Origin of the sequence: Shewanella sp. YQ_9 (genome assembly GCF_043103185.1) — a bacterium.
Lineage (GTDB): Bacteria > Pseudomonadota > Gammaproteobacteria > Enterobacterales > Shewanellaceae > Shewanella > Shewanella algae.
On the sequence record NZ_JBICJO010000042.1, the window covers coordinates 57672 to 115342 of the forward strand.

The 57671-nt window shown below is 51.6% G+C and carries 52 protein-coding genes and 8 tRNA genes (2 of these 60 cut by a window edge); 22 read left to right on the forward strand and 38 right to left on the reverse strand.

The genetic code is table 11. The features are described from left to right. From hemB to ACF8D4_RS13230, 4 genes are all read right to left on the reverse strand, one after another. A protein-coding gene (gene hemB / locus ACF8D4_RS13215; protein WP_062793790.1) for a porphobilinogen synthase crosses the window boundary here: on the reverse strand, positions 1–759 show its 5' portion. 252 nt of this gene lie to the left of the window's left edge; 759 of the gene's 1011 nt are visible here — the first part of the coding sequence; it begins with the start codon at positions 757–759; the stop codon falls past the left edge of the window. A 151-nt stretch (positions 760–910) separates the two neighbouring features. Next, positions 911–1345 carry a hypothetical protein gene (locus ACF8D4_RS13220; protein WP_052678927.1) on the reverse strand — a complete coding sequence of 145 codons (435 nt, stop codon included), beginning with the start codon at positions 1343–1345 and terminating at the stop codon, positions 911–913. 44 nt (positions 1346–1389) lie between these two features. Continuing rightward, positions 1390–2325, reverse strand: coding sequence for a zinc dependent phospholipase C family protein (locus tag ACF8D4_RS13225; protein WP_045283835.1), 936 nt, complete (start codon positions 2323–2325; stop codon positions 1390–1392). A gap of 179 nt (positions 2326–2504) precedes the next feature. Then, positions 2505–3800, reverse strand: a complete 1296-nt coding sequence (locus ACF8D4_RS13230; RefSeq protein ID WP_392465249.1) for a hypothetical protein — start codon at positions 3798–3800, stop codon at positions 2505–2507. Positions 3801–3969: 169 nt separating this feature from the next. Here ACF8D4_RS13230 and tsaB point away from each other — a divergent pair, with 169 nt between their 5' ends. From tsaB to rnd, 7 genes are all read left to right on the forward strand, one after another. After that, a complete protein-coding gene (tsaB, locus tag ACF8D4_RS13235; protein ID WP_101060147.1) occupies positions 3970–4686 on the forward strand; it encodes a tRNA (adenosine(37)-N6)-threonylcarbamoyltransferase complex dimerization subunit type 1 TsaB in 717 nt (238 codons plus the stop codon). Between the two features lie 59 nt (positions 4687–4745). Then, the gene (locus tag ACF8D4_RS13240; RefSeq protein ID WP_025887740.1) at positions 4746–5048 is read left to right on the forward strand and encodes a hypothetical protein; all 303 of its coding nucleotides are present in this window, start codon (positions 4746–4748) and stop codon (positions 5046–5048) included. Further along, positions 5035–5742, forward strand: a complete 708-nt coding sequence (locus ACF8D4_RS13245) for a M50 family metallopeptidase (protein WP_144131144.1) — start codon at positions 5035–5037, stop codon at positions 5740–5742. The genes ACF8D4_RS13240 and ACF8D4_RS13245 overlap by 14 nt, the downstream gene beginning before the upstream one ends. A gap of 126 nt (positions 5743–5868) precedes the next feature. Beyond that, a complete protein-coding gene (locus tag ACF8D4_RS13250; protein WP_208140505.1) occupies positions 5869–6714 on the forward strand; it encodes a class I SAM-dependent methyltransferase in 846 nt (281 codons plus the stop codon). Between the two features lie 21 nt (positions 6715–6735). Further along, complete coding sequence (locus ACF8D4_RS13255; protein ID WP_025887744.1) at positions 6736–7629, forward strand: alpha/beta fold hydrolase; 894 nt, start codon at positions 6736–6738, stop codon at positions 7627–7629. Between the two features lie 204 nt (positions 7630–7833). Next, complete coding sequence (fadD, locus tag ACF8D4_RS13260) at positions 7834–9507, forward strand: long-chain-fatty-acid--CoA ligase FadD (protein ID WP_028781476.1); 1674 nt, start codon at positions 7834–7836, stop codon at positions 9505–9507. 71 nt (positions 9508–9578) lie between these two features. Beyond that, positions 9579–10688 carry a ribonuclease D gene (rnd, locus tag ACF8D4_RS13265; protein ID WP_123117229.1) on the forward strand — a complete coding sequence of 370 codons (1110 nt, stop codon included), beginning with the start codon at positions 9579–9581 and terminating at the stop codon, positions 10686–10688. Between the two features lie 139 nt (positions 10689–10827). On the opposite strand, the gene minE is transcribed toward rnd, so the two are convergent. From minE to minC, 3 genes are read right to left on the reverse strand one after another with little or no spacing between them, the layout of a single operon-like run. Then, complete coding sequence (gene minE / locus ACF8D4_RS13270; protein WP_028781478.1) at positions 10828–11088, reverse strand: cell division topological specificity factor MinE; 261 nt, start codon at positions 11086–11088, stop codon at positions 10828–10830. 3 nt (positions 11089–11091) lie between these two features. Further along, positions 11092–11901 (reverse strand): septum site-determining protein MinD, encoded by an 810-nt coding sequence (gene minD / locus ACF8D4_RS13275; protein WP_025011627.1) that lies wholly within the window; start codon positions 11899–11901, stop codon positions 11092–11094. 26 nt (positions 11902–11927) lie between these two features. Further along, positions 11928–12593 (reverse strand): septum site-determining protein MinC, encoded by a 666-nt coding sequence (gene minC / locus ACF8D4_RS13280; RefSeq protein WP_028781479.1) that lies wholly within the window; start codon positions 12591–12593, stop codon positions 11928–11930. A gap of 122 nt (positions 12594–12715) precedes the next feature. Between minC and ACF8D4_RS13285 the strand changes: the two genes are divergently transcribed. From ACF8D4_RS13285 to ACF8D4_RS13295, 3 genes are read left to right on the forward strand one after another with little or no spacing between them, the layout of a single operon-like run. Continuing rightward, positions 12716–13003, forward strand: coding sequence for a YcgL domain-containing protein (locus tag ACF8D4_RS13285; protein WP_054745582.1), 288 nt, complete (start codon positions 12716–12718; stop codon positions 13001–13003). A gap of 15 nt (positions 13004–13018) precedes the next feature. Further along, positions 13019–13996 (forward strand): lytic transglycosylase domain-containing protein, encoded by a 978-nt coding sequence (locus ACF8D4_RS13290; protein ID WP_107004896.1) that lies wholly within the window; start codon positions 13019–13021, stop codon positions 13994–13996. Positions 13997–14043: 47 nt separating this feature from the next. Next, the gene (locus ACF8D4_RS13295) at positions 14044–14484 is read left to right on the forward strand and encodes a YcgN family cysteine cluster protein (protein WP_025887752.1); all 441 of its coding nucleotides are present in this window, start codon (positions 14044–14046) and stop codon (positions 14482–14484) included. 88 nt (positions 14485–14572) lie between these two features. Here the strand turns inward: ACF8D4_RS13295 and dsbB are convergent, their stop codons facing one another. Together dsbB and nhaB are read right to left on the reverse strand one after the other, a co-directional pair. After that, the gene (gene dsbB / locus ACF8D4_RS13300) at positions 14573–15085 is read right to left on the reverse strand and encodes a disulfide bond formation protein DsbB (protein ID WP_107004895.1); all 513 of its coding nucleotides are present in this window, start codon (positions 15083–15085) and stop codon (positions 14573–14575) included. Positions 15086–15225: 140 nt separating this feature from the next. After that, a complete protein-coding gene (gene nhaB, locus ACF8D4_RS13305; protein ID WP_025011623.1) occupies positions 15226–16815 on the reverse strand; it encodes a sodium/proton antiporter NhaB in 1590 nt (529 codons plus the stop codon). A gap of 322 nt (positions 16816–17137) precedes the next feature. Between nhaB and fadR the strand changes: the two genes are divergently transcribed. Continuing rightward, positions 17138–17857: a fatty acid metabolism transcriptional regulator FadR gene (gene fadR / locus ACF8D4_RS13310; protein WP_044735831.1), complete on the forward strand. Its 720-nt coding sequence runs from the start codon at positions 17138–17140 to the stop codon at positions 17855–17857. A gap of 86 nt (positions 17858–17943) precedes the next feature. Here the strand turns inward: fadR and ACF8D4_RS13315 are convergent, their stop codons facing one another. The 4 genes from ACF8D4_RS13315 to sodB all read right to left on the reverse strand — a co-directional run bounded on the left by ACF8D4_RS13315 (position 17944) and on the right by sodB (position 23578). Further along, a complete protein-coding gene (locus ACF8D4_RS13315) occupies positions 17944–19464 on the reverse strand; it encodes a SpoVR family protein (protein ID WP_096141889.1) in 1521 nt (506 codons plus the stop codon). 12 nt (positions 19465–19476) lie between these two features. Next, positions 19477–20742, reverse strand: coding sequence for a YeaH/YhbH family protein (locus ACF8D4_RS13320; RefSeq protein ID WP_028781485.1), 1266 nt, complete (start codon positions 20740–20742; stop codon positions 19477–19479). 51 nt (positions 20743–20793) lie between these two features. Then, a complete protein-coding gene (locus ACF8D4_RS13325) occupies positions 20794–22728 on the reverse strand; it encodes a PrkA family serine protein kinase (RefSeq protein WP_025011620.1) in 1935 nt (644 codons plus the stop codon). Positions 22729–22993: 265 nt separating this feature from the next. Next, positions 22994–23578, reverse strand: coding sequence for a superoxide dismutase [Fe] (gene sodB, locus ACF8D4_RS13330; RefSeq protein WP_025011619.1), 585 nt, complete (start codon positions 23576–23578; stop codon positions 22994–22996). A 220-nt stretch (positions 23579–23798) separates the two neighbouring features. Between sodB and ACF8D4_RS13335 the strand changes: the two genes are divergently transcribed. Next, complete coding sequence (locus ACF8D4_RS13335; protein ID WP_025011618.1) at positions 23799–24134, forward strand: Grx4 family monothiol glutaredoxin; 336 nt, start codon at positions 23799–23801, stop codon at positions 24132–24134. Positions 24135–24839: 705 nt separating this feature from the next. Further along, positions 24840–27392, forward strand: a complete 2553-nt coding sequence (locus tag ACF8D4_RS13340; protein ID WP_071237443.1) for a TonB-dependent siderophore receptor — start codon at positions 24840–24842, stop codon at positions 27390–27392. A 56-nt stretch (positions 27393–27448) separates the two neighbouring features. On the opposite strand, the gene gloA is transcribed toward ACF8D4_RS13340, so the two are convergent. The 14 genes from gloA to ACF8D4_RS13410 form a co-directional block, all read right to left on the reverse strand. Continuing rightward, positions 27449–27859: a lactoylglutathione lyase gene (gene gloA / locus ACF8D4_RS13345; RefSeq protein ID WP_025011617.1), complete on the reverse strand. Its 411-nt coding sequence runs from the start codon at positions 27857–27859 to the stop codon at positions 27449–27451. Positions 27860–28223: 364 nt separating this feature from the next. Further along, a complete protein-coding gene (gene nth, locus ACF8D4_RS13350) occupies positions 28224–28865 on the reverse strand; it encodes an endonuclease III (protein ID WP_025011616.1) in 642 nt (213 codons plus the stop codon). A 9-nt stretch (positions 28866–28874) separates the two neighbouring features. Then, positions 28875–29570 (reverse strand): electron transport complex subunit E, encoded by a 696-nt coding sequence (locus ACF8D4_RS13355; protein ID WP_025011615.1) that lies wholly within the window; start codon positions 29568–29570, stop codon positions 28875–28877. Continuing rightward, on the reverse strand, positions 29567–30190 hold the full coding sequence (rsxG, locus tag ACF8D4_RS13360) for an electron transport complex subunit G (RefSeq protein WP_391564207.1): 624 nt from the start codon (positions 30188–30190) through the stop codon (positions 29567–29569). Before rsxG ends, ACF8D4_RS13355 begins: the two co-directional genes overlap by 4 nt. Before the next feature lie 30 nt (positions 30191–30220). Beyond that, the gene (gene rsxD, locus ACF8D4_RS13365; protein ID WP_044734576.1) at positions 30221–31273 is read right to left on the reverse strand and encodes an electron transport complex subunit RsxD; all 1053 of its coding nucleotides are present in this window, start codon (positions 31271–31273) and stop codon (positions 30221–30223) included. 1 nt (position 31274) lies between these two features. Beyond that, entirely contained in the window at positions 31275–33962 is a 2688-nt protein-coding gene (gene rsxC / locus ACF8D4_RS13370) for an electron transport complex subunit RsxC (protein ID WP_392465256.1), read from the reverse strand. Continuing rightward, a complete protein-coding gene (gene rsxB / locus ACF8D4_RS13375) occupies positions 33956–34525 on the reverse strand; it encodes an electron transport complex subunit RsxB (RefSeq protein ID WP_025010231.1) in 570 nt (189 codons plus the stop codon). Before rsxB ends, rsxC begins: the two co-directional genes overlap by 7 nt. A gap of 4 nt (positions 34526–34529) precedes the next feature. After that, the gene (gene rsxA / locus ACF8D4_RS13380; protein ID WP_025010232.1) at positions 34530–35108 is read right to left on the reverse strand and encodes an electron transport complex subunit RsxA; all 579 of its coding nucleotides are present in this window, start codon (positions 35106–35108) and stop codon (positions 34530–34532) included. A gap of 115 nt (positions 35109–35223) precedes the next feature. Next, positions 35224–37128, reverse strand: coding sequence for an EAL domain-containing protein (locus tag ACF8D4_RS13385; RefSeq protein WP_392465259.1), 1905 nt, complete (start codon positions 37126–37128; stop codon positions 35224–35226). Between the two features lie 87 nt (positions 37129–37215). Next, positions 37216–37291 (reverse strand) — tRNA-Asn (locus ACF8D4_RS13390). A 30-nt stretch (positions 37292–37321) separates the two neighbouring features. After that, positions 37322–37397: transfer RNA gene (locus ACF8D4_RS13395), tRNA-Asn, on the reverse strand. A gap of 28 nt (positions 37398–37425) precedes the next feature. Next, positions 37426–37501 (reverse strand) — tRNA-Asn (locus ACF8D4_RS13400). A 22-nt stretch (positions 37502–37523) separates the two neighbouring features. Further along, a tRNA-Asn gene (locus ACF8D4_RS13405) sits at positions 37524–37599 on the reverse strand. A gap of 48 nt (positions 37600–37647) precedes the next feature. Next, positions 37648–37723, reverse strand: a tRNA-Asn gene (locus tag ACF8D4_RS13410). Between the two features lie 902 nt (positions 37724–38625). On the opposite strand from ACF8D4_RS13410, the gene uvrB reads away from it, so the two are divergent. Further along, the gene (gene uvrB, locus ACF8D4_RS13415; protein WP_208191826.1) at positions 38626–40638 is read left to right on the forward strand and encodes an excinuclease ABC subunit UvrB; all 2013 of its coding nucleotides are present in this window, start codon (positions 38626–38628) and stop codon (positions 40636–40638) included. A gap of 160 nt (positions 40639–40798) precedes the next feature. Here the strand turns inward: uvrB and rrtA are convergent, their stop codons facing one another. Both rrtA and queC read right to left on the reverse strand, forming a co-directional pair. Continuing rightward, the gene (gene rrtA, locus ACF8D4_RS13420) at positions 40799–41341 is read right to left on the reverse strand and encodes a rhombosortase (RefSeq protein WP_392468770.1); all 543 of its coding nucleotides are present in this window, start codon (positions 41339–41341) and stop codon (positions 40799–40801) included. Between the two features lie 29 nt (positions 41342–41370). Continuing rightward, the gene (queC, locus tag ACF8D4_RS13425) at positions 41371–42123 is read right to left on the reverse strand and encodes a 7-cyano-7-deazaguanine synthase QueC (protein ID WP_144131121.1); all 753 of its coding nucleotides are present in this window, start codon (positions 42121–42123) and stop codon (positions 41371–41373) included. Between the two features lie 180 nt (positions 42124–42303). Between queC and queE the strand changes: the two genes are divergently transcribed. Continuing rightward, positions 42304–42972, forward strand: a complete 669-nt coding sequence (queE, locus tag ACF8D4_RS13430) for a 7-carboxy-7-deazaguanine synthase QueE (RefSeq protein ID WP_107004890.1) — start codon at positions 42304–42306, stop codon at positions 42970–42972. Positions 42973–43034: 62 nt separating this feature from the next. Here the strand turns inward: queE and ACF8D4_RS13435 are convergent, their stop codons facing one another. The 4 genes from ACF8D4_RS13435 to ACF8D4_RS13450 all read right to left on the reverse strand — a co-directional run bounded on the left by ACF8D4_RS13435 (position 43035) and on the right by ACF8D4_RS13450 (position 44605). Then, on the reverse strand, positions 43035–44099 hold the full coding sequence (locus ACF8D4_RS13435) for a PLP-dependent cysteine synthase family protein (RefSeq protein WP_071476208.1): 1065 nt from the start codon (positions 44097–44099) through the stop codon (positions 43035–43037). 181 nt (positions 44100–44280) lie between these two features. Next, a tRNA-Tyr gene (locus ACF8D4_RS13440) sits at positions 44281–44365 on the reverse strand. Between the two features lie 32 nt (positions 44366–44397). Beyond that, positions 44398–44482: transfer RNA gene (locus ACF8D4_RS13445), tRNA-Tyr, on the reverse strand. A gap of 38 nt (positions 44483–44520) precedes the next feature. Further along, positions 44521–44605 (reverse strand) — tRNA-Tyr (locus tag ACF8D4_RS13450). Between the two features lie 125 nt (positions 44606–44730). Here ACF8D4_RS13450 and ACF8D4_RS13455 point away from each other — a divergent pair. The 3 genes from ACF8D4_RS13455 (at position 44731) to ACF8D4_RS13465 (ending at position 47949) form a co-directional block, all read left to right on the forward strand. Beyond that, complete coding sequence (locus tag ACF8D4_RS13455) at positions 44731–45219, forward strand: VC2046/SO_2500 family protein (protein ID WP_392465261.1); 489 nt, start codon at positions 44731–44733, stop codon at positions 45217–45219. Between the two features lie 70 nt (positions 45220–45289). Next, a complete protein-coding gene (locus ACF8D4_RS13460) occupies positions 45290–45580 on the forward strand; it encodes a DUF406 family protein (protein WP_071237437.1) in 291 nt (96 codons plus the stop codon). 194 nt (positions 45581–45774) lie between these two features. Beyond that, complete coding sequence (locus ACF8D4_RS13465; RefSeq protein WP_028781500.1) at positions 45775–47949, forward strand: bifunctional diguanylate cyclase/phosphodiesterase; 2175 nt, start codon at positions 45775–45777, stop codon at positions 47947–47949. 56 nt (positions 47950–48005) lie between these two features. On the opposite strand, the gene ACF8D4_RS13470 is transcribed toward ACF8D4_RS13465, so the two are convergent. The 3 genes from ACF8D4_RS13470 to ACF8D4_RS13480 form a co-directional block, all read right to left on the reverse strand. After that, positions 48006–48485 carry a YchJ family protein gene (locus ACF8D4_RS13470; protein ID WP_025010240.1) on the reverse strand — a complete coding sequence of 160 codons (480 nt, stop codon included), beginning with the start codon at positions 48483–48485 and terminating at the stop codon, positions 48006–48008. 143 nt (positions 48486–48628) lie between these two features. Continuing rightward, complete coding sequence (locus ACF8D4_RS13475) at positions 48629–49315, reverse strand: hypothetical protein (RefSeq protein WP_144158835.1); 687 nt, start codon at positions 49313–49315, stop codon at positions 48629–48631. Between the two features lie 129 nt (positions 49316–49444). Next, positions 49445–50047, reverse strand: coding sequence for a DUF4440 domain-containing protein (locus tag ACF8D4_RS13480; protein WP_145838914.1), 603 nt, complete (start codon positions 50045–50047; stop codon positions 49445–49447). Between the two features lie 115 nt (positions 50048–50162). Here ACF8D4_RS13480 and smrA point away from each other — a divergent pair, with 115 nt between their 5' ends. The 3 genes from smrA (at position 50163) to ACF8D4_RS13495 (ending at position 53799) form a co-directional block, all read left to right on the forward strand. Beyond that, positions 50163–50753 carry a DNA endonuclease SmrA gene (gene smrA / locus ACF8D4_RS13485; protein ID WP_071237432.1) on the forward strand — a complete coding sequence of 197 codons (591 nt, stop codon included), beginning with the start codon at positions 50163–50165 and terminating at the stop codon, positions 50751–50753. 111 nt (positions 50754–50864) lie between these two features. Continuing rightward, on the forward strand, positions 50865–51512 hold the full coding sequence (locus ACF8D4_RS13490; protein WP_096141902.1) for a TetR/AcrR family transcriptional regulator: 648 nt from the start codon (positions 50865–50867) through the stop codon (positions 51510–51512). 10 nt (positions 51513–51522) lie between these two features. Beyond that, positions 51523–53799: an acyl-CoA dehydrogenase gene (locus ACF8D4_RS13495; protein ID WP_107004885.1), complete on the forward strand. Its 2277-nt coding sequence runs from the start codon at positions 51523–51525 to the stop codon at positions 53797–53799. A gap of 174 nt (positions 53800–53973) precedes the next feature. Here ACF8D4_RS13495 and pyk read toward each other — a convergent pair whose 3' ends face one another. Further along, entirely contained in the window at positions 53974–55413 is a 1440-nt protein-coding gene (gene pyk, locus ACF8D4_RS13500) for a pyruvate kinase (protein WP_044734565.1), read from the reverse strand. A gap of 187 nt (positions 55414–55600) precedes the next feature. Beyond that, positions 55601–56455: a MurR/RpiR family transcriptional regulator gene (locus ACF8D4_RS13505; RefSeq protein WP_028781506.1), complete on the reverse strand. Its 855-nt coding sequence runs from the start codon at positions 56453–56455 to the stop codon at positions 55601–55603. A 315-nt stretch (positions 56456–56770) separates the two neighbouring features. Here ACF8D4_RS13505 and zwf point away from each other — a divergent pair, with 315 nt between their 5' ends. Further along, a protein-coding gene (gene zwf / locus ACF8D4_RS13510) for a glucose-6-phosphate dehydrogenase (protein ID WP_025010246.1) crosses the window boundary here: on the forward strand, positions 56771–57671 show its 5' portion. The gene runs 572 nt beyond the window's last position; the window shows 901 of its 1473 coding nt (coding positions 1–901); its start codon is at positions 56771–56773; its stop codon lies beyond the right edge, outside the window.

Below are 57671 nucleotides of genomic sequence, written 5' to 3' on the forward strand. Positions count from 1 at the left end.
AATATCGGCGCCTTCCTCTTCATCGAGCAGGGCCTCTAACAGCGCTTGCCGGCCATTGGCGCTATCCAGTTGATAACCTTTACGATTGCCGCTGAGTTCACAATCTACCGCCGCCCGGAATGGACCGTAGAAAGAGGAGGCAAACTTGGCCGAGTGGGCCAAAATGGCAACATTTTCAAAACCGGCCGCATCCAGGCCCTCGCGTATGGCCCGGATTTGGCCGTCCATCATGGCCGAAGGGGCCAGCATGTCGGCACCGGCGCGGGCAGCGCAGACAGACTGCTTGACCAGGTTTTCCACAGTCGCGTCATTACAAACTTCATTGTGCTCAACCACACCACAGTGGCCGTGATCTGTGTACTCGCAGAAACAGATATCCGGGATCACCAGCATCTCGGGCGCTTCCTGCTTGATGGTGCGGATCATCCGTGCCAACAGGCCGTCATCGTTCCAGGTATCGCTGCCGATGGCATCTTTATGGTGTGAAATACCAAAGGGCATCACATAGCGGATCCCGAGGGCCTTCAGCTCACGGATCTCAGCTGCCAGCATGCTCTCGGGCAATCTGCTGATCCCGGGAAGGGTGCTGATGGCCACAGGCTCAGTAATGCCTTCTTCGATGAAAAGTGGGTGTACCAGATCTGTCAGGGAAACTTGCTGCTCGCGAACCAGATCCCGCATGGCTTCTGAGCTGCGAAGACGGCGAAGGCGACGAAGAGGTTTGGTGAAGCTGCCGTGACGGCAATGACTGTCTGACATGAGATTTCCTTTACTGCTATGGCGGGTGCCTGTTTGCCGAATATTGTCTCAAGACCCGGTAACCAGCACTAAGCTATTGAGGTTAAAGGGGCGCGAGCGCCCAAGTGCGCCTAGGATACCCTTTGCAGGAAACGCGATACTATGACAGGGATCACAGTTCATCCAGGCAGATGTTGGCAGGTGCAATACTGGTCTCACAGGGATGTGTTCCCTGTTGCCAATGTTGTTTGTCGAGCTTTGCGGTGCAGCCACTGTCTTCCATCAGGGCCCGCTCACCGTCTGCGCTGCAAAGCAACAAGAGGGCATGATCCTCGATACGAAACAGGTGCAGTTGGTATTGACTGAATGGCTCGAGCAGGGAGGCGTCATGGGCTGTGGCCAACGCCAATAAAGTTTGGCCGTCGAGGTTGGCCGGATGATTTTCATAACGTATGGTGGCTTCGGCCGCGCTGGTCACCTTGGTCAGTGCCGGTGCCAGTTGTTGGTATTCCTGATCATGCCTGTCACCGAGACCGCAGCCACCAAGTGTCGGTAGCAGCGCCAGCAGCAGGCAGACGATTGGGCCTTGATGGAAAATTGATTTCATCCTTGAATCCTTATCTACAAATAGTAGGTCGGTGCTAGTTCCTGTTAGGTCTGTTCCTGCCAAAAGGCCAGTTTACCTGCGGCATCCCGGCCCGTGTCCAAATTCCAATCTTTGATACTTTCCAGATAGGCGCTGTCTTGCTCCAGCACACCGCTGGCGATAAGTTGCCAAAAGTGTTTGACGTTTTCTCTGGCGCGCAGAAAAATCGCGTCATAGTGCATATCGCCTTCAGGGGTGGTCAGGGTTAAATACGTTTTTTCAATCTGCTCCTGCTCCGGATATAGGACGGCGAACTTGACGCCCAGGTGGCGGGCAAACGGCAGCAGTCTGTTGCCTTCCTCGGCAATCTTGTCCACCACAGTGATAAAGCCTTTATGCCAGTCATTGATGGCTGGCGGATTATTGGCCCATTCCTCTATATATACATCTTTGAAGCAGTTGTCCCACAATTTCTCTATGACAGGATCCAGTTTCTGACCTGTGGCATCGCAGCAGGCGGCAATACCGGAATCCAGGTGTTCTGACAGACCTATTGCCCCGAGATTGAGCTTGGGATAGATGTAGGCATCCTGATGCATTTCACAATACCTGTGGGCATCGGCGTTTTCTTTGTAGGGGCCTACTTTCATCTCAATAACCGGATGGACAGTGACATCTGCGATCACATGGGCACAATAGCCCAGCAACCAGGCCAGGCCCTTGTCGCGTTCTTCCCCTTCACTGCAGGCCAGGTGACGAACGCCGGCTTTGAGCATTTCGCCGCTATGCTGGTAATGCATCTTGTCGGCCCAACTTTTGGCCTGTTGGCGGTCATTGAGAGCGAGATAGGGATAATCCGGGCTGACAGCCCCGAGCTCGCAGTACTTGAAGTGCTTCAGTAAGGCGCGAATAGCGTCCTTGGGCATATGGGTAACCGCCTCCAGCTCAAGTGGCTGTCTGAGGCTATTGACCAGTGTGAGGTGTGCATAGGCGCCTGGCATTCCCTGGCCTCCAATCCTTTGCTGTTGCGTGCTGTTCCTTGAGGTTAACCTTAGCCGCTGAAGGTGAAAACGGCCATAGCCCGAAGCTACTATCAAGCGCAATTCACTCAAGAGTAAATCAGACTGGCCGCTTTCCTTGGTTGAGGCCTAGAAACCACCATGTCACCGCCCGAAAACAGCTAGGAAACGGCCGGTGAAGCCTGGGCTTTACTGTGGCGGATATGGCGCTCCACCAGAGCGCCTATCAGGTACATCATCAAGTAACCGCAGCCGAGGGCGAGGATCACCGCCACCACATTGGCCGTCAGTTGCCTGAGCAGGAAGAAGGCGCCTACCAGAGTAATGATGCCGGCCAGGCGGATCAGCAAACTGGCATTGAAGTAGCCTTCGGCTTTGATATAGGCCAGTTGATAACCGTTGAGCATCAGAAAAATGAAGAAAATGGCATAGTGCAGCAGTACCGGCACGGCGCCGTGATACTGGGGCGGAAACAGCATTCTGAATAGACTCTCGCCGCCCAACAGCATGACAACAAAGAAACTGATGCTGACAATCAGCGCCAGCTTGTAGAGCCAGTGTTTGATGGCGCGGATCTGTTCATTGTCTCTAGTGCGAACACAGACCGCCAATTCCGGCAATACGAAGCGGTAGATAGGGAATACAAACAGCAAGGTCATGTAAGTAAATACCGGCCTGACCACCACTTGGAAATCCCCCAGCTCTTCGACACTGAAATAACGTATGGTCAGTAGTACGGTAATATAGATCATCAGAATGCTGGAGCCTGCCTCGAGCGAGGCGGTCACGCTGCGCTTCATAAAGCTTTTCAGCGCCGGCTCCAGATTGACCTTGGCGAGCGGCGCGGTGGCGATTTGACGCCGCCTTCTCAGATACATAAAGGCCGCGATAATCAGAGACGACAGCGTCGTGGCGTAAAAGAGAGCTCCCAGCGGCGCCATACTCAGCCCGTAGTAACACAGGGCAAAGGCCAACACCAAAGACAGCGGCTCCATCCAGGTTACCTTGTTGCTGATTTCATAGAGACGATACATGGCAACCAGGTTGGTAAAGTACACCTTGAGCCCCATGCTGACTATGATGCCCACCAGTTGCAGGTACTCCACATCTAAGGCGAGTTTGTGCTTGATATAGGGCAGTATGATGCCCCAGGTCAGCAGCACTACAAGGAGCAGCACATAGCGGAAAATATTGATGATATCCCTGTCGTTGCGGGTCTGGCTGTAAGACACCACCATAGACGAGCGAAAGCCTGTCATCAGGATCAGTGACAGCGAGATGATATCGATAACCGTGTGGTAGATAGCCAGATCCGCCTTGGGAACCCAGCTTGCGAGCCAGACTTTAAAGGAAAACCCGATGGCTATGCTGATGAGCGTGGCCCAAATACCGGCGACAAAGGCACGTTTCAACCGCGAAACTGCGGTTTCATTGGAAGACTGAGAGAGGCTGGACATAACAGACGCTAACCGAAAAGGGGACTCCATATTAGTTGAGAACTGTTCTCATTGTCCATGATAAGGATCACAAGGGCAGATCCGGGCTTGGTTTCGGCGTATTTGATGGTATGATCCCGCCGCTATTAACTCGCCGAAGGCCATACCTTCGCCCATCAAGGTTTAACCCATGACATCGACTACACTTGCCAATTCTCCTGTTATTCTGGCCCTGGATACCTGTACCGAACTCTGCTCAGCGGCGCTGGCATGGCAAGGTGGCAGTATTGCGGAATCTGTCGATGCGCCCCGTGAACACAGCCAAAGATTGCTGCCCATGATAGAGAACTTGCTGAGCCAATCCGGACGCAAGATGCAGGATATCGGCCTTATCGCCTATGGCCGTGGGCCGGGGAGTTTCACCGGTATCCGTATCTGCACCTCTATGACTCAAGGGTTGGCGCTGGGGCTGGATGTCCCTGTAATCGGCATCTCTACCTTGGCCGCCATGGCGCAGCAAGCGATAACTGAACATGGTGCGCAGCAGGTGATTTGTGCCATAGATGCCCGCATGGGCGAAATCTATTGGGCGGCGTTTGAACAGGAATCCGGTATGGCCAAACTGGTTGGCATAGAGCAAGTGAGCGCCCCTGAGACAATGACCTCGCCCTTTGCCAATACGGACAAGGTGTATTGCTGCGGCACCGGGTTTGATGCCTATCCGGCACTTTTACAACATGCCGAAAACTTGACCTTGCTGGATGCGGTGAAATATCCTCAAGCCAGTGCTATGCTTGCTTTGGCAAGCCTTGGTTGGCAACAAGGGCAGGCCACCTCGGTCGACGAGCTGGCGCCTGTGTATTTGCGAGATACAGTTGCCTGGAAGAAACTGCCGGGAAGGGAATAGAGCTTCAGGTGGGTTAACTGCCTCAAGGGCTTGGGGCAAACGGGGATCAAACCAGTATCATGATGATCAAGCAGACGGGACATCCGGGGGCAGTTCAAAGTCTGTCGCAGGCGGTAGCCGGCAACAGGCCTCCTGAACGTGCCCAGCAAACCGTTGAGACTCAGGATGAAATCCTTGTCAGCCCATCCAGGCAGTTGGTCGAGTTTGACAGCCAAGCCCTTAACGACAAATACCAACAAAGAGAGCAACTGAAGCGGGAAACCGCAGGTCATTCTGATGCTATCGCCCTCTATCTGAATACCCAACACGCCGCGCAGCGGGACGCTATCTCAGCCATGGTGGGCATAGATGTCTACGCCTGACAGTCCCGCAGCCGATAACGCTTTTATAAAACCTTCCCATTCTCTGCCGTTGCCGGGAAGAGGCCAGTTTCTGCTGGAACTTTTGCTGGCCTTGATGTTGACTCATCTGCCCTATGTCTCTGTACCCTTCAAATGGTTGGAAAGCTATTTCCATGAATTGTCCCATGCGCTGGCAACGCTGTTAAGCGGCGGGATTGTCAGCCATATCCAACTCTTTCCCAATGGCGCCGGTTTCTGCTTCAGTCAGGGGGGCTGGCCGCTCCTTATCGGATTCAGCGGTTATTTGGGGGCGGCCTTTTGGGGCTGCCTGCTTTACCACCTGGCCACTTGGCCGCGGGGGATCCGTATAAGTTTTGCCTTTATCGGCGCCTTGGTGTTGCTCACCATACTGCTGTGGGGGCGGGACTTACTGACCCTGAGTATCCTCATTAGTCTGAGTGTATTGTTTCTGCTGCCGCTGAAATTTGGCGGCAATCGATTGCTCAGTGGCAGCCTGCGCCTGGTGGCCTTGATGGTGATGCTCAATGCGCTTGCCAGTCCTGCTGTGTTGCTGGGGCTGGACGACAGGGGGGATGCGGTATTGCTGGCTGAGTACAGCTGGGTGCCTGCGTTCGTCTGGGTATTGCTGTGGTTCGCTTCCGGCTTATTGGCGCTACTGCTTTGCTGGCGCCGCATAGATGGAAAATCAAACTGATCCTTGGCAAGTCTGCCACTCACTGTTAGCTTGAACTGTAATCTTATTTGGCACCAGTGCGTGCCAAAAAGTCGTTTCGGCGGGTCTGTTGCCGCAGCATAAATCCACATTCAAAGGAGAAGGGAAATGGAATACAAGCAATTCAATCGCAAGCTGGCAACGCCGCTTGGCAAGGCTTTGTTGGTGGCTGGCATGCTGCTTGGCAGCGGTGCGGTGCAGGCCGGCGAACCGGCTTTGCTGGAGGCTGTTAACAGTGACTTTCGCCGGGAAGCCAATGTCGAGCGCGACCAATATCGTCATCCAGAGCAGACACTGGCATTTTTCGGGATCACTTCGGAACAAACCGTAATTGAGCTCTGGCCAGGCGGCGGCTGGTACACAGAAATCCTGGCGCCTATGTTGGCGGGCAAGGGACAGTATATTGCCGCCGGTTTTAACACTGCGCCGCAAGAAGACACCCCGGGCAGCCGTTATCGGGCCAAAGCGGGCAAGCGTTATCTAGAATGGCTGCAAGCCCACCCCAAAGAGCTTGGCAAAATCGAACTGGTGGTTTTGGATCCTCCCGCACAGGTAAAACTGGGAGAAGATGCCAGCGCGGATGCTGTACTCACTTTCAGAAACCTGCATAACTGGGCCAGTCAGGGGCAACTGCAAACCGTGTTTCAGGCTGCCTTTAATGTGCTTAAAAATGGCGGCGTCTTTGGTGTGGTTGAGCACAGGGGCAAAGCCGGTAACGGCCCTGATAGTGGCTACATGATGCAGGATGAGATGATAGCACTGGCAGAAAAGGTGGGCTTCACCTTGGAAGCCAGCAGTGAGATCAACGCCAATGCCAAGGACAGTAAGGATTATCCCAAGGGCGTCTGGACCTTGCCGCCGACATTGCGACTGGGTGAGCAGGACAGGGACACTTATCTCAAGATAGGAGAAAGTGACCGTATGACACTCAAATTTATCAAAAAAGCGAACTGATACACTGACAACAGAGGCATTATGTGGCAACCTTCCGCCCCCGTAAAAGCACTGAAGATCCCGCTGCCGCACCTCACGCTGGCGGCCCAATGCTGGGGAGCGGAAGATAAGCCGCTGTTACTGGCATTGCATGGATGGCTGGATAACAGTAACAGCTTTGCCCCTTTGGCCGAAAAGCTGATGACCGATTATCGTATTCTTGCCATCGACTGGCCTGGACATGGTTTATCGGGTCACAGGCCAGGGCGTTATCCGCTGCACTGGATTGATTACCTGTACGATCTTGAGCTGCTGCTGGACCACTTGGCCGGCGATGCACCAGTCACTCTGTTGGGGCACTCCCTTGGGGGGATCGTCGCCAGTGCTTATGCTGCAGCGTTTCCTGAACGAGTCGATAAGTTGCTGTTGATTGAAGCCTTCGCACCTCTCTATGAGGCGGTGGAGCAGGCCAAACCCAGGCTGAGAAAGAGCTTTGCTGCCCACAAGCGTATGCTCGGCAGCAAACGTAGCCAAGTGGTTTATGACAGTATTGAGCCGGCCATCAAAGCCAGAGTGCAGTTGACCGGATTGGCCGAGCCCTGGTCCAGATTATTGGTGACGCGCAATATGCAAATTGATGCCCAGAGTGCCAGTTGGCGCAGTGACCCAAGGCTGCGACTCGACTCGCCGATGCGACTTTGTTTTGAGCAGGTAGCATCCCTGATGCAGGGGATCGCCATCCCCAGCTTGCTTATCACGGGTGAACAGGGATTTCCTGGACTGGTGCAGAGTTTACCTCAGGCCCGCGCCTGGTACAGGGATTTGCAGATAGTACAACTACCAGGGGATCACCACCTACATATGGGGAACGCCGATGAGGTAGCGCAAACTCTGGCCGGATTTCTCCAAGGTAGAAAATCCAATCCGGGGGACTAGGCAAATAAAAGCTTTTATGTGATGATGATCAAAATTTTAAACGCCCGTATGATTTTTGCGGCGCGAAAGTTAACTACCAAGAGTCGAGGCCAAAGGCCTTAATAAGAACTTTATAAAAATACTCAGTGCTTTGCCCGCAGACGCTGCGGGCTTTAACGACAGAGAGAGTCGTTTCCGCTGAAGACGGAATTTTAGGAGAGATTTGTGGACCAGCCCTGGATTAACAGTTTGCCTGCCGACGTGCCTGCCGAAATTGATGCCAGCCGCTATGCTTCCTTGCTGGAGATGTTGGAATCAGCGGTCAATACCTATGCCGACCAACCCGCATTCGTCAATATGGGCGCAACCCTGACGTACCGAAAACTGGAAGAGCGCAGCCGTGCCTTCGCCGCTTATTTGCAAAATGATCTCAAATTGCAAAAGGGCGATCGGGTGGCGATCATGATGCCGAACCTGCTGCAATATCCCATCGCCCTGTTTGGTGTGTTGCGGGCCGGCATGGTAGTGGTCAATGTCAATCCGCTTTATACCCCAAGAGAGCTCAAACATCAGTTGGTCGACTCCGGCGCCAAGGCGATAGTGGTGGTGTCCAACTTTGCCAGCACACTGGAGCAGGTGGTCGATCAAACTCCGGTTAAAAACGTGATTATCACAGGGCTTGGCGATCTCTTGAGTGCGCCCAAGCGTACCCTGGTTAATTTTGTGGTGAAGTATATCAAACGCCTGGTGCCCAAATACTCTCTGCCACACGCCATCTCTATGCGCCGGGCGCTTCGGGCCGGTAAAAAGGCGCAGTACGTCAAGCCTGTGGTCAAGAGTGACGATATCGCCTTTTTGCAGTATACCGGCGGTACCACTGGCGTTTCCAAGGGCGCCATGCTCAGCCATGGCAACATAGTTGCCAACGTATTGCAGGCCAACGGTGCTTATGCCCCTTTGCTCAACGACGGCAAAGAGTTTGTGGTAACCGCCTTGCCGCTTTACCATATTTTCGCCTTAACGGTGAACTGTTTGTTGTTCCTGCATAAAGGCGCCAATAACTTACTGATCACCAATCCCAGGGATATCCCGGGATTTGTGGCCGAACTCAAGAAAACACCTTTCACTGCTCTCACTGGGGTGAACACCCTGTTCAACGCCCTGGTCAACAGCGAAGAGTTTGCCGCTCTGGACTTCTCCCGCCTCAAACTCTCTATTGGTGGCGGTATGGCGGTGCAGCGCGCCGTGGCTGACAAATGGCAGAACATCACCAAGACTCGCTTGCTCGAAGGCTATGGCCTGACCGAAGCTTCACCTCTGGTAGCTTGCTGCCCTTACGATCTGGCCGGTTACAACGGTTCTATCGGTTTACCTGCGCCTTCGACGCAAATTCAAGTGCGGGGTGATGACGGTCAGGTATTGCCTCAGGGTGAGACGGGCGAACTTTTTGCCAAGGGGCCTCAGGTGATGTTGGGCTACTGGCAACGTCCGGAAGAAACCGCCAAAGTGATCGACAAAGACGGTTGGCTGGCCACAGGCGATATCGGCTATATGGATGAAAAAGGCTTTTTCTATATTGTCGATCGCAAGAAGGATATGATCCTGGTTTCCGGCTTCAACGTCTTCCCCAATGAAGTGGAAGAGGTGGTGGCCTTGCATCCCAAGGTGGTTGAAGTGGCCGCTGTGGGCGTACCGCATGAGGTCAGTGGTGAACTGGTGAAGATTTTTGTGGTGGCAAAAGACAAATCTTTGACCGAGAAGGAGCTTATCAAGCACTGTCGCCATCATTTAACAGGATATAAGGTGCCGAAGCTGGTAGAATTCAGGGACGAATTGCCGAAAACCAACGTAGGAAAGATCCTGCGCAGAGAACTCAGAGATGAGGCCAAATCTGCATAATATAAAGAGCCGGCGCCAGCCGGCTCTTGTGTTTCCGGGACCTGGAAACTCGCGCAGGATGGGAGTTGAATTTGCAAGATTACCTGTATGTAAAAGATGACGCCACTCTGGCGCAGCTGGTGGAGCAGTATCGCGAGGCTAAATTGCTGGTACTGGATACCGAATTTGTACGCACCCGCACTTACTATGCTTGTTTAGGGCTCATTCAGGCCTATGACGGCAAGACCCTGGCTCTGATAGATCCCTTGGCCATCTCGGATCTGTCGGGCTTTTGGGCCTTGCTGACCGATGAGAAGATCACCAAGTTGTTGCATTCCTGCAGTGAAGACTTGGAAGTGTTTGCTCGCCAAGGCCAGTGTCAGCCCAAGCCTTTGTTTGACAGTCAACTGGCGGCAGCCATTGCCGGCATGGGCCATGGCTTGGGTTATGCCAAGCTGGTGCATGAGTGCCTGGGAGTGGAGCTCGACAAGGGCGAGTCCCGCACCGACTGGCTGAAAAGGCCGTTATCAGAGGCGCAGCTCAGTTATGCCGCCAATGATGTCTATTATCTCTACCAACTCTATCCTCAGCTGCAGCAGAAACTGGAGCAGCAGGGCAGGCTCGAGTGGGTATTGGAAGAAAGCCAGCGCATGACAGAAGGGCGTCTGGACGCGCCGGATGAAGACACAGCCTATCTTAGGGTCAAGAACGCCTTTCAGTTGAGTACACCACAATTGGCTGTGCTCAAGGTGCTGGCGGCTTGGCGTTTGCGTAAAGCGTTGGCAAAGGACATGGCGCTGGGTTTTGTCATGAAAGATCATGCCCTTATCGGCTTGGCTAAGCGTCAGCCAAGAGGGATCAATGATGTGCTTTCCATGAAAGAGCTGACGGATCATGAAAAGCGTCTCTACGCCAAAGATGTGCTCAAGGTCATGGCCAAGGCGGATATGAGCAATCTGCCGGAGCCCTTGGATGTGTTGGCTCTCAAGCCGGGATACAAGAGCGCCTTCAAGAGCATTAAGCAGTGCTTGACCGAGATTGCTGAATCCGAAAGTGTGCCTATGGAGTTGCTTGGATCCAAGCGTCATATTCACGAATATCTTGAGTGGGTATGGGACGGCAAACAGGAGCCCACACCCTTGGTGTTGCTGGGCTGGCGTGGCCAGCTGGTGGCTGACAAATTGGCCAAGCTGGCACTCTGAACCTGGTTGATGAAAGTGAAAAGGCGCCCAAGGGCGCCTTTTTGTGACTGCAGCAGTACTTTACATAGATACTTTATTCATACTTTGGCTTCAAATGTATGCTCTTGATACCCTTTGCTTTTTATCGAAAAAGCTTGCCTCAAGGGCGGTCCGGCAGAGTTACATTGAGCTCGAGTACCGACAGGTTGTCATCGTTTTGATCCAGCTGCACAGATACCTGTTCTTCAGAGATATGCACATACTTGCGGATCACTTCAATTATCTCCTGCTTCATCTGCGGAAAGTAATCCGGTGCCCCGCGCTCGCCGCGTTGATGGGCAACGATGATCTGCAAACGTTCCTTGGCGGTTGCCGCGGTGCTGCTTTTCTTGCTGCTTCTGAAATAATCGAGTAATGACATAATTTAGCTACCAAATATTCGTTTAAGGAATCCCTTCTTCTCTTCCGCGACGAAACGCAGCGGAAGCTCTTCACCCAGCAGACGAGCCACAGTGTCCTCGTAGGCCTGTCCGGCATCGCTGTCGTGATCTATGATCACTGGCACCCCTGAGTTGGAAGCCTTGAGCACTGCCTGAGACTCAGGAATAACTCCGAGCAGTTGTATTGCGAGAATTTCCTGCACATCTTCCACACTGAGCATTTCGCCGGTTTTCACTCTGGCAGGGGAGTAGCGAGTCAGCAGTAGATATTCCTTGATGGGCTCAAGCCCTTGCTCGGCACGACGGCTACGGCTTTGCAGCATGCCAAGGATCCTGTCTGAGTCTCTGACCGAGCTGACCTCAGGGTTGGTTGTCACTATGGCAATATCGGCAAAATAGAGTGCCATCATGGCGCCGGTTTCAATACCTGCCGGAGAGTCACAGATGATGTAGTCAAAGTCTTTGCTCAAATCATCAAGTACCTTGCCGACACCTTCTTTGGTCAGGGCATCTTTGTCCCTGGTTTGGGAAGCCGGTAAAACGAACAGTTTATCGCAGCGTTTATCTTTGATCAGCGTTTGGTTCAGATTGGACTCGCCGTTGATGACATTGACAAAATCGTAAACAACCCGACGCTCACAGCCCATGACCAAATCCAGATTACGCAGGCCGATATCAAAATCGATAACAACAGTCTTGTGTCCTTTAAGCGCCAAGCCGGTAGCGATAGCCGCGCTCGATGTGGTTTTGCCCACACCGCCTTTACCTGAGGTGACAACAATAATTTGTGCCATGTTCTATTTTATCCTTTCCATCTGCCTTATCCGGGCAGCGATTCAACGATTAATGACTCACCGCTGAGCCTGATACAACCACTCTTGGCGGTACAGTGTTGCTGCAGGTTTTCAGTCAACCAGTACTGTCCCGCAATCGAAACCAGTTCAGCTTCCATGGACTGGGCCAGGATCACGGCATGTTTATCACCGCTGGCTCCAGCCATTGCCTTACCACGCAGTGCCCCGTATACATGAATGCTACCATCTGCAATGACTTCTGCGCCATTCCCTACTGCACCAAAAACGATTAAATCACCGTCTTTGGCATAGATTTGTTGCCCGGAGCGCACGTTTTGTTTGACTATCTTGGTGACTCTCGGGGGGGGCGGTGGCAATTCCGACTGTTTCCCGGCTTTGATGCTGGCCAATCCCTGCGCCTTGGCGGCTTCATTGAGTGCCTTATCGGCGGCAGTCACACCAACTATCACCAGTTGTCTTTCGGTCAGTCCCTGGCGCAGCCCTTTGAGATCTATGTCCGTGCCGTTGACCTGACTTAAGTTGAGCACCAGTGGAGCGTTGAGGAAAAACTGGGGAGCCTGGGCGAGCTTGCCATCGAGCTCTTTAAAAAGGGCGTCCAGATCTGGGGTATTGATATGAAGTACAGAGAGCGTAAAAGAAGAGCCCTTTAGCTCTAGACTAGGTTTTGGCATCCCGGCGTCATTCTCCAGAAAATGAGCAGTCAGATTGCGTGACAGCGTTATATTCCAAGGCGTCCATGTTATAGTGTGCCCCGATGAGTGGCAAGTTTGAACCCATGGAAATTGATACAATTATGATCTGTGCAGTCTATAAGAGCCTGAAAAAAGCCGACACCTATTTATTCGTCAACAAGAAAGGCCAGTTTGATGATGTACCTGCTCCCTTGATGCAGGTATTTGGGCCGCCACAACTGGTAATGCTGTTGCCGCTGCAAAAAAGGCAGCAACTGGGTATCGCCGATATCAACAAGGTCAAAGCAGAACTGGCGGAAAAGGGCTATTATTTGCAATTGCCGCCACCGCAAGTGGATATGCTGAAGGAGCTGAGACGCAGCAAGGGCATGGATGATCATTCTGCTTAAGGAATAACGCGTTTTATGGATAGACTTTCCCTGGTGTTTATTTCGCTGCTGGGCGCGTCGCTGACCAATGTCTGTGCAGCGACCGAAGGCAGTTTTGAGCGGTATCTTGATAAATTAAAACAGGACGCAGCAACGCAAGGGATAGATCAACTCATATTGGATAAGGCCTTCAGCCAGATAAAACTGTTTAAAAAAGCCTCCAATGATGACAAGACAGCCCCCGAACCGCCAAAGGATCTGGAGCACTATATCCCCAAGGCGATCAGTGAGGAGATGGTGGTAAAGGGTCGGGTACTGGCCGAAGAATATCGACCGCTGCTGGTCAAACTTGGTAAACAATATCGGGTGCAGCCCAGGTTTATTCTGGCACTTTGGGGGCTCGAGTCGGATTTTGGCAATCAGCAGGGCGGTTATCCTGTGCTTTCCGTGACGGCGTCACTGGCCTATGAGGGACAAGAGGTTTACCGCGATGAGTTTTTTGCGGCGCTGAAAATTCTCGCGTCACAATCGCTCGACTTTAACGAGCTCAAGGGCTCGAGTACCGGTGCCATGGGGCCTTTAGGATTGAGGCCAAGCGCCTATCTGCAATACGGCAGCGACGGCGACGGTGATGGCAAGATCGATATCTGGAACAGCTTTGCCGATGGCTTGGCATCTGTGGCCAACTACCTGCAGCAAACGGGCTGGGATGACACCCAAACCTGGGGACGCCAGGTCAAAGCGCCCGAGTCCATAGAGAACAGCCAACTCGGAGTGGATTATCAGGCGAGTTTCAGCCATTGGCAGCAGTTGGGCGTTCGTCGTTACGATGGCGGCGATCTGCCTGGCCGGACCGATATGCAAGTTTCATTGATCATGCCAGATGGTGTCACCGGAAGGCACTATCTGGTATACCAGAACTACCGCGCCTTGCGAAGCTGGCAAAATTCAGACTATTTCGCTTTGGCGGCGGCTTATCTTTCCGAGCGGATCAAGTATCCACCCCGGAAATAGTGTAAAATAGCCATCACGCAAGCTTTCAAGAACGAACCAACAAATTTATGTCCTTCTGGTTAACCAAGACCCTGGCCGAAATGACTCCGGATGAGTGGGAGTCTCTCTGTGATGGCTGTGGGAAATGCTGTCTCAATAAGCTCATCGATGATGAAACCGATGAGCTTTACTATACCAATGCGGCCTGCAAATTGTTGTCTGATAAAGACTGCAGCTGCATTCACTATGAAAAACGCTTTGAATTTGTGCCTCTGTGCACCGCGGTGACGGCGACGAATATCGGTGAGCTGGACTGGCTGCCGGATAGTTGTGCTTATCGGCGTCTGTATCTGGGGCGGCCATTGCCTTCCTGGCACCCACTTTTGACCGGCTCCAAGGATGCGATGCACGAAGTAGGGATGTCGGTGAAGGGCAAGACGCTTTGCGAGAGTAAAGTGCGCGATCTTGAAGATCATATTGTACTCTGGCCACTGAAGGACTTGGATTGATGTCATCCAGGCATCAAGAGTAAAAAGCCAAACACGATTGTTTGGCTTTTTTATGCTCATAGGAAACCCGCTAGCTTGAATTGAATACCTAGTTACGGCCCTTGCTCAGAATAGGTACAACATAGAGCAGCAGTGCTACCAGATATGTGGCAAAAGCAACAATCATCCACTGCGACATAGTGATGCCGATAAAGCTCCAGGGAATATCAGTGCACATGCCTGTTGGCATAAATATCGAAGGCAGCCATTCATGCAGTGGCATCCAGGAGGGGAAGTCCGGCAGGAATGAACAGGTGGAAAAAGGCGAAGGGTTTTGCTGCATATCGTTGAGTTCAATGGCCAATCTCAGCCCCCAACTGGCGCTTATCCCCCACAGCAAGGCTGCCACAAGTCGCACTGGACGTACACTCGGCGCAAGAAAGCCTATGATGCCGGCCAGCAGCAATCCCAATACGGCCAAACGCTGGTAGATACACATGACGCAAGGCTCGAGCTGCATCACATGTTGAAAGTACAACGCAGCCAGCTCCAGAGACAGGGCGCTGAGCGCCAGAATTCCCCAGGCCATGCGAGAGTGGGCGAAACGTATCATTGCTGTCAAAACTATTCTCCATTGATTACCCATCAGTCCAAGGCGAGGTGGGGTAACTCCTCAGATGGATATGACACCCATAAAAAAACGCCCTTAGAGGGGCGTTTTTTGGACTCTACTGAAACCAAAAGGTTCAGTCAATACATAGACTAATGGCCTACGGCCGCACCTTTACCCAGCACTTCCTGGGCACTGTGGTGCAGGATCATGCCTGAGTCGTAGAAGTATTGGGTCATCTGCTCCAGGAAACCTGTCTCAATTGCCAGTACACCAACAATGGACAACACGATAGTGTAAGGCAGTGCCATCCATACCATGCGGCCATAAGAGAGACGGATGAGGGGAGCCAGAGCTGAAGTCAGCAGGAACAGGAAGGCCGCCTGACCGTTAGGGGTAGCCACTGATGGCAGGTTGGTTCCCGTGTTGATGGCAACGGCAAGCAGGTCAAACTGATCGCGGGTGATCTGGCCATCAATCAGCGCGGCTTTCACCTCGTTGATATAAACGGTACCCACAAACACGTTATCACTGACCATGGACAACAGGCCGTTGGCAACATAGAAGATAACCAACTGCATATTGCCTTCAAAGCCGAGAGCCCATTGAATAACAGGAGCAAACAGGCCTTGGTCAATAATCACACCCACCACGGCGAAGAATACTGCCAGCAGAGCGGTAAAGGGCAGGGCTTCTTCGAAGGCTTTACCCAGAGCGTGCTCATCGGTAATACCGTTGAAGGCTGTGGTCAGGATGATAACTGAAAGACCGATAAGACCAACCGATGCCAGGTGGAAGGCTAGACCGACAATCAGCCATACACCGACCAGAGCCTGGATAACCAGCTTCATCTTATCTTTGCTGGTTCTGTGGGCATCTTCATGGGCGGCAAATTCCACCAGAATTTTGTGTACAGCGTCTGGCAGTTGGGCGCCATAACCACAGATACGGAATTTTTCCACCAAGACACAGGTGAGGATACCGGCAAAGAATACGGGTACAGTCACAGGTGACATCCGCAAGGCGAATTCAGAGAACTGCCAGTTAGCCTGGGCGGCGATGATCAGGTTTTGCGGCTCACCGACCATGGTGCACACACCACCGAGGGCGGTACCGACACCGGCGTGCATCAACAGGTTACGCAGGAAGCCCCGGAAGTCTTCCAACTCTTGGGCGTTAAGCTGGTCATTCCCGTCAGAGGTATGGTCATGATCGGCGCTGAAATCTTTACCGGATGCGACCTTATGATAGATGGAGTAGAAACCGACTGCTACAGCGATGATAACCGCAATAACAGTCAAGGCATCGAGGAACGCAGACAGGAAGGCTGAGGCAACACAGAACATCAGGGATACGATCATTTTGGAACGCACCTTGGTGATCATTTTGGTAAATACATAAAGCAGCAACTGCTTCATAAAGTAGATACCGGCCACCATGAATACCAATAGCAGCAGTACTTCGAGGTTGGCTTCAATCTCGTGCAGTACCTGGCTGGGACTGGTCATACCGATAAACACGGCCTCAATCGCCAATAAACCACCGGGTTGCAGAGGATAGCATTTAAGCGCCATGGCCAGAGTGAAGATAAACTGCACGACCAAAAACCAGCCCGCAACAAAGGGGTTGATACTGAAGAGTATCGGGTTGATGATAAGAAAAATCAGTATCGCAAGCTTGTACCACTTGGGCGAGTTGCCCAAGAAGTTACTCATAAAAGCCTGAATCGGTGTAGCAGGCATGTCTTCCTCTCTAATCTGTTTATAAGTGAATCTGTTATTAAGTGTGGTAGTTACGTCTTTGGTTGACGAACGGTAAAATTTGCGTAGTTCAGTCTAGCCTAAAGATAAACTCAATGTAATGATTAGGGTATACAGGGATTTCAAAAAGCGGATCTCTAACGCAAAATTCAGTGACAACTGATTTGAACCTGGTCACTTTTATAGCAGTTATTGAGAGCTTGGCAGGGTTGAATTTTTCATCAGTGATCTGGTGGTTTTCATTTTTCGTCGCTCTGGTATGATCTGTGGCCAGAATAATGTTAACAATCGGAAAACCGGGCTGATGATAATCAATGCCAAAGGACCTGCAAGTTTTGCAGAGAAATATATAGTGCGTTCAATCTGGGAAAATAAATTTCCCCCCGGCTCCATACTTCCTGCGGAGCGGGAACTATCAGAGCTGATAGGTGTGACCCGTACAACACTCAGGGAAGTGCTGCAGCGTTTGGCCCGTGACGGTTGGTTGACGATTCAACATGGCAAACCCACCCGGGTGAATAATTTCTGGGAAACCTCTGGCCTGAATATTTTGGAGACCATTGCCGATCTGAATCCCGAAGGTTTCCCGGTATTGGTTGACCAACTGCTGTCGGCCAGAACCAATGTCAGTGCCATCTACTTCCGTGGCGCACTGCGGCATAATCCAGAGACGGCGGTGGAAGTGTTGTCAAAAATTCACGAGCTGGAAGATGATGCCGAGGCCTATGCCGAATTTGATTACCAGTTGCATCACACCTTGGCGTTTTCATCAGGTAACCCGCTGTACGTGCTGATCCTCAATGGTTTCAAGGGACTGTATGCCAGAGTCGGGCGTTACTACTTTAGCAGTCAGGAAGCAAGAGCCTTGGCACTGGCCTTCTATCAAAAGCTTGAAATCCTGGCTAAAGATAAAAACTATACCCAGGTGCCTGCTTTGATGCGCGCTTACGGTATCGACAGTGGCATTATGTGGCAGAAGCTGCGCGATGCCATGCCGCTGGAGATGGCCCAGGACAATCAATAGTTGTCGATGAGCCATTGGCACATAATAAAAAAGACCGCTATTAGCGGTCTTTTTTATTATCCAGGGCTTTCTATGACCAAAGCTGCCTAGATCAATTCGCTTCTGTCCGGGCATGAGGCCAGTACTCTTATCTCGCCATCATCTTCTTTCTGCTCCAGAGTGACATCAAAGCCCCAAAGGCGGTGCAGGTGTTTGAGTACTTCCCGGCAACTGTCTGCCAGAGGGATGCCTTTGCTGGGGATGTACCTCAGTGTCAGCGAGCGATCGCCATTGACCATGACATTATGAACCTGAATATTGGGTTCATTATTGGACAGGTTATATTGTGAAGACAAAATTTGCCTGATCTCCTTGTATCCCTGTTCATCATGAATGGCAGATACCGACAGATAGTTTTTGCTTTCATCATCGAGCACACCAAACAGCTTGAACTTGCGGATGATGGTGGGGGAAAGATACTGGCTGATGAAGCTTTCATCCTTGAAGTTTTCCATGGCGAAATGCAGCGTTTTCAACCAATCGCTGCCGGCTATATCCGGGAACCAATATCTATCCTCCTCTGTTGGCTGTTCGCAGATACGGCGAATGTCGCAGAACATATTGAACCCCAGGGCATAGGGGTTAATGCCGTTGTAATAAGGGCTGTTGTAGGGGGGCTGAGCCACCACATTGGTGTGACTCTGTAAAAACTCCAACATGAATCTGTCGGTAACCAGACCTTCGTCATAGAGGTGGTTGAGCAGGGTATAATGCCAGAAGGTGGCCCAGCCCTCGTTCATCACCTGGGTCTGGCGTTGCGGGTAAAAATACTGCCCCATCTTGCGTACGATACGCACCAACTCCCGTTGCCAGGGCTCCAGCAGCGGAGCGTGCTTCTCGATAAAGTAGAGAATATTTTCCTGTGGCTCTGACGGAAAACGTTTTTGCTGTTTGGCTTCCTCCTTGGTCTGCTGTGAGGGGACGGTGCGCCAGAGATCGTTGACCTGGGTTTGCAGATAGGCTTCGCGCTCTTTCTGGCGTGCCTGCTCTTCACGAAACGAAATTTCTGTTGGGCGCTTGTAGCGGTCGACGCCATAATTCATCAAGGCGTGGCAGGAGTCCAACAGGTTTTCCACCTCATCTATGCCATATTTACGCTCGCATTCACTGATGTATTGCTTGGCAAAGACCAGGTAATCAATGATGGAGCCGGCATCTGTCCAGGTGCGGAACAGGTAGTTGTTTTTGAAGAAACTGTTGTGGCCAAAGCAGGCGTGAGCTATCACCAAGGCTTGCATGGTGAGGGTGTTTTCCTCCATCAGATAGGCGATACAGGGGTTGGAGTTGATGACTATCTCATAGGCCAGCCCCATCTGGCCGCGCTTGTAACCCTGCTCGGTTTCGATAAAACGCTTACCGAAGGACCAGTGAGTATACCCTATGGGCATGCCTATGCTGGCGTAGGCGTCCATCATCTGCTCGGCGGTGATCACCTCTATCTGATTGGGATAGGTCCCCAGACGATAATGCTCCGCGACCCGGGCGATTTCCTTTTCATAGGTTTCCAGCAGCTCAAAAGTCCATTCAGGCCCGTCACTCAATGGCTGGCGTGTTTTCTTTTTGCTCATAATTGCATCCCCCTAAACCGCCTGCTTCTTGAACAACTCTCTGAATACGGGATAGATATCCTCTGCCTGACGAATATGTTGTACCGCCATATTGTCGAATTGTTTTTGCAGGGTTTCATATTCACGCCAGAGCGTCTGATGCGCCCTGTTGGTGATTTCTATGTAGCTGAAATAGCGCACTACGGGCAGCAGTTGTGTTTCGAGGATCTGATAACAGGTGGGCGAATCATCGGCCCAGTTGTCACCATCGGATGCCTGGGCGGCATAGATATTCCATTCATTGGCCGGATAACGCTCCTGTTGAATTTCGTGCATCAGTTTCAGTGCACTGGAGACTATGGTGCCGCCCGTTTCCTGGGAGTAGAAGAACTCGTGTTCATCCACTTCTTTTGCCTGGGTATGATGACGGATATAAACGACCTCAAGATTCTTGTAAGTGCGGGTCAGAAACAGGTACAGCAATATATAAAAGCGTTTGGCCATATCCTTGGTGGCCTGATCCATGGAGCCGGAGACATCCATAAGACAGAACATCACCGCCTGACTGGTGGGCACTTCCCGCTTGGCAAAGTTGTTGTAGCGCAGATCGAAAGTGTCGATAAAGGGCACCTTGGCGATGCGCTGTTTAAGCTCTTCAATCTCCTCTTTGAGCTGCAATATCCGCTCGGCACTGGCACCCGGAGTGTTTTCCAACTCTGCCAGTTCGTTTTCCAGTTCATGCAGTCGCCGTTTCTTGTCTGCGGACATGGCGGTGCGCCGCGCCAGAGAGGATCTCAAAGAGCGGACGATATTGATATTTGAGGGCACACCATCATTGGTATAACCGGCTCGGTAAGTTTGATATTCCACCAGTTTGTTCAGGCGGTTTTTCTGCAGGTTGGGCAACTCAAGATCTTCAAACAAGAGCTCGAGGTACTCATCTTTGGAGATTTGAAATACAAAGTCATCCTGACCCTCGCCTGAGTCCGAGGCATCGCCCTTGCCGCTGCCACCACCACCGCCCTGAGGCCTGTCTATCTTGTCGCCGCGGGTAAACTGGTCGTTGCCCGGATGCACTCGCTCACGCACGCCGCCGCGACCTTGATGGAATACGGGTTCGCTGATGTCCTTGGTGGGGATACTGATTTTTTCTCCCTTGTCGACATCTGTGACGCTACGGTGAGTGACGGCATCACTGACCGCTTTTTTAATTTGTTGTTTATAGCGGTTAATAAACCGCTGACGGTTAACCGTGCTCTTTCCTTTGGCATTCAACCGCCTGTCGATAAAGTTCGCCATACGCACCTCCCAAAGCAAATACCGGGGCCCGAAAGCCCCGAAAGGGCACAGCTAAGAGGACTTACGTACCCGTAAGTACCACTCGGACAACAGGCGCACCTGTTTCTTGGTGTAGCCTTTCTCCATCATACGATTGACAAAATCATCATGTTTGCGCTGATCGTCTGTGGAGGTCTTGGCGTTGAAAGAAATGACCGGCAGGAGATCTTCCGTATTTGAGAACATCTTCTTCTCTATCACGGTTCTGAGTTTCTCATAGCTGGTCCATTGCGGGTTGTTGCCATCATTATTGGCCCTGGCCCTGAGCACAAAGTTGACTATCTCATTGCGGAAGTCTTTGGGATTACTTATCCCGGCCGGCTTTTCAATTTTCTCCAATTCGGCGTTGAGTGCGGCCCGGTCAAACAGTTGGCCGGTTTCCGGGTCTCTGTATTCCTGATCCTGGATCCAGAAGTCGGCATAGGTGACATAGCGGTCGAAGATGTTCTGACCATATTCCGAATAAGATTCCAGGTAAGCGGTCTGGATCTCCTTACCGATAAACTCAACATATTTAGGGATCAGATAGCCCTTCAAAAACTCCATATATCTTTCTGCGGTATCGGAAGGGAACTGCTCTTGCTCTATCTGCCGCTCCAGTACATAGAAGAGGTGCACGGGGTTGGCGGCAATTTCAGAGTGGTCGAAGTTAAAGACCTTGGAGAGGATTTTGAACGCGAAGCGGGTCGACAGTCCGTGCATCCCCTCATCGACCCCGGCATAGTCTCGATATTCCTGGTAAGACTTGGCCTTGGGATCGGTATCCTTGAGGCTTTCACCGTCATAGACCCGCATCTTGGAGTAGACAGAGGAGTTCTCCGGGGTTTTGATCCTTGAGAGCACGCTGAATTGAGCCAAGGTCTCCAGTGTGCCTGGGGCACAGGGCGCCTTGGTCAGCTCTGAATTGGCGATAAGCTTGCGGTAAATCTGGATCTCTTCCGACACGCGCAGGCAGTAGGGCACCTTAACGATATAAACACGGTCGAGGAAGGCTTCATTGTTTTTATTATTTTTAAAGCTGCTCCATTCAGACTCGTTGGAGTGAGCCAGAATAATGCCGTTAAAGGGCAGGGCCGATAAGCCTTCGGTACCGTTGTAGTTACCTTCCTGAGTGGCGGTCAGCAGTGGGTGCAGCACCTTGATCGGCGCCTTGAACATCTCCACAAACTCCATCAAGCCTTGGTTGGCACGGCACAGTGCTCCTGAATAGGAGTAGGCATCGGCATCATTCTGGGCAAAGTGCTCCAGTTGGCGAATGTCGACTTTGCCCACAAGAGAAGAGATATCCTGGTTGTTGTCATCACCGGGTTCAGTCTTGGCGATGGCAATTTGATCCAGCACCGAAGGGAATACCTTAACGACCCGGAAGCGGGAGATATCGCCGCCAAAGTCATGCAAGCGCTTGACCGCCCAGGGCGACATTATGCTGCGCAGGTAACGGGTCGGGATCTGGTATTCTTCCTGCAGCAACTTGCCATCTTCCTCGGCATCAAACAGGCAGAAAGGGTGGTCGTTGACCGGACTTCTGACTCCATCGGCGCTAAGAATATAGATGGGGACTTGCTGCATCAAAGCCTTGAGCTTCTCTGCCAGCGAAGATTTACCGCCACCGACAGGTCCCAACAGATAGAGGATCTGCTTGGATTCTTCCAGCCCTTGGGCCGAGTGTTTAAGGTAAGAGACTATCTGCTCTATGGCATCTTCCATGCCGTAGAAGTCTTTAAACGCGGGATAGCGAGAGATTAAGCGGTTGGAAAATATCCGGCTCAGAACCTGATTCTTGGAAGTGTCGACCACTTCCGGCTCGCCGATGGCGATAAGCAGTCTTTCTGCAGCCGAAGCGTAGGCGCTGCGATCTTGCTTACAGATATCAAGAAACTCCTGTAATGTGTATTCTTCATCGAGTTTCTTCTCATAGCGCTGTTGGTAGTGCTCAAATATGCCCATTTTAAACCCCCTGAAACGCCAAATATGTCTGGGAAGGGAACTGTCTTTAGCAGTTGCCTACCATTAATCTTAGACACTAATTCATGCTTCATGTCAAAAAACATAAATAAAAACAAAGGCAAATAGTTGCAAAAGCAATAGTTGCACTTGTGAATTGCTGCCGGAGGGTGAGCTTGTTGATGTGCGGTCGGCTTGCGGGAGAGTGCTTATGGGCAATAAAAAAGGAGCCATAAGGCTCCTTTTCAGGCACTCAGTTTGAGTATTATTAACCGGCGAAGTTTTGGTTAACAAAGTCCCAGTTCAGCAACTGCCAGAAGTGCGCCATGTAGTCAGGGCGAACGTTACGGTAGTCGATGTAGTAAGCGTGCTCCCAAACGTCAACGGTCAGCAGTGGGGTCACTGAAGCATCAGTCAGCGGAGTGGCCGCGTTGCTGGTGTTAACGATAGCGACAGTGCCATCAGCCTTTTTAACCAGCCAGGTCCAGCCGCTACCAAAGTTGTTGACAGCAGACTCAGTGAACTGAGTCTTGAAGGCTTCAAAAGAACCAAAAGCAGCATTGATAGCTTCGGCTACAGCACCGGTGGCTTCGCCGCCGCCGTTAGGCGCCAGACAATTCCAGTAAAAAGTGTGGTTCCAAACCTGAGCGGCGTTGTTGAAAATACCGCCGCTGGAGGTTTTTACAATCTCTTCCAGGGTCTTGCCGGCAAATTCAGTGCCTTCGATCAGACCGTTCAGCTTAACCACGTAAGTGTTGTGGTGCTTACCGTAGTGGTATTCGATGGTTTCCTGAGAAATGTGGGGTTCCAGTGCGTTCTTGGCATATGGTAATGCAGGTAATTCGAAAGCCATTAGTATCTCTCCATGGACTTGGTTTATCATTTTCAGACTTGCTCACTGCCACTATTGTACCGATAAAATTTGTGAAGTGAATCATTGTTTGAGTGATTGAGCAGATTGACATCATTGAAAAATCAAATGACTAAATAACCTTACAAATAGTGTGATTTTGTTCTGCGTTTCTCTCGCGTACAATAGTGAATCAAATATAGTGTCGTACTCAGGAACGTAAATGGAAACTGTTGAAAAAATTAAGCAGCAAATCGCTGAAAACCCCATCATCCTTTACATGAAAGGTTCGCCCAAATTACCCAGCTGTGGTTTTTCCTCTCAGGTGGCTCAAATCATGATCAATATCGGCGAGCAGTTCGCGTTTGTTGATATTTTGCAGCATCCTGATATCCGTGCTGAACTGCCCAAGTATGCCAATTGGCCAACTTTTCCTCAGTTGTGGGTTGAAGGTGAGCTGGTCGGTGGTTGCGATATCCTGACCGAGATGTACCAAAAAGGTGAGTTACAGACCTTGATCAAGGACACTGCTGCCAAGTACAAGCAGGATGAAGCCTAAGGTCAATTTCAGTACCTTTAAGCATTTAAAAGATGAGGCCGGATATATTCCGGCCTTTTTTTCTGCCCGTTTTTGCGCGCCTATCTTCGATAGGTGTCATCATCTTAAATTACATTTCATTTTAACAATCTACTCTGATTTTTGTTTTATTGACCACTTATCTTCCGATTGAATCCTGTTGTTTGCAGCATAAAAGACTACCAAAGCAGTTTGGGGTAACCTCAAAATAAAACAATGTTGCAACAAATGTATTATCTGTATCGTTTTATTACTTACCAAATGTGACTGGTCAGGCTTGCTGCATATGCAATTAAGGCGTTTACGATGATTCAAGGCAGGGAATTGTATTGAGAAAAATTTCGACTTTTTACTGTGATGTATCAGTGTGGAAACAATTAAAAGTGTGATGGATGTCACACTTTTTGAGATGGGCAATGTTAATTAATATGTTGAGAATTAACAAAAAATCAAAGTTTATTTTTTAACAACTCCCGGTAATTGGCTGCATATCTATTCGCTATAGGATAGGCGGGTTCTATTTGTCATTAAATAAAACAAAAAACAAACATAAATTAAACATTAACGGATTTGTCAGATTAAAATCCTGTTATTGACGATGTTGAAACGAGGCGACAGTATCTTGGCAACGCCGTGTTAATAAGCGCGGTGAAAATAAAAACAAACCAGGAAGTAAGGGAGTTTAAAATGACAAGAACCAATAAGCTGACTGGCGCAGTCAGACTGGCTCTGTTTGCTGCGGTTTCAACGGGAGCTGCATCTGTGTCTCAGGTGGCTTACGCCGCAGAAGACGGTGCCAAGGTAGAACGTATCGAAGTAACAGGTTCACGTATCCAGCGTCAGGATATGGAAACCGCTTCTCCAGTGACAGTGATCAGTGCTGATGCTATTCGTGCAGAAGGCTTCACTTCTGTTGACCAACTGCTGCAGGCTCAGACCTCTATGGCCGGTGCGGCTGTAGGTTCAACCACCAACAATGGTGCCAATGGCGCGGCTCAGGTTGATCTGCGTGGTATGGGTGCTGAACGTACTCTGGTACTGCTCAATGGCCGCCGTATGGTGAACTCAGGCTCAGGTGCAGACAGTGCAGTGGACTTGAACTCAATCCCAGTAGCGATGATTGCCCGGGTAGAGATTCTTAAGGATGGCGCCTCGGCGGTATACGGCTCAGATGCTATTGCCGGTGTGGTCAACATCATCACCAAGAAAGATTTTGAAGGCTTCCAGCTGGATTTCAACGGCAGCGGAACCGATAAGGGCGACGGTGAAAACGGCGAACTGAGCCTGCTGTACGGTTTCAACACAGACAACGGCGGTAACTATACCTTTGGTGCAGCTTACTCTGACCGTCGCGGTGTTATTCAGGGCGACCGTGACTGGACCGAGCCAGGTGCCAGTTCCTTCATTCCAACCGGCTCTCTGGCTGGTATGGTTAAAGATGCCAACGGCAACTGGGTTGAGCGCAGCACAGGTTACGACTATACCCAAGACAGCTGGTTCCAGACGCCTAGTAAACGCTATAGTCTGTTTGCCAACATGATCCAGGAGCTGGGCAATGAATTGGTACTGACAGGTGATATTCTGTACACCAAGCGTAAGTCAGATCAGCAAATGGCCGCTCAGCCTGCCGATATTATGCTGGGTGTTTGTGGCCAAACAGGGATAGATCCTGACCGTTGTATCACCCTGGATCAGTCCATGCTGGACGCCGGCATCAAGGCCGATAAAACCGGCCGTGTTAACTACCGTCGCCGTACCAATGATGTAGGCCCTCGTATCTACAACCAGGACATCGATACTCTGCGCGCCTCTATTGGCCTGCAGGGCACACTCGATGTCAACACAGGTATGACTTGGGATCTTTCCTACACTTATGGCAAAAACAAGGCCGATACCTGGGTTGAAAACTCCATCAATGCCAAGAAGATGGAAAACTCTGTCTACAACAATCTGGATGCCTGGCTTAGTGGTGCCCCGCTGACTCAAGAGATCATCAATGACATCGGTTTCACCGAGCGCAATGATGGTGGTAACGAACAACACGTGGTTGCCGGCGTATTGAGTGGTGAGCTGTTTGATCTGAGTGCCGGTCCTGTCAGCTTCGCTATCGGTGCCGAATACCGTTACGACAGTGGTTACTTTAACCCAGATCCTGTGATTGTTGCCGGTGACGGTACTGCCGCCCAGCAAGACCCAACTGATGGTAATTACGACGTTATCTCTATCTATCAGGAAGTCAGTGTACCTTTCACTGAAAAACTGACCGGTGAATTTGCCCTGCGTTTCGATGACTACTCAACTTTCGGCAAGGCAACGACCTGGAAGATAGGTCTGACCTATGAAGCCACAGATGATTTGATGCTGCGCGCCGTGGCGGCTACCGGTTTCCGGGCGCCAAACGTCAGCGAGCTCTACGGTGGTAACACAGGGTCTTATGACTATCTGACTGATCCATGGGGCAATGAACAAGATCCACAGATCTTGGTAAACAGAACATCAGACCCAGATTTGCAACCGGAAGAGTCTGAGTCTTACACTGCCGGTCTGGTTTACTCGCCACGCTTTATCGATGGCATGTCTCTGACACTGGACTACTGGCGCTTCCGGGTGAGCAATGCCATTACCCGTCTGGATGCCCAGAAAGGCTTGAATGACTGTCACGCTGGTAACCAGGTTGCGTGTGATACCTTCAAGATCACTATGGATGGCGATCTGTCCAACTTCACCAACCCTCTAACCAACGTGGGTAGCCAGAATACCAGTGGTATCGATTTCAACCTGGCTTACAGCTTTGAAGGTCTGGGGCTGGATTGGAAGATCAACAATGACCTGACCTATCTGCTGGAGTTTGAGCAAGATGGCGTTGCCTATGACGGTACTATCGATGGTAACTTTGGCGCTTATGCAGAAGTTCGTAACAACTTCAGTATTCAGGCAAGTCGTGGCGATTGGAGTTTGATGTATTACAACCGTTATATAGGTAAGATGGATGATATCTATACTGATTACGATCAGAATGATAAACCGTTCACTGCAGTTGCAAAGGCTGATGCTGTAATGTACCACAACATTGTCGGTACTTATCACTTCACGGATGGCTTCACAGCTTCACTGGGTGTTAAGAACTTAACTGATGAAGAACCTTCATTTGTGTCCAATGGTAGTGATGCGGGTACGGTACCTGAAGTCTATGACACTATCGGTCGTCAAATCTACGGTGGTGTGACTTACAAGTTCTAAGCCATATCATGGAATGAAAAAAAGCGCCTTCGGGCGCTTTTTTAATGTCTGATTGTTTAACCCAGGCCGTGCTCAGCCGAGCTCATTTGAATAAGCTCGATTTTGTAACCGTCAGGATCTTCAACAAAAGCGATTTCAGTGGTTCCGCCGGCAACAGGGCCTGGGGCGCGGATAACCTTGCCACCGGCGGCGCTGATGGCTTCACAGCGGGCGTAGATATCTTCTTCGCCTATGGCAATATGTCCAAAGGCATTACCCATATCATATTGCTCTGTTCCCCAGTTGTAGGTGAGCTCTATGACTGCCTGGCCGGTTGATTCTTCGCCGTAGCCGACGAAGGCGAGGGTATATTTATATTCAGGGTTTTCCGATTGACGCAGCAGCTTCATTCCCATGATTTCTGTGTAGAAGTGGATGCTGCGTTCAAGGTTACCGACCCTGAGCATGGTATGGAGAACTTGTGACATTGCTACCTCTTTTGGTTCTATAACGGAAACCCAGTTGAGCTTCCGTAGCGTGGATATTCAAGCGAGATCCGGGGAGATGGGAATCACTCCCAAATAGAGTGGTTCCGGCCGCCGTTAACTTGATAGCCAGTTCACAAATCCATGAAATAAACATGGTATTTGTGTCTGCTTCATTAATAATGGTGTCAACCCTATCTTAGCTGGATGCAGGAGACAAGCATGACTACAGAATTGAAAATGGCTATTGGATCTACCTTGGTAATTGCAATCGTTTTCGCCGCTATGATTGTACAGATTTTTTGATTGGCGCTGAGCAAGAATATGTAAGCCAATGCCGCCTTAGGGCGGCATTGTCGTTTCTGGACTAATCTTCCGGATAGATTTTTTCTTTGAATTCACACAGATCTTCAATCAGACAACTGCCGCAGCGGGGCTTTCTGGCGATGCAGGTATAGCGCCCGTGAAGAATAAGCCAGTGGTGGACGTCAACCTTGAACTCGGCCGGTACCACTTTGAGCAGTTTATCTTCCACTTCCTGCACATTTTTCCCCGGTGCAAAGCGGGTGCGGTTGCTGACCCGGAATATATGGGTGTCCACGGCTATGGTTGGCCAACCAAAGGCGGTGTTGAGCACCACATTGGCGGTCTTGCGACCAACCCCGGGCAGTGACTCCAGCGCCTCGCGGTTTTCGGGGACTTCGCCGTTGTACTTCTCTACAAGGATCTTGGACAGTGCCACCACATTGATGGCCTTATTGTTATAAAGCCCTATGGTCTTGATATATTCCTTCAGCCCTTCAACCCCGAGATCGGCAATCGCCTGTGGGGTATTAGCCACCGGAAACAGCTTGTCAGTGGCCTTGTTGACACTGACATCGGTTGCCTGCGCCGAGAGCGTTACCGCAACCAGTAATTCAAAAGGGCTGGAATAATTCAGCTCTGTCTGGGGATGAGGATTGTTGTCCCGCAGGCGTTCGAGTATCGCCCGTCTCTTGTCTTTGTTCACTCAATAACCTCAGTTGACTTTGGTGATCCTGGCGCGCTCCACAGGGGCAGTTTGCACTCTGGGTTGGCGCTCAGCGAGTTTCTTGTCGATCACGTTTTTCAGCGCAATCAGCAAACCCATTCCCAAAAAGGCGCCGGGCGGTAACATTGCCAGTAGGAAGGGAGTGTCTACTTGCCAGACTTCAATGCGCAGGCTCGCAGCCCAAGGTCCCAGCAGCTGCTCTGCACCGTCAAATAGGGTACCTTGCCCCAGTATTTCCCTGCCTCCGCCGAGCACCATCAATACCAAGGTAAAGCCAATACCCATCATTAAGCCATCAAAGGCGGCGCTCATTGGTGAGTTGCGTGAGGCAAAGGCTTCGGCGCGGCCTATGATGACACAGTTGGTCACTATGAGTGGCAGGAAAATACCGAGCGAAACGTATAGGCCATAGGCGTATGCGTTAACCAGCAATTGTACGGCAGTCACCAGTGCGGCAATAATCATTACGAATACGGGAATGCGGATCTCTTTGGGCACAAAATTGCGTACCAGGGATACTGTGGTGTTGGAACCTATCAACACCAGCGCAGTTGCGAGCCCAAGCCCCAAGGCGTTGGTAAAGGTGGAGGTCACTGCCAGCAGAGGACAGAGTCCCAACATCTGCACCAGTCCGGGGTTATTTTTCCACAAGCCTTGCCAGGCGATATCGCGATATAAACTCATTGGCTTGCCTCACATGTCTGTGATTGGGAAAAAATGGTCTTCTTATTGGCTTCAAAGAAGGCCAGGGTGTTTCTCATCGACTTGACGTAGGCCCTGGGGGTAATGGTCGCCCCGGTAAACTGGTCGATTTCACCGCCGTCTTTTTTCACATACCAGGCCTTGTCATCACTGCCTTGAAGCTTTTTGCCGATAAAGCTGTCCACCCAATCAGATTTCTTGCGCTCAATCTTGTCACCCAGCCCAGGGGTTTCCTGGTGCGACAGCGTGCGAACACCAAGCACAGTGCCATCTGTCTTGATACCTATGATCAAGCGTATTTCACCATTGTAGCCATCCGGCGCTATGGTTTCGATGGCAATGGCGACCGGCTGGGCATCTTGGGTGGCGATATAAGCCGGCATAGGCTGAGTTGTGCCCAGGGCGTCTTTATCCTGCAATAGAATGCAGCTTTCCTCGAGCGGATTGTCGTGGAGTTCACTGGGAATGATCTGCTCCAGGGTGCGCCTGAGCTCCAACTTTTGCTGCGCCAGGATCGCATCTCGGGTACTGTCATTGACAACCGCCACCACCGCGGTGCATATCAGGGCAAACAGGCCCAAAAGCAGACCATTTTTCAACATGGATTTTTGCACTGTCTATCTCTCTTGCTATCAATGTCCGGCGCGATGGCCATAGGCTCGGGGTTTGACATAGTAGTCGATCAAAGGGGCGCACAGGTTGGCCAGCAACACCGCAAAAGCAAAGGCGTCAGGGTAACCCCCAAAGCTTCTAATAAGGTACACCACCAGGCCGATAAGGGCGCCGAAGATAAATCGGCCCTGATTGCTGGCCGGCGCGGTTACAGGATCCGTGGCGATAAAGAAAGCCGCCAGCATGGTGGCGCCACTGAACAGGTGAATAAGCGGGCTGACATGGGTATCTGGCCCAAGCGCATAGGCAAAGCCGCTGCAGATAAACAGCGAGGCCAGTACACCGACACTGATATGCCAGCGGATAAGCTTCATCTTCAACAGCGCCAGACCACCGCACAGGTAGGCCAGGTTGACCCAAAACCAGCCACTGTTGATAGTGCCGGCAAAAATTGGTTTTTGCAGGCTCTCGGTAGTGGTCATTCCCATAGATAGATCCGTTTTCAGCGTATCGAGTGGTGTCGCCATGGTGACGCCATCGATACCGAGCTGGAAGTACTCGGCAACGCTGCCTTGGCTGGCGCCGAAAATCACCTGCAAACTGGTGAGAAAATCCGGAGAGTGCTGGGCAACAGTCGCCGGTGCGACCCAACTGGTCATCTGTACCGGGAAGGCCACCAACAGCAGTACATAGGCGGCCATGGCCGGATTGAACAGGTTGTTTCCCAAACCGCCATACAGCTGTTTGACCATGATGATGGCAAAACTTGTACCTATCACCACCATCCACCAAGGGGCGAGTGGCGGTACGGCAATACCGATAAGAACTGCTGTCAGAGCCGCGCTGTTATCCGACAAAGTCGAAAGTACCTTGCGCTTACGCAACTTGAGGATGGCGGCCTCTGAAATCAAAGCGACCGTCACAGCCAGCAGTACCTGAATAAGGCTGCCCCAACCAAAAAATACACACTGCACTACCAGGCCGGGCAGGGCGCAGAGCAGCACCCTTTGCATCACAGTGCTGGTTTGCAGCGGCCGGCTGACATGGGGGGAGGAGGCTATTTTAAACGCCATATCAATCTTTCTCCTGTGCGCTGAGCGCCTTCTCTTTGGCCTTTTGTTTGGCTTTGGCTACTGCCCTGGCAATACGCGCCTGTTTACTGTCATCAGACGGGGTACTACCAGCGGACGTGGGCTCGGTAGCGGTTGTCGACTCGCTTGGAGGCCGACTTTCAGCCGAAACAGGCGTATTTACCGCGCCTTTGTCCTGTGGTTGTTCACTTGCCGCCGCGGCTTTCTTGGCCTTGGCTTTGGCAACCGCTGCCGCGACACGAGCCTGCTTGCTATCATCGCTTGTGACTTGTTTTGCTGCTTGGCTTGCGACTTGGTTTACTTCGGCGGCTTGCGCTGATCCTCCGTCGAAATCCGTTGCTGGAGTTGACTCAGATGCAGTCGCGGCTTTCTTGGCCTTGGCTTTGGCAACCGCCGCCGCGATACGAGCCTGCTTGCTATCGTCGCTTGTGGCTTGTTTTGCTGCTTGGCTTGCGACTTGGTTTACTTCGGCGGCTTGCGCTTGTTCGCCGTCATTATCATCGGCCGCAATTGATTTCGCTGACTCAGACGCCGCTGCGGCTTTCTTGGCCTTGGCTTTGGCAACCGCCGCCGCGATACGAGCCTGCTTGCTGTCATCGCTTGTGGCTTGTTTTGCTGCTTGGCTTGCGACTTGGTTTACTTCGGCACCTTGCGCTGATCCTCCGTCGACATCCGTTGCTGGAGTTGACTCAGACGCCGCCGCGGCTTTCTTGGCCTTGGCTTTGGCAACCGCTGCCGCGATACGAGCCTGCTTGCTATCATCGCTTACGGTTTGGCTTGCTTCGGAGGCTGTCGCTTGAGTGCTGCTGGCCTGTGCATCTTGAGTTTCGCAAGTGCCAGTTTCAGTCAGCCCTGAGGCTGCAGCGGCCTTTTTCGCCTTGGCGCGGGCGATAGCGGCTGCGACCTGAGCTTTCTTGTCCGAGCCAGGTGTTGTGCCTTCAGCTGCATTATCTGTAGTCGCATCAGCAACTTCTTCAGCAGGAACAGTGCCTTGTGCAGCGGCCTTTTTGGCCTTGGCCCTGGCAATCGCTGCCGCGACATCGCTCTTTCTCTTGTCCGCCTTTGGCTGGATAACTGCCGAGTCAGTTTCCACGGCTTTTTCTACCGGGCTTTCGGTGGCCACCACAGAGGCTTCTGCGGCTTTTTTCGCCTTGATCCTGGCCATGGCTTCGGCAACGGCGTCTTTCTCACCACTGCCCATGGCGGCGCGGCGCTTATCGGCTGCGGCCTTGGCTTTGGCTTCCCGGGCCTGTTTCTCGGCCTCCAGCCGTTTGAGCCTGGCATCGAATCTTTGCTTGGCCTGCTCGGCCAGCTGTTTCTCTTCGTGATTACGCTTAATGGCCGCCTTGGCAACTCGGTAATACTCCACCAGAGGAATATCCGATGGACAAACATAACTACAGCAGCCACATTCGATGCAGTCTCTGAGGTTGTAGGCGCTGGCCTTGTCATATTCTTCGGCTTTACTGTGCCAGTAGAGTTGCTGGGGCAATAGAGATGCCGGGCACACCTGAGCACATTCACCGCAGCGAATGCAGGCCTTCTCCTCGGCTGGAGGGCTGATCTCGCTGGCAGATGGCACCAGAATACAGTTACTGCCTTTGAGCAGCGGCACCTTAATAAGGGGTAAGGTGTGGCCCATCATGGGGCCGCCTATGATGACGGTATCCTGACCGCTGGGGGTGAAGCCACTTTGCTCGAGTATATGGGCTATGGGCGTGCCCAGTGGCACCCAGTAATTACCCGGCTTTGGAATATTGCCGCCGGTCACTGTGACGACCCGCTCTATGAGAGGCTTACCCAGGCAAACGGCTTCACGAATGGCGAAGGCGGTGCCTACGTTGTGCACTACTATCCCAAGTTGCGCCGGAATGGCGCCGGAAGGCACTTCCTGCCCGGTAATGATCTGGATCAGCTGCTTTTCACCGCCGGAAGGGTATTTGGTCGGGATCACAGTGATCCTGATACTTCCCTTGGGCAGGTGGCAGCTATCAAGCGCCTGCTGCATTGCCTGTACGGCTTCGGGCTTGTTATCCTCAATGGCGATAATTACCCGTTTGGGATTTAGCAGCCCGTGAACAATTTCAATACCATCCAGAATTTCCCTGGCGTGTTCGCGCATCAATCTGTCATCGGCGCTGATATAAGGCTCGCATTCCACTCCGTTGATCAACAGCAGTTCAATCTCACTGGCGGGGTTGAGTTTGATGTGAGCCGGAAACATGGCGCCGCCCAATCCGGCTATCCCGGCCTGGCGAATGCGGCTGAGGATCTGCTCGCGGCTCAATGCTGCGATGTCTTGCTGATCAAAATCTATGGCTTGATCCTGGCCATCGGCTTCCAGCACACAGGTCAATACCGGCAGGGCTGAAGGGTGGTTGCTGGGTCTTTGCTCTATGGCGCGAATGATGCCTGAGGTGGGGGCATGCACCGCCAGATACATGGCGCTCAGTCCACGGGTCAGCGCTTGGCCCTTGAGTACTCTGTCGCCTACTTTGACTTCGAGCACGGCGCTGTCACCAACCTGAGGTACGGGCAATAAGAATTCACTGGCAAGCGGTAGACGCCCGATAGAACTGCCATTGGAGAGGTCTTTCATCTGCGGCGGATGAATTCCGCCGGTCAGGCGCCACTGAGTTCCTTTATCCAACTGTTCGAGTAATGTCAGCACGGCTTGTCCTCTTCCACCAACTTCACTGGAATTGCGTTAAGCTGCCAGTCCCAGGTTTTCAGATCCTGTTTCACCGGGATCATATCGATACAATCCACAGGGCAGGGTTCAACACAGAGATCGCAGCCGGTGCAGTTGCTGGTCAGGACTGTGTGCATCAGCTTGCCCGTTCCTATAATGGCGTCTACCGGACAGGCCTGAATACACTTGGTACAGCCGATACATTCCTCTTCACGAATGTAGGCGACCTTTTTGACCTGGGTTTCAACACTGGCATCGAGAGGCTCGGGATCGACCCCCATAAGATCGGCCAGTTTCTCCATGGTGGCGGTACCGCCCGGAGGGCAGCGATTGATCTTCTCGCCGTTGGCTATGGCCTCGGCATAGGGGCGGCAACCAGGGTAGCCGCATTGACCACACTGGGTTTGTGGCAACAGGGCTTCGACCTGATCCACTATCGGATTGCCCTGAACTTTAAACTTCTCGGCAGCGAAGCCGAGTAAAACGCCGAATACCAGCGCCAGCAGAGACAATAAAATGACTGCAATTAGCATGGAAGACATAACTCTATTTGACTAAACCGGTAAAGCCCATGAAGGCCAGCGACATCAGGCCGGCGGTGATCATGGCGATGGCACTGCCTTTGAAAGGCGCTGGGACATCGGCCGCCGCCAGACGTTCGCGCATCGCCGAAAACAGGATAAGTACCAGTGAAAACCCGGCGGCAGCGCCAAAACCATAGATGGCACTCTGCATAAAATCGTGGTTTTCATTGATGTTCAGCAGGGCTACACCCAACACGGCACAGTTGGTGGTGATAAGCGGCAGGTATATCCCCAGCGCCCTATGCAGAGTCGCACTGGTTTTCTGTACTACCATTTCGGTGAACTGTACCACCACGGCGATAACCAGAATAAAGCTCATGGTGCGCAGGTAGCCCAGATCGAATGGCAGCAGCAGATACTGGTTGACCAGATAGCTGAGAATGGCTGCCAAGGTCATGACAAAGGTGGTCGCCATGGACATACCTATGGCAGATTCCAGCTTGCTGGACACCCCCATAAACGGGCATAAGCCAAGGAATTTCACTAATACAAAATTGTTGACCAGCACAGTGCCAATCAACAACAGGAGATACTCACTCATCTCATTACAGGCGTTGTGATTTCTTAGCGGTTATTATCAGTGTTTCAGTGGTCATAAACAACATATAGAAAGCAGGGTTTACCTTCTTTGCGCCCGTATTTGGCCATAAATGGCATTAATTTCTGTTCATTTCGGCGGGATCCAACTGTTGTGGCTTGGCGATGTAGAAGCCCTGCATGCCATCGACCAGCAATTTCTCTACCACCATCTTCTCTTCCTGACGCTCGATGCCGCAGGCTATCACCCTGACACCACTGCGACGGGCCACATCGACCAACATACGGACAAAGAACTGGTTATTGGTGTCTTCATCTATGGCCTGGGTATAGCTGGGATCCAGTTTGATGTAGTCGGGGCGCACCTCTCGGAAGAATTTGAATGAGGTAAAGCCCATGCCGAAGCGTTCTACCGATACCCTGCAGCCGACGCTGTGCATGGCGCGAACGAACTTGTGACTGGCGGCCAGATTGCCCTGCATACCTGCTTCATTGATCTCAAACACCAGCCTTGAGGCCAATCTCGGGTGTTTGGAAAGCAGATCTCGGGCCCAGGCTATAAAGCTTTCTTTGGAGGCTGAACCCGGGCTCAGATTGACGCCGATATTACCGCTGAGGTTTGGCAGGCTCTGCAGTAGTTTCAAGGCGCTGAGCAGTACCAGTTTATCCAGTTCCTGACTCATGCCGTGACGTTCGGCCATGGCGATCACCGTGGCTGTAGGTAGAAACTTGCCTTCACTGTTGTAAAAGCGTGCCAGCAGCTCTCGATAACCATCTACCTCGCTGCGACAGGGTTGAATGGGTTGTTGGTAAAACTTGAGCGCCCGGCGCTTCAACAAGTCTTCAATGGCCAGTTTCCAGCGGTTATCCCCGAGTTTTTCATCCAGCATATTCTTATCCTGGAACTGCACCGCATTAGGGCCCAAGGTTTGCGCGACGTTGGCGGCGGTATCGGCCATGGCGAGAATACCCATGGGATCTTTGTCGCTGGCGTAGGCCACTATACCTGTATGGGCAATGGAGTCTGTTTGCAGTTCTGCTTGATACTCTTCCAGCTCACGCTTGAGCTGGGTGGCAAAGGTTTGCGCGTCTTTCAGCACAATTGAGGGGATAAAGATGGCAAAGTCAGTACTGGCAATACGAAACCTTTCGCTGTTTTTGTAGCCCTGGAGTGCCCGGCGAATACAAACCGCGACACGAGCAAGATAGTCATCGCCACCCTGACGGCCGTGCAGTTGATTGATATGACCAAGCTCAGTGGCTTTTACCAGGATTAACACTCCAATTTGTGATTTGCCGGAAAGAGACAGTTGCTGCAGTTTTTCGGTGAAGTGCTGGCGGGTGCCAAAGCCGGTTACCGGATCTTCATAGGCGAGCTTCTTCAGTGCCAGGTTTTCCGACTCAAGTTTGTCAAACTGCTGCTTGAACAGCTGCCGACTTTGCTCCAATGCTTGCCCCAAGGGCTTGAGTTCACCCCGAAAGCGGCTCTGTGCCAGAGAATCAAACTGGCCTTGGGACATCTTGGTTAAATACTCTGCCGCATATTTGAGGACGCGTTTATGACGGCCCATCATCAAGGCAAAGATTAACGCCAGGGCCAGATAAAGAGGCAGTAAGCGTAATCCTGCGAGCCAGAGTGTATGGATCCCTTGATCTCTAAGAGGGCTGAGGTCGGGCTTAAGTAACACCCGCCCGGAAGCGAAGCGGTATTGGGATTCGAGTTGCAACGGCAACAAATAATATTGCCAGTTCATCTCAGGCAGGAAACTGCCTCTGGTAAGATTATTTTGGCCGTCGGCGTCATCTGTATATTGGAAAAACTGCAGCGGCGCAGTGTCCTGCAGCTGCCGGTAAAGGATTGCGGCATCATCTGCGTCCTGGGCTTGCTCCTGCGCTTGTTGTAATCGCTGCAACAGGGCATTACCTTCCTGCTCCAGAATCTGCCGCTCCTGCTGTAGCAGCACCATGCCGGTAGCCAGAAACCCCAATAATAGTAACAGTTGAAAAAAGCGCGAAATGCCCATCTTTATCTGAGTTCAGACCAATGTCGAGACGATTGTCGAAATTGTATACGTATTTGTTATAAATACAAAACGCAGAAAGAGGTGAGGTGGCTCCCCTGACTGGACTCGAACCAGTGACATACGGATTAACAGTCCGCCGTTCTACCAACTGAACTACAGGGGAATAGAATATGATGCTGAGCGAAAATCGAAGTGGCTCCCCTGACTGGACTTGAACCAGTGACATACGGATTAACAGTCCGCCGTTCTACCGACTGAACTACAGGGGAACAGATTTCGCTTAGGTCAAACTTGAAGTGGCTCCCCTGACTGGACTTGAACCAGTGACATACGGATTAACAGTCCGCCGTTCTACCGACTGAACTACAGGGGAACAGATTTCAAGCTAACTAAATTGGCTCCCCTGACTGGATTCGAACCAGTGACATACGGATTAACAGTCCGCCGTTCTACCGACTGAACTACAGGGGAATAATTTAGCTAGGATTAACCTATTGTTTTCATAAGACTTGCTTGAAGTGGCTCCCCTGACTGGACTTGAACCAGTGACATACGGATTAACAGTCCGCCGTTCTACCGACTGAACTACAGGGGAATCGCAATTTCTCGCTTGTCTCGCTGAGAACGGAGCGCATAGTAAATCGCTCTGTGGGTGGAGTCAACTCGCATCCCCAAAAAAAGTGTCATTAAGCTGTTAATTGCTTATCTAATGCTCACAGTGATGGATAAAACTGCTTTATGGATATTTTTTGCTTAAAAAATAACGGCTAAACACTTATGTGCCAGGCGTTTGACTCAGACCTCTTGCCATTTGCAACAAGGATATCGACCTTAATGAGCCCTTTTCTAGCGATTGAGCTGCCATGCCATAGATAAATACCATGGGGGATTATGAAAGGGGCATCAAACTGAGCGCTTCAAGCAAGATAGAACACCGCTCAAAAAAGGGTAGCACAATCACTTTGTGTTCATTTTTGGTGCAGCTTAATCCGCTTTGTGAGTACCACACTTTCATATGTTCTTTTATTACAAAATACCCACCAGGGTAGGATAAATGGAACCGGATGCCTCAAGCCCCCATGGCTACAGGGTTACACTGACTTATCCACTAAATCTGTGGATAAACCTGTGAGCTTCCCCGCTTTATGGGCTGCAAACCCTTGTGGCATCAGCATTGAACTTAAAATGGTCAATTTGGGAGGCTAAAATATAAACATAACAAAAACAGCAAGATATAAAAGTCAAGTCGCTTTGGTTTGCTTGGTGATTTTTGTAACAAAGCTGTAAGGAAGTATCTGCCAATCCTTGTGCATTAAATCCATCTCAGTGATTCATTCGGATGGATTTTTTATATTTGGCCGCCACATCTGCCGTCTCGTTGCTGAGTTTCAGCACAAGCTGCTGCTGACATCATGTTGGCAGGAGTAATGCGGCTTTTGGCTTGGCGTAATTCGGCCCAATGAGTAAAATGAAAGGCTTAACCGAAGGAGCATTAAAGTGTCAGCTACGCCGTTTCGTTTGGAGTCTCAGTATTCTCCTGCCGGAGATCAGCCCTCCGCCATTGCCAAACTGGTTGATGGCCTGGAATCCGGGCTCGCCAACCAGACTTTGCTGGGGGTTACCGGCTCAGGAAAAACTTTCACCATTGCCAATGTGATTGCCAATCAAGGGCGGCCAACCATCATTATGGCGCCCAATAAAACGTTGGCGGCGCAACTCTACGGTGAGATGAAAGAGTTTTTCCCCCATAACGCGGTGGAATACTTCGTTTCCTACTATGACTACTACCAACCGGAAGCCTATGTGCCTTCGACCAACACCTTTATTGAGAAGGATGCTTCGGTCAACGCTCATATTGAGCAGATGCGACTCTCGGCCACCAAAGCCTTGCTGGAGCGGCGTGATGTGGTGTTGGTGGCCTCGGTTTCAGCCATTTATGGTCTTGGCGACCCTGATTCTTATATGAAGATGCTGCTGCACCTGCGCCAGGGCGACATCATGGGCCAGCGGGATATACTGCAGCGGCTCAGCGAGTTGCAATACAGCCGCAACGATATTGAACTGCAGCGGGGTACCTTCAGGGTGCGCGGTGAGGTAATAGATATCTTCCCGGCCGAATCGGACCGGGATGCTATTCGGGTCGAGTTGTTCGATGATGAGATAGAGCAGCTGTCGCTGTTCGACCCTTTGACCGGTCAGGTGCGTAAACGCATTGCCCGGGCCACGGTTTACCCCAAGACTCACTACGTGACCCCGAGAGAAAAAATATTGGCGGCCACAGAGCAGATAAAGGCCGAGCTCAGAGAGCGCCGTCAGCAGTTACTGGATGCCAATAAGCTGATTGAGGCACAAAGGATCAGCGAGCGGGTGCAGTACGATGTGGAGATGATGACAGAGCTGGGTTATTGCTCCGGTATCGAAAACTACTCCCGTTATCTCTCCGGGCGTGCACCGGGAGAAGGGCCGCCGACTTTGCTGGATTATCTGCCGCCGGATGGTCTGCTGATCATCGACGAGTCCCATGTAACCGTGCCGCAGATAGGTGCCATGTACAAGGGCGACCGTTCGAGGAAAACCACTCTGGTGGAGTACGGTTTCCGCCTGCCATCGGCACTGGATAACAGACCGCTCAAGTTTGAAGAGTTCGAGTCCTTGATGCCGCAGACGATTTATGTGTCGGCCACACCGGGCAGTTATGAACTTGAACGCAGCGGCGGCGATGTGGCCGAGCAAGTGGTCAGGCCTACTGGTTTGTTGGATCCCGAGCTGGAAGTGCGGCCGGTGGCGATTCAAGTGGATGATCTGCTGTCTGAGGCCAACAAGCGCATTGCCGTCAACGAACGTGTGCTGGTGACCACGCTGACCAAGCGGATGGCGGAAGATCTCACCGAATATCTCGATGAACACGGCGTTAAGGTGCGTTATTTGCACTCGGACGTGGATACCGTGGAGCGGGTAGAGATCATTCGCGATTTACGTAAGGGGGTATTCGACGTGCTGGTCGGCATCAACTTGCTCAGGGAAGGGCTGGACATGCCGGAAGTGTCTCTGGTGTGCATTCTCGATGCCGATAAAGAGGGCTTCCTGCGCTCCGAGCGCTCGCTTATCCAGACCATAGGCCGCGCAGCCCGTAACATTAACGGCAAGGTGATCCTTTACGCCGATAAGGTGACCCCTTCAATGGCAAAGGCCATGGATGAAACCAATCGTCGCCGCGAGAAACAGCACGCCTTCAACCTGGCCAATGGCATAGTGCCCAAGGGCTTGGTGAAGAAGATCACAGATGTTATGGATGTGGGAGATTCCTCCTCATCGGCAGCACCCCAGCCGGGTGCTCGCAAGGTGGCGGAGCGCAAGTCGGCTTATCAGGTGGACGCTGCCAATCTGGCGCATGAAATCGACAGGCTGGAAAAACAGATGCACCAGCATGCCAGGGATCTGGAGTTTGAGCAGGCCGCTGCGCTGCGTGATGAAGTGGCAAGGCTCAGAGAGGAGCTTATCAAGGCCTAAAGCACACATGGGGCTTGTTCGCACCTTCCCTAAAATCGCCCCATTGACAAAGAACCCGGCAAAAGCCGGGTTCTTTGTGCTGTTCATCTGTCAACGACTTTAAAAAGCTTGATTTAAAAGCCTAATTTAAAAACCCCTATTTAAATGCTTAGGCTTGGCATCAAAGTTTCGGCGCTTTATAAGCACTCAGTCGCCACAAGCCAAACAGTGCGATACCGCCAATCAGGCCAACAAGATGCGCTTCAACCGCGACTCTGGCGCCAATCAGGGCGCTGACTTCAGCTGCCGCCCCTTGCCATTGCTCCCAGCCGACCTTGGCGATAACGCCAGCAAGCAGCAGGTAACCGGAACTGCGACCTCGGCGAATATCGGCCAGGGCGCCGAAGGCAAACAGGCCGTGCAGTATGCCACTTAGCCCCACATAACCCATAAGCTTCGGGTAGCAAAGATAAAGCCCTACACCTTCAAACAGACACAGTGCCAGGGTCAATATCAATACGCCCAGGGCGTTATAGTGTTCCTTATGCAGATAAAGGATCACCCAAAACCCGGCGAGGTTCATCAGCAAATGCCAGAAGTTGGTGTGCAGCAGATTGCCGCTGACAAGCCGCCACAGCTCATCTTGTTCTATGGCGCTGCGGCGAAAGGCCAACAGCTCAGTGAGCGGCAGAGAATACAGCAGCAGCGCCAGGGCTGTTAACACAACACCTGAAAAATAAGCGGAGCTTGGCTTCACGCAGTTTTGGCCGCCAGTATCACCTGGATGCTGTCCGGCGTCGCCAGATACTCATCCAATCCTTTTTGACGCAATAAACAGGCGGGGCAGGTGCCACAACCTTTGCCAAGAATGCCGTTATAGCAGGTAAGGGTTTCATCCCTTACCAGTGGCAGTTGCTGGTATTTATCTGCCAGTGCCCAGGTTTCGGCCTTGTTGAGCCACATGAGTGGCGTAACCAAACGCAGCTGTCTGTCCATGCCTTGTACCAGCGCAGACTCCATCGCCTTGATAAAGTCATTACGGCAGTCCGGGTAGCCGGAGAAGTCGGTCTCGCAGACGCCTGTGATGACGGCATCGGCGCCTATTTGATAGGCGTAGATCCCCGCCAGGGTCAGAAACAGAATATTGCGTCCGGGAACAAAAGTATTGGGCAGACCATTGTCCATCAAGTCGTTTGATACCGGGATATTGTCGCGGGTCAGGGCCGAGATGGCCAACTCATTGAGTAGAGTAACATCCAGCACCTTGTGACTGGCGGCGCCGAGTTTTTGCGCCAGTTGTTTGGCAACTTCAATCTCCTGGCGGTGGCGCTGGCCATAGTCGAAGGTGATGGCATGTACTTCATCATACTGCGCCAAGGCCTGAATAAGGCAGGTGGTGGAGTCCTGACCGCCGCTGAAAACGACTATCGCCTTGGAAATAGCTGGCTTAGTGCTCCGGGGCGGCTCTGCGGTTTGGGTTTGCGGTGCGTTTGATTCTGATGACATAAGCGATTGATTGGATGAAGACATAAGTGTCTATTCAAAGGGATGACTCAATTGTCACAGTTTACCCTAATTTGGCCGGCTGTCAGCGCCGGCGGGGTAAAAAACGGAAAATTCGCTCATCCTTGCGCTTGGGGCCAAATTCCTCTATAAATGCCGCCCCGGCAAATATGAGGAACCCCGATGTACTACCCCGTCAACGAAGTCTTTGAAACCCTGCAGGGAGAAGGTGTGTTTACCGGCGTTCCGGCCATTTTTGTGCGTTTGCAGGGGTGCCCTGTGGGGTGTCCTTGGTGTGATACCCGCCAGACCTGGGACAAGCTTGAGCATAATCAGGTGAAACCTGCCGATGTGATCCGCACCGATGGCAGTATCGGTCGCTGGGCAGAGCATGATGCCAAGTCTTTACTGGAGGCGTTCAAACAGCAGGGATTCAATGCTAAGCATATAGTGATCACAGGTGGTGAGCCTTGTCTCTATCCGCTCACTGAAATGACAGAAGCATTTAATGCCGCAGGCTTTCGCACTCAAATTGAAACCAGTGGCACCTTTGAGGTGAATTGCAGCGCAGATACCTGGGTCACAGTCTCGCCCAAGGTCGGTATGAAGGGGGGGATGCCGGTACTGCGTCAGGCGCTGGAGCGGGCAAATGAGATTAAGCATCCGGTGGCGACCGAGGCTCATATTGAGGAGCTGGATCAACTGCTGCGGGGATTGGATCTCAAAGACAAGACTATCTGCCTGCAGCCCATCAGTCAGAAGAGCCGGGCGACGGCGCTGGCGATGAAAGTCTGTATCGAACGCAACTGGCGTTTGTCTATCCAGACTCACAAGTATCTGGATATCGATTAATCCGTAGTGATAATCGACAAAAAGCCGCATTGATGCGGCTTTTTGTTATCTGAAGCGCGTTGTTAGCAGCAGAGTTCACCCGTGGTTTCAAACAGCTTCAGTTTGTTTTGATACTGGCTGATATCCCCTATGTTGGCGGCTATCCACTCGGGGTTGTAATAAGTGTCCAGATAGCGCTCACCGGGATCGCAGATCAGGGTCACTATTGAGCCCTGGCGGTTGTCGCGTTTCATTTCGGCCGCTAGCATCAGGGCGCCATAGAGGTTGGTGCCGGTCGAGGCCCCAGTCTTGCGGCCGATGATCTGTTCCAGCCAATGGATTGTCGCCACAGAGGCGGTATCGGGGATCTTCAACATGGAGTCGACAACCCCCGGGATAAAGGAGGGCTCAACTCTGGGCCGGCCTATACCTTCAATCTTGCTGCCTTGCTCGCAGGTGATGGTCGCATCTCTATGTTGAAAATAGTCATAGAACACTGAGTTATCCGGGTCGACCACACACAGCTTGGTGCAAAGCTGTTGATAGCGGATATAACGGCCAATGGTGGCCGAAGTGCCGCCGGTACCCGGGCTCATCACAATCCACTCGGGAATAGGGAAGGGCTCGCGCTGCATCTGATCGAAAATGGCATTGGCAATATTATTGTTGCCGCGCCAGTCGGTGGCCCGCTCGGCATAGGTGAACTGATCCATATAATGGCCATTCAGCTCCCGCGCCAGCCGCTCAGACTCAGCGTAGATTTCGCTGGAGTGATTGACAAAGTGACACCGGCCGCCATAAAACTCTATCTGCTGTATCTTCTTGCGGGCGGTGGAGGCCGGCATAACCGCAATAAAGGGTAGCCCCAGCAGGCGGGCAAAGTAGGCCTCGGAGACAGCTGTGCTGCCGGATGAGGATTCAATGACAGGAGTATCCTGTTTGATCCAGCCGTTACACAAGGCGTACAGAAACAGTGATCTTGCCAAGCGGTGCTTGAGGCTTCCGGTTGGATGGGTGCTTTCATCTTTAAGATAGATATCCACTCCGGCGACCGCCGGCAGTTCCAGTTTAATCAAATGCGTGTCGGCACTGCGCTGAAAATCGGCTTCGATTTTGGCAATTGCTTCGTTTACCCAGAGATCGGCCATTGTTGTTCTTCTTTCTTATAACAGGATGGTCTTAATCATAACCAAAGGTAATGACAATGGATAGCGAAAACTCAGGCGTATTCAGGCCCAGCCACATGCTAGATAATTGATTGTTATGGAATTAAACGCAGTGGGTGTAGATAAAACGCTTGGAAGATTGACTAAAGGAATATAAAAGAAATGGTGGAGGGAGAAGGATTCGAACCTTCGAAGGCGGAGCCGTCAGATTTACAGTCTGATCCCTTTGGCCACTCGGGAACCCCTCCACATATTTGGAGCCAGACATTAGAGTGAAAGATGGTGGAGGGAGAAGGATTCGAACCTTCGAAGGCGGAGCCGTCAGATTTACAGTCTGATCCCTTTGGCCACTCGGGAACCCCTCCACGATTTCACTTTCGTGTCTTTTTAAATTGTAGGCAAATGGTGGAGGGAGAAGGATTCGAACCTTCGAAGGCGGAGCCGTCAGATTTACAGTCTGATCCCTTTGGCCACTCGGGAACCCCTCCTCAATTGCGGCCGCCATAGTAGTCAGAAACCTTTTTCATGTAAAGCCCGATTTTAAAAAAAGGGCTAAAGTTCGTGGTCATTTGGTCGATTAACTAACAACGAGTTGTTTTGTTGATGTTTTTTTATGCGCACTGATGTTTCCTTAATCAATGAACTGCAATTGGGCGAACGGCTTAATCTGGCTGTTGAGTCCCATCGCCGGGGTGAGTTTGCCCTGCTTTTGGCGTTGCTGTCTCAGGATGTGCGCGATTGGCCCCAGTTTCACCTGCATGACGATGTTGAAAAGGACGCTGTCCTGCGGCAGCAATTTGATCTGCCTGCGTCTCAACCTTTGGTTGGGGACTTGAGTCAAGAACCTTCCCCGGTAGACAACAGTTATCATTTTATCAGTGAGGGCGAGCGCAGCTTTCAACTGGCCCAGGCCTTGATGCCCGAACCTTTGGTTATCAGGGGAAAGAGAGATAGCGGAATGCAGGAAGCGCTGGATAACTGCGATTGGCACACAAGGCTGCGCACGGAAGGTGTCTTGAACCAACCCAAGGTGGCATCGATGGAGTTTGTGGACCAACTCTCCGAGCAGCGCAGGTTGGTCGGTCTTTATCAAACTGCGTGAGTCTTGCCTCAGTCCGGGTCTTGTCTATGTCGTATAATGGTGAATGCTTATCAGCATCGGAGACATATAGATGAAGAGTATTGAACAGGCTCAGGCCGCCAATGTGCAGGACACTTGTGCCGAGTGTGGCAGCTATGTGGATATAGGGACAGTGGTCGAAGAAGGAGACACCTTGCTTTCGTTGACTTTTCAAGGTGAGTCGGCAGTGGCCGATGCCGAGGCGCTAAAGCAATTGGCCGAAGGCCGCTTCGCCGATGTCAAGGCTGAGCTCTGCAACGATGAGCAGACTGTTACCCTGGCGCTGACTTTTTCCTGTAGTGCCGAGAAAATGATTTTTCAGTTGGAAAACGGCTTGGCATAAGTGACTTAAGTAAATGGTCAAAGGTGGCCTGATCCGAAAGGTTGTGAGGCCGGCCATGGCAGGGTAAATGTAAGAAAGTATGAGTTATCTTGCTGGATATTATGTAAAAGTGTAATCTCGCGCAGAGAAGTGATAACAGGCCCGCGCATTCGGCGCGGGTTTCTTTAAGCCCGAAAGGGAACCTGAGGACATGTGTGAAGCGACGTAGGTATCAGCGATTGCTGGAGTTGTTGACCAACTCGGTTGCCAAGCAGCAGGGCGATTTCGCCAAGACGGCTGAACTGGCTACTGAGCTCTTGTGTCAGTACCTTGATGTGCAACACGCCAGTGTCTGGTCCTGGTCCAGGGATCAACATGTGCAGTTTGAAGTTGCCCGCTTTGGCTCAGGGCGACCTATTCAGACGCCCAGACCGCAACACCTCAGTCAAATACCCGCCTATATAGATCAACTCAAACAAAGACGCCACATTGACGCCAATGACGCGCTAGCGGATTGGCGGATGAGCGAGCTTGCCGAGGTCTACTTTAACGCCAACGGTATTGCCAGTGCCCTGGATATCGCTATCAGGATCAATGGCCACATTGAAGGCGTATTGAGCCTGGAGCGAACCATTGCCGGCGAACTCTGGAGCGATTTGGAAATCCACCTGGCATCGCAAGTCGCTGATCAACTGGCGCTGACTCTGGCGACTTATGATGCCTACCGTAAAGATGAACTACTGACGCTGTTTCAGTCGGCCGCGGAGCAGTCGGCCCAGGTCACCATGTTAATCAATCTGCACACAGAAGCGATTGAATACATCAACAGCGCCCATGAACAGATCACCGGTATCCCGAAAGAAAAAATGCTTGGTGCCAGCCTGAAGCAATTGGCCTTTTTTCATCAGCAACCCAAACAGGCTGAAATGACCCTGGCCAAAGTGCTTCGCGGTGAAGTGGCTACCGGTGAAGTGATGCTCAATCGTGAGCAGGGCCAGGAGTATTGGCTCAGATACCATGCCAGTCAATTTATCACTCAGCGCGGTAACCATTATGTCTTGGTCTCCAGCGAAGATTGTACCGAGCAGCATAATTATCAGGCCGAACTTGAGCGCTTGGCCTGGCGTTGCAGCCTGACCGGACTATACAACCGCACCCATTTCAATCGTTTACTCGATAGAACCTATAGCGGGCAGTTGCTGCTGATCGATTTGATTGGTTTTAAACGCTTCAATGATACCTATGGGCATGAACAGGGTGATGCCTTGCTGATTGAAGTGGCCCGCCGTTTGAAACATTTTGCCTCTCTTTATCCCGGCTGCAATATTGCCAGGGTAGGCAGTGATGAGTTTGCCCTCCTGCTCGATGATAACAACGAGCTTGATATCGATGTTTGCTGTCATCGCCTCTATCAACAATTGTGCAATCCCATCAATATCGGCCGTGAGCAAGTGGATCCCAAGCCGGCACTGGCGGCGGTGGACATTGCCGAAGTCGCCGAATTGGTAGCGCCGCTGACTTGTGCCGATATTGCGCTGCAATACGCCAAGAAGAAGCAGGGTACGGCAATCCAGTTTTTCAACAGCGCGTTGCTCAAGGCGTTCAAGGATGACGCCCAGATAGAAAGAGATCTGCACGCCGCCATTCGGGGCAGACAGTTTGAACTTTATTATCAGCCGCTTAAAGATTTGCAAAGCTGTAGTTACATAGGTGCCGAAGCACTGATCCGCTGGCACCATCCCAAGCGGGGAGTACTGTATCCCGGCGCCTTTATCGATATTGCCGAACAGTCTGGGCTTATCAATGCCATAGGTACCTGGGTGCTGGAGGCCGCCTGTCGCCAGCTTAATTTGTGGCAGCACCACAATATTAATATCGCCATGCATGTGAATGTGTCGGCGCGGCAGTTTTTCGGCAGCAATCTCTATGAGCAGGTGTGGCAACTGCTCAATCGTTACCGCTTGAAGCCAGGTACGCTTATTCTGGAGATCACCGAAACCGAGTTGATGGAAGATATACGCTATGCCACCAATCTATGCCAGGAGTTGGCAGATTTGGGGGTAGGGCTTGCCATTGATGATTTCGGTACGGGTTACAGTTCAATGCGCTATTTGAAACAGTTTCCCATCAGCAAGCTCAAGATAGACAGGTCTTTTATCTCAGATCTCAATATTAGCCGCGAGAGTCGCGAAATCGTCAGCGCGATTATCGCCATGGCCAAGGCGCTGAATATCTCTCTGACAGCAGAGGGAGTTGAAACCGCCGAGCAGGAACGTTTTCTCACATCCTGCATGTGTCATCAGGCCCAGGGATTCCTGTACAGCCCGGCACTCAGAGAAGCTGAATTCAGCGCTTTCTTGCAGCAGAGTCAACCGCTGTTGCTGCACTGATTAGCCAGCCCAAGCTCACTCTGGCCAACTTGGGGCCGAACTTAAATAACTCCTAGCTAAATCCGTTTCAGACAGCAGTGTTTGAACTTGTGACCGCTGTTGCAAATGCAGGGTTCATTGCGTTTGGGATAGCTGACGGCGAACTGCTTGCCCTCGGTGTAAAACCAGTTGCCGGCCTCAAGTATAAATTTCGATTCTTCAAAAATAGCGTCCAACTGGCCATCGGCCAAATACCAGGCCTTGAAAGTGACTCTGGCCTGGGTTTGCCCCGGAGTCAAAGGTTCCCGCTCGACAATCTGCAGTCCCAGCCACTGAGTCTTTGGCATTTGTGCCAGGATTTGCGTCGTGAGTCCCTGTCGATAGTCCTGGTGATGGGTATCGATAAGATAGTCAAACTCCTGTTTGACAAAGGCGGCATAGCGGGAGCGCATCAACTGCTCTGGAGTAGCAGCTGTGTGCTGCTTAGTGTGCAGCGGCTGACAGCATTCGCAGTAGGGGAGCTTGGAGTGGCAAGGGCAAAGGGTATTGGTTGGCATCGGGATTTTCTGTTTCAATCTCTGTTTCAATCGTGAATGGTAAAAAGGCGCCGGCATCCCGGCTTGAGTTTCGCTCATAATAGCGCTTTGACGGCAGCCTTGCATTGAAAAGCGGCTATATTGCTAGGCCTTGGAAGCTTTGGTTAGTGGATGATGAAAATCATTACCAGATTGAGCATCAAAACACTGAACGCAAGCCCTATGGCAAATTGGATAAGGCGTCCTTTGGCAGGTAAAGCTTCTATCAGCTGCAGCGGGTAGTCAAAGAAAATGGCCAGATAAAGCAGGCTTCGTAAGGGATAGGCCGTACCAGAGAGCCGGTACTCCCGGCCGTTTTTCAGCTTAACTGTCACGGCGTGAGCTCGTTTGCGCTCAAGCTGATGATTGTCATGATAGCCCACCCAGTGGAACACCAGACTCGCAATATCCTCTTTGGCGACAGCGGTCGTTGCTCCCGTGAGATATTGAGGCAGGAGAATACAGGTTTGGTTTATCCTTATCTGCCGCTCGTCTTTGGCACTGCTTTTCACGCCTAACTGAGTCAGTATCCGGCCTTTGCGTACCTGGATATATATCAAAAACCAGATGACGCTACAGGCAGGGAGCAACAGCAACTGAACCTTTCCCATAAAAGGTGCCAGCAGAGTGGCCAGCACAATAACGGGAACTAGGCTCAAAAGCAGCGGCAGCTCTTTTCTCCAGGGCAAAGTAAAAAAGCTCAAAGAGATGGGCAAAGTGATTTCGCTTACCAAATCCAGGTTAGTGTATTTGCCGGTAAAGGTGCGATCGAACCATTTGCAATCGTTCAATAAGGCTTTGGATGGCGTCATCTGACTCATAATTCCTTTTATTTGTCGTGAACTTCAGCAAGAGAAGTGAACAAGGTAATCCGTCATTGTAATTGCAGCAAAAACGATAGCGCCCTTATATCCGCAGGGCACACGCTCAAGTACTGCCAATTACTTGGCATGAACGATTTCAATTTCAACACTGGGTGGGAGATCGCTGGCAGGGGGCACGGGGGCAAACTGCTCGCCATAATACAGGTTAGGTTGGGGTTTGGCGTTGAAATAATGCTCAGGCTCGGCGCGGTTGCTGGTATCAACATCCACTAACCAGTTACCTTTTTTATCTTTATGGCTGACGATAACGATTTTACCGGCAAACTCGCTCATGGGTTCTTCAGTATCTTTTGGCGGGTGAAAACGCACCAGATAATAGCCTATGTCAGTGGCGCTCTTTCCGTGTGCCTGACGCTGAACAACCCTAAAATCCACATCTATTCTGGCTTGTTTATGGCGAATGCGGTCAAAGAACTTTTGATACAGTTTGAGTATGTTTTCACGCCCCTGAACTATGGCAAGGCTTTGCTGTTCAGGAATATAAGTGGCATCCTCGGCGTATATATCCTCCAAAGGAGCTGAGTCGAGTTCATTAAATGCCCGGTTGAACATGACATAGACACGATTAAGGGCTGCTTGGTCTTTATCCTGCAATTCGGCGGCTTTGAGGGGCTGAAGCACAGAAATCAGGCAAAAGAACAATAGGGTCAGGAATTTCATTAAAATCATCTAAGCAGGCTCATCTGACCTCACTATAATAGAAGCCCCTTGGTAACAGAAGATTGATTTCTTTACAAAGTGTGTAAACCTCGTCATAAGTTGGAGGAGTCGCATCATGAAAGCAGATGATCTGACACTTTTTATGCAAGAAATGGCCGATGTGGTGCCGCTCAAGCAACAAACCCAGGCCCAGACCAGAGCGAAACCTCTTTCCAGCGAGTCAAAACAGGCACGCAAAGCCGCCGCCGAGGCCCATGAGTACCTGCAGCGCCTGACCTTGGATTTAGCGCTGATCCCCAGAGTGAAACCCGATGATATGCTCAGCTACAAGCAGCAGGGGATCCAGGAGGCGGTATTCAAGAATTTACGTCTCGGCAAATACAAGATAGCCGCCGAGCTGGATATTCATGCCATGTCGGTGCGCCAAGCCAGAGATTATCTGCTCGGTTTCATTCAAGCTCAGGTGGCTTTGGGCCACCGCTGCGTGCTGGTGATCCATGGCAAAGGGCAGAATCGTAAGCCGTTTCCTGGGCTTATCAAAACCTGTGTTAACTTCTGGTTGTCGCAGATGGATGAAGTGCAAGCGTTTCACAGCGCTCAGCGCGAACACGGCGGCTATGGGGCCCTCTATGTGATGTTGCCTAAATCAGAAGCCAAACGGCTTGAATCCCGCGAGACCAACCACAAAGGAGCAGGCTTTCGCTGAGCTGTCTTTAACGGCGGTTTGCAGGCCTTGCAAGAGGCCGAGATTTAGTTTGACATAAGTGTAACCAATGTTTAATTTAAACGAGTGTTTTAAATTAACTAAGGTCACGGAATGGCAAGTCGATCTGATACCAAGACAAGAATTCTCGATGCTGCGGAGAAGCTGTTTGCCGAACGGGGGTTTTCAGAAACCTCCCTCAGGCTTATCACCAGCAAAGCAGAAGTGAATCTTGCATCTGTAAACTACCATTTTGGTTCCAAAAAAGAGCTCATTCGGGCGGTTTTGGCACGTTACCTGGACGTGTTTATGCCGTCGGCGTCCAACGCCATCAATGAGCTTATCGGCCAGGATAAACAGGCTTCTTTGGATGCCATTTTTTCCTCCCTGGTGGGGCCGCTGCTGGAACTCAACAAAGTCCGCAACGAAGGAACCAGTATCTTCCTGCAACTGCTCGGTCGCGGCTACATCGAAAGTCAGGGGCACTTGCGCTGGTTTATTACCACCCACTATGGTGAGCATCTGGATCAGTTTGTTCAGGCTGTGTCCGGCAGTGCACCTCACATTCCACCGGCAGAGATGTTCTGGCGCTTGCACTTTACCCTGGGAACTATAGTTTTCACCATGGCATCGGCCGATGCGCTCAACGAGATAGCCGAAGCCGACTTTGGTGAACATAATGATATAGAGGCGGTCATCCGCAAGGTGATCCCCTACATGGCTGCCGGTGTGGCTGTGCCGCTGGTTTCTCAAGCAGAATAAAGGTCTGGTTATGAGTATTATCCTTCTAATAATTGTTGCCCTGATAGCGCTGTTCTTCGTGCGCAATATACGCCTGCAGTTCGTGACACGGCCGGTATTGGCCTTCTTTCGTAAGGTGTTACCGCCGCTTTCTGATACAGAGCGTGAAGCGATGGAGGCCGGTGATGTCTGGTGGGAAGCCGAGCTGTTTCGTGGTAAACCCAACTGGGAAAGCCTGCACGCCTATGGCAAGCCGGCACTGAGCGCCGAAGAGAAAGACTTTATCGACCATCAGGTGATGACGGCGCTAAAGATGATTGATGACTATGACATAGTCAACAACCGCAAGGACTTACCGCCTGAGCTGTGGGAGTACTTCAAGAAAGAAGGCTTCTTTGCGCTGATCATCCCCAAAAAATACGGTGGCCGTGAGTTTTCTGCCTATGCCAACTCCACCATAGTCAGTAAGTTGGCGAGCCGCAGTGTCAGCGCCGCCGTGACTGTGATGGTACCCAACTCACTCGGTCCGGGTGAGCTGCTGACTCACTATGGTACCAAGGAGCAGAAAGAGCACTGGTTACCGGCCTTGGCCAAAGGGGAAGAGATCCCTTGTTTCGCCCTGACCGGCCCCGAAGCCGGCTCAGATGCCGGTGCCATTCCCGATGAAGGGATAGTCTGCCGCGGTGAGTTCCAGGGCGAGGAAACTCTGGGGCTGAAGCTGAGCTGGAACAAGCGTTACATCACGCTGGCACCTGTGGCCACTGTGCTGGGGCTGGCATTTCAGATGCGTGACCCAGACGGGCTGTTGGGGGACAAGGTTAACTTGGGGATCACCTGCGCCCTGATCCCAACCGATCATCCCGGCGTGAAAATTGGCCGCCGTCACAATCCGCTCAATATGGCCTTTATGAATGGTACCACTCAAGGGGAAGAGGTGTTTATTCCGCTGGATTGGATCATAGGTGGCCCGCAATACGCCGGTCGCGGCTGGCGTATGCTGGTGGAGTGCCTCTCTGCCGGGCGTGGTATTTCACTGCCGGCGCTGGCGACGGCGTCAGGGCATATGGCGACCAAGACGACAACCGCCTACAGCTACGTGCGTAAACAGTTCGGCATGGCTATAGGCCAGTTTGAAGGGGTTCAGGAAGCGCTGGCAAGGATCATCGCCAACACCTATCAGCTGGAAGCGGCCCGTCGTCTGACAACCACAGGCATAGATCTCAAGGTTAAACCATCTGTGGTTACCGCGATTGCAAAATATCACATGACAGAGCTTGGCCGTCAGGTGATGAACGATGCCATGGATATTCAGTCCGGCAAGGGTATTCAGATGGGGCCAAAAAACTATCTGGCTCATGGCTATATGGCCAACCCTATCTCCATCACAGTGGAAGGGGCCAACATCCTGACCCGTAGTTTGATGATCTTCGGTCAGGGCGCGACCCGCTGTCATCCTTATGTGCTGGCCGAGATGGAAGCTGCCGGCATGGAAGACAACAGTGAAGCGCTGGAGCGTTTCGACTCCTTGCTGATGGGCCACATAGGTTATGCGCTGCGTAATGCCTTTGGCTCTTTGGGCAACGCCCTCAGCCGTAGCTATTTTGAGCGCTCACCCGTGAGTGGCGATACCCGCGACTATTACAAGCAGATGGCCCGTCTGTCCAAGGCGCTGGCGCTGGTGACTGACTTGTCGATGCTTATCTTGGGCGGCGATCTCAAGCGCAAGGAGATGATTTCGGCCAGACTCGGTGACGTTCTCAGTCAGCTATATCTGGGCTCGGCCACATTGAAACTGTTTGAAGACAATGGCCGCCAGTTTGACGATCTGCCGATAGTCAAACATGTGATGGATACCAGATTGCAACTGGCTGCCAAGGCGCTTGAGCAGGCGATAGCCAACTTCCCCAATCGTCCGGTTGCCTGGGTCATGCGTGTGCTGGTATTCCCACTGGGGAACCACTTCAACGGCCCGAAAGACAGTCAGTCCATTGAGCTGGTCAAGAGCATGCTTAAACCTGGTCCGGCCCGCGACAGGCTGACCTTCCTCTGTCCTGAATTTGACGGCGACACCAGTGGTATTGCCGAGGTGGAAGCGGCATTCAAGGCTCAATATCAGTGCCGTGAACTGCACGGCAAACTGAGAAAGGCACAAAAAGATGGCCGTTTGCCTGCCAAACTGGCGCCTTTATCTCTGTATCAGGCGGCATTGGATGCTGAGGTTATCAGTAAAGCCGAGTATGAGCAGTTGCTTGAGGCTGATAAGCTGAGGTTGGCGGCAATCAATGTCGATGATTTTGAAACTCTTTAATTGAGATTGATTGGTATGTCAATTTCAGTTTGGTAAGCCTGTCCCGGGCGGGCTTAGCTCTGATGTAAACAAAATCACCAAGCCTGAAACAGAACAAAAGCAGCAGAAATAAAAAAGGTACGCCTCGGCGTACCTTTTCTGTTTTGTTATCAGCTTAGCGGTATTGGCAAGCCATTAGGCTACGATCAACACCTTACAGGTGTTGGTGCCACCTACGGTTTCCATGGCATCACCCTTGGTCATGAGCACCATGTCACCACTCTCCAGATACCCCTTGGCCTTGAGGCTTTCAAGGGCCTTTTTCGCCAGCTCATCGGCGGCATAAACGGTGGAGTCAAACTCAACCGGATAGACACCACGATAGAGCGCCATCTTGGCCAAAGTAGGTTGATGACGGGCGAGGGCGAAGATAGGCAGCGCCGAGCTTATCCGTGACATCAACTTGGGCGTTGCACCGGATTCGGTCAGGGCGATAATCGCCTTGACGCCCTGCATATGGTTGGCGGCATACATGGTAGACAGCGCTATGGTTTCTTCTATGGAGCTGAAGCTTTCATCCAGACGGTGCTTGGATACCCGCACACTGGGATGTGCTTCGGCGCCGAGACAAACCCTGGCCATGGCCTGAACTGTTTCTTCCGGATAATCCCCGGCGGCGGTCTCGGCAGAGAGCATCACTGCGTCTGTACCATCGAGTACGGCGTTGGCTACGTCCATGACTTCGGCGCGGGTAGGCATAGGACTGCTGATCATAGACTCCATCATCTGGGTCGCGGTGATCACCACCTTGTTGAGTTGACGCGAGCGGCTGATCAGTTTCTTCTGCACGGCAACCAGAGCCGGATCGCCAATTTCTACCCCCAGGTCGCCGCGGGCAACCATGACGGCATCTGAGGCGAGGATCACATCGTCCATCGCTTCATCGGAAGCTACAGCTTCGGCGCGCTCTACCTTGGATACTATCAGGGCATTGCTGCCGGCCTTTTGCGCCAGTTCGCGGGCATAGTTAAGATCGGCGCCGCAGCGAGGGAAGGATACCGCCAGGTAATCGACCTGAATTTGTGCCGCAGTGACAATGTCCTGCTTGTCTTTATCTGTCAGCGCCGCGGCAGACAGACCACCGCCTTTCTTGTTGATCCCCTTGTTGTTGGACAGGGGACCGGCAACTGTCACGCTGGTATGTACCTTACGGCCTTCTACCTTTTCGACTTTCAGTTGTACCCGGCCATCGTCCAGCATCAGGATATCACCGACAACCACATCGTCCGGCAGTTCCTTGTAATCGATACCCACTTGGGTTTCATCGCCTTCGCCTTTACCCAGCTCGGCATCCAGAATGAATGGCTGGCCGAGATTGAGTTGGACTTTCTTATTGTCCTTGAAGGTGGAAACACGGATTTTCGGACCCTGAAGATCGCCGAGGATGGCAACGTGTACACCAAGCTCTTTCGCAATACTGCGAGCCTGGCTGGCGCGTTTTAGGTGATCTTCGGGGGAACCGTGGGAGAAGTTGAGGCGAACAACGTTGGCACCTGCTGCTATGATACGACGCAGGTTATCATCACGATCTGTGGCTGGGCCCAGCGTGGTAACGATCTTGGTTCTGCGGAACATAATATACTCCGTTTAAGTTTTAAAAAAATCTTACGCTATATTAACAGACATCGGCTCAATATGTAGGAAACTTACAGACAAAATGATCTAACTCAAAGTTTTATTTTTGTGAGTTACGGCTAATTTTAGGCGGGGCATGGGCAGTTGCCAATTTTGGTAACTGCCCTGGAGCTTACGGGAAAGGGGATTACAGCGGCTCGCTCTTATCGATGCGGGATTCTTTCAATACCTCTTTGACCCGCTTGAGACTTTCCCTGAAGCGTGGACCCCGGCGTAGCGTAAATCCGGTCGCCAGCACATCAATAATCACCAACTGAGCCAAACGTGACGCCATAGGCAGGTACATATCAGTGTCCTCCGGCACCTCCATGGTAACCGGCAGGGTACATTCCTGCGACAGCGGCGAGTGGCGCGCTGTTATCCCAATCACGGCAGCGCCGTTTTCTCTGGCCAATCTTGCTATATCGATCAAAGACTTGGTGCGGCCTGTGTGGGAAATCAGCACCACTACATCGCCTTCATCACTATTGATACAGCTCATGCGTTGCATCAACACATCATCGAAACATAAAACCGGTACATTAAAGCGGAAGAACTTGTTCTGGGCATCGTGTGCTACTGAGGCTGAGGCGCCAAGACCGAAGAAAGAGATCTTTTTCGCTTGAGTCAGTATGTCTACCGCCTTGTTGATGGCCGTGGTATCTATGCTCTGGCGTGCTGTATCCAGAGAAGCCATGGAAGATTCGAAGATCTTGGTGGTGTAAGACTCGGGTGTATCATCTTCCTCAACGTGACGACTGACGTAAGGGGTACCATTCGCGAGACTTTGGGCCAGATGTAATTTAAAATCCGGGAAACCTTTGGTATCCAAACGACGACAGAAGCGGTTGACTGTAGGCTCGCTGACATCCGCCATCTTGGCCAGAGTTGCTATGCTTGAGTGAATAGCTGTCTGGGGAGATGCCAGGATAACTTCGGCTACTTTGCGTTCTGACTTGCTGAAATGGGGGAGGTTTTTTTGAACCTTTTCTAGGGTATTCATACGCGTACGTCCGCTGGGTTGAAATTATGTAATTTTATTATTTCTTTGAGGCATGAGCACTACAAAGTAGGGTGCAAACCAATCTTGACGTAAGTCCTGTATATACCGGAATGAAAACAGGCTAACTTCCGAGATAAGAAGGTTTTAAGCAAGAAAAGCATACCAGATTATTGCCAAACCTGCCTAGACTGGCCTCATGGCTTTATTTGCAAATTATAGATGCATTTAATAAATACTGTTGTTATATTACAACAAAAGTGTGGAATTCTTCATCGCATAGCGGAACCACCACCGACAAAAGGAGAGCATTAAGCAATGGGCAAAACAACATCAGAGGCCAAAGCTTGTGATTTTGTACTCTTTGGTACCAAGGGCGACTTGGCAAGGCGCAAATTGTTGCCTTCGCTCTACCAGCTGGATAAGGCTGGCCTGCTCAATCGGGACACTAAGGTCATAGGTGTTGCCAAAGACGAATTCTCTGCCGAAGATTTTCGCGAACTGGTTAAAACAGCCCTGAGCACCTTTGTTAAAGAACCTCTGTGCGACACCACGCTTTCCCGCTTCCTCGAACGTTGCCATTATGTCGGCACCAATTTTACCGAATCTGAAGGATACAAAGCCTTCCACCAACTGCTCGAGCCTGCCAAGCGGGTGATGGTCAACTATTTTGCTACTCCTCCAGCCATCTTCGGTGATATCTGCCGTTGCCTGCATGAACAACAACTGATCCATCCCGACACCCGAGTGGTGCTGGAAAAGCCCATAGGCTCAGATCTGCAGTCATCAAGAGTGATCAATGACCAGGTTTCTGCCTACTTCAGTGAGAGTCAGGTCTATCGTATCGACCATTATCTGGGTAAAGAAACAGTACAGAACTTGATTGCTTTGCGTTTTGCCAATTCACTATTTGCCTCCAAGTGGGATAACCGCACCATAGATCATGTACAGATCACAGTGGCCGAAGAGGTGGGCATTGAAGGGCGCTGGGGCTATTTCGACAAAGCCGGCCAGATGCGAGACATGATCCAGAACCACCTGTTGCAGGTGTTGACCTTGATTGCCATGGACCCACCTGTGAATCTGGATGCCGATAGCATTCGCGATGAGAAAGTGAAGGTGCTCAAGTCGCTGCGTCCCATCAATCAGGACAATGTATTTGAAAACACTGTGCGCGGCCAGTATTCGGCCGGATTCCTCAAAGGATCGCCGGTTCCCG

Excerpts from the sequence above, each read along its gene's own strand:
- ACF8D4_RS13220 (WP_052678927.1), bottom strand. The coding sequence starts at position 1,345 with ATGAAATCAATTTTCCATCAAGGCCCAATCGTCTGCCTGCTGCTGGCG.
- ACF8D4_RS13225 (WP_045283835.1), bottom strand. The coding sequence starts at position 2,325 with ATGCCAGGCGCCTATGCACACCTCACACTGGTCAATAGCCTCAGACAG.
- ACF8D4_RS13230 (WP_392465249.1), bottom strand. The coding sequence starts at position 3,800 with ATGTCCAGCCTCTCTCAGTCTTCCAATGAAACCGCAGTTTCGCGGTTG.
- tsaB (WP_101060147.1), top strand. The coding sequence starts at position 3,970 with ATGACATCGACTACACTTGCCAATTCTCCTGTTATTCTGGCCCTGGAT.
- ACF8D4_RS13240 (WP_025887740.1), top strand. The coding sequence starts at position 4,746 with ATGATGATCAAGCAGACGGGACATCCGGGGGCAGTTCAAAGTCTGTCG.
- ACF8D4_RS13245 (WP_144131144.1), top strand. The coding sequence starts at position 5,035 with ATGTCTACGCCTGACAGTCCCGCAGCCGATAACGCTTTTATAAAACCT.
- ACF8D4_RS13250 (WP_208140505.1), top strand. The coding sequence starts at position 5,869 with ATGGAATACAAGCAATTCAATCGCAAGCTGGCAACGCCGCTTGGCAAG.
- ACF8D4_RS13255 (WP_025887744.1), top strand. The coding sequence starts at position 6,736 with ATGTGGCAACCTTCCGCCCCCGTAAAAGCACTGAAGATCCCGCTGCCG.
- minE (WP_028781478.1), bottom strand. The coding sequence starts at position 11,088 with ATGTCATTACTCGATTATTTCAGAAGCAGCAAGAAAAGCAGCACCGCG.
- minD (WP_025011627.1), bottom strand. The coding sequence starts at position 11,901 with ATGGCACAAATTATTGTTGTCACCTCAGGTAAAGGCGGTGTGGGCAAA.
- minC (WP_028781479.1), bottom strand. The coding sequence starts at position 12,593 with ATGCCAAAACCTAGTCTAGAGCTAAAGGGCTCTTCTTTTACGCTCTCT.
- ACF8D4_RS13285 (WP_054745582.1), top strand. The coding sequence starts at position 12,716 with ATGATCTGTGCAGTCTATAAGAGCCTGAAAAAAGCCGACACCTATTTA.
- ACF8D4_RS13290 (WP_107004896.1), top strand. The coding sequence starts at position 13,019 with ATGGATAGACTTTCCCTGGTGTTTATTTCGCTGCTGGGCGCGTCGCTG.
- ACF8D4_RS13295 (WP_025887752.1), top strand. The coding sequence starts at position 14,044 with ATGTCCTTCTGGTTAACCAAGACCCTGGCCGAAATGACTCCGGATGAG.
- nhaB (WP_025011623.1), bottom strand. The coding sequence starts at position 16,815 with ATGCCTGCTACACCGATTCAGGCTTTTATGAGTAACTTCTTGGGCAAC.
- fadR (WP_044735831.1), top strand. The coding sequence starts at position 17,138 with ATGATAATCAATGCCAAAGGACCTGCAAGTTTTGCAGAGAAATATATA.
- ACF8D4_RS13315 (WP_096141889.1), bottom strand. The coding sequence starts at position 19,464 with ATGAGCAAAAAGAAAACACGCCAGCCATTGAGTGACGGGCCTGAATGG.
- ACF8D4_RS13320 (WP_028781485.1), bottom strand. The coding sequence starts at position 20,742 with ATGGCGAACTTTATCGACAGGCGGTTGAATGCCAAAGGAAAGAGCACG.
- ACF8D4_RS13325 (WP_025011620.1), bottom strand. The coding sequence starts at position 22,728 with ATGGGCATATTTGAGCACTACCAACAGCGCTATGAGAAGAAACTCGAT.
- sodB (WP_025011619.1), bottom strand. The coding sequence starts at position 23,578 with ATGGCTTTCGAATTACCTGCATTACCATATGCCAAGAACGCACTGGAA.
- ACF8D4_RS13335 (WP_025011618.1), top strand. The coding sequence starts at position 23,799 with ATGGAAACTGTTGAAAAAATTAAGCAGCAAATCGCTGAAAACCCCATC.
- ACF8D4_RS13340 (WP_071237443.1), top strand. The coding sequence starts at position 24,840 with ATGACAAGAACCAATAAGCTGACTGGCGCAGTCAGACTGGCTCTGTTT.
- gloA (WP_025011617.1), bottom strand. The coding sequence starts at position 27,859 with ATGTCACAAGTTCTCCATACCATGCTCAGGGTCGGTAACCTTGAACGC.
- ACF8D4_RS13355 (WP_025011615.1), bottom strand. The coding sequence starts at position 29,570 with ATGAGTTTATATCGCGATATCGCCTGGCAAGGCTTGTGGAAAAATAAC.
- rsxG (WP_391564207.1), bottom strand. The coding sequence starts at position 30,190 with ATGTTGAAAAATGGTCTGCTTTTGGGCCTGTTTGCCCTGATATGCACC.
- rsxD (WP_044734576.1), bottom strand. The coding sequence starts at position 31,273 with ATGGCGTTTAAAATAGCCTCCTCCCCCCATGTCAGCCGGCCGCTGCAA.
- rsxB (WP_025010231.1), bottom strand. The coding sequence starts at position 34,525 with ATGTCTTCCATGCTAATTGCAGTCATTTTATTGTCTCTGCTGGCGCTG.
- rsxA (WP_025010232.1), bottom strand. The coding sequence starts at position 35,108 with ATGAGTGAGTATCTCCTGTTGTTGATTGGCACTGTGCTGGTCAACAAT.
- ACF8D4_RS13385 (WP_392465259.1), bottom strand. The coding sequence starts at position 37,128 with ATGGGCATTTCGCGCTTTTTTCAACTGTTACTATTATTGGGGTTTCTG.
- queC (WP_144131121.1), bottom strand. The coding sequence starts at position 42,123 with ATGTCATCAGAATCAAACGCACCGCAAACCCAAACCGCAGAGCCGCCC.
- queE (WP_107004890.1), top strand. The coding sequence starts at position 42,304 with ATGTACTACCCCGTCAACGAAGTCTTTGAAACCCTGCAGGGAGAAGGT.
- ACF8D4_RS13435 (WP_071476208.1), bottom strand. The coding sequence starts at position 44,099 with ATGGCCGATCTCTGGGTAAACGAAGCAATTGCCAAAATCGAAGCCGAT.
- ACF8D4_RS13455 (WP_392465261.1), top strand. The coding sequence starts at position 44,731 with ATGCGCACTGATGTTTCCTTAATCAATGAACTGCAATTGGGCGAACGG.
- ACF8D4_RS13460 (WP_071237437.1), top strand. The coding sequence starts at position 45,290 with ATGAAGAGTATTGAACAGGCTCAGGCCGCCAATGTGCAGGACACTTGT.
- ACF8D4_RS13470 (WP_025010240.1), bottom strand. The coding sequence starts at position 48,485 with ATGCCAACCAATACCCTTTGCCCTTGCCACTCCAAGCTCCCCTACTGC.
- ACF8D4_RS13475 (WP_144158835.1), bottom strand. The coding sequence starts at position 49,315 with ATGACGCCATCCAAAGCCTTATTGAACGATTGCAAATGGTTCGATCGC.
- ACF8D4_RS13480 (WP_145838914.1), bottom strand. The coding sequence starts at position 50,047 with ATGAAATTCCTGACCCTATTGTTCTTTTGCCTGATTTCTGTGCTTCAG.
- smrA (WP_071237432.1), top strand. The coding sequence starts at position 50,163 with ATGAAAGCAGATGATCTGACACTTTTTATGCAAGAAATGGCCGATGTG.
- ACF8D4_RS13490 (WP_096141902.1), top strand. The coding sequence starts at position 50,865 with ATGGCAAGTCGATCTGATACCAAGACAAGAATTCTCGATGCTGCGGAG.
- ACF8D4_RS13495 (WP_107004885.1), top strand. The coding sequence starts at position 51,523 with ATGAGTATTATCCTTCTAATAATTGTTGCCCTGATAGCGCTGTTCTTC.
- pyk (WP_044734565.1), bottom strand. The coding sequence starts at position 55,413 with ATGTTCCGCAGAACCAAGATCGTTACCACGCTGGGCCCAGCCACAGAT.
- ACF8D4_RS13505 (WP_028781506.1), bottom strand. The coding sequence starts at position 56,455 with ATGAATACCCTAGAAAAGGTTCAAAAAAACCTCCCCCATTTCAGCAAG.